The 57,483-nt window shown below is 37.1% G+C and carries 56 protein-coding genes, 21 tRNA genes and 1 rRNA gene (1 of these 78 only partly in view); 7 read left to right on the top strand and 71 right to left on the bottom strand.

The window, feature by feature from the left end; translation table 11 throughout:
- The 8 genes from coaD to ACOMA7_RS00355 all read right to left on the bottom strand — a co-directional run.
- Positions 1-407, bottom strand: partial view of a pantetheine-phosphate adenylyltransferase gene (coaD, locus tag ACOMA7_RS00390; protein WP_301945526.1) — the 5' portion only. It extends 70 nt beyond the left edge of the window; the window shows 407 of its 477 coding nt (coding positions 1-407); the start codon lies at positions 405-407; its stop codon lies off the left edge, out of view.
- A 2-nt stretch (positions 408-409) separates the two neighbouring features.
- On the bottom strand, positions 410-967 hold the full coding sequence (gene rsmD / locus ACOMA7_RS00385) for a 16S rRNA (guanine(966)-N(2))-methyltransferase RsmD (protein WP_301945527.1): 558 nt from the start codon (positions 965-967) through the stop codon (positions 410-412).
- Between the two features lie 13 nt (positions 968-980).
- On the bottom strand, positions 981-1,259 hold the full coding sequence (locus ACOMA7_RS00380) for a DUF2129 domain-containing protein (protein ID WP_421391288.1): 279 nt from the start codon (positions 1,257-1,259) through the stop codon (positions 981-983).
- A gap of 15 nt (positions 1,260-1,274) precedes the next feature.
- Positions 1,275-2,429: an FtsW/RodA/SpoVE family cell cycle protein gene (locus ACOMA7_RS00375; protein WP_053791860.1), complete on the bottom strand. Its 1,155-nt coding sequence runs from the start codon at positions 2,427-2,429 to the stop codon at positions 1,275-1,277.
- A gap of 192 nt (positions 2,430-2,621) precedes the next feature.
- Entirely contained in the window at positions 2,622-4,460 is a 1,839-nt protein-coding gene (gene typA, locus ACOMA7_RS00370; protein ID WP_053792810.1) for a translational GTPase TypA, read from the bottom strand.
- Between the two features lie 109 nt (positions 4,461-4,569).
- The gene (locus tag ACOMA7_RS00365) at positions 4,570-5,361 is read right to left on the bottom strand and encodes an inositol monophosphatase family protein (RefSeq protein WP_421391285.1); all 792 of its coding nucleotides are present in this window, start codon (positions 5,359-5,361) and stop codon (positions 4,570-4,572) included.
- A 21-nt stretch (positions 5,362-5,382) separates the two neighbouring features.
- Complete coding sequence (locus ACOMA7_RS00360; RefSeq protein WP_187291661.1) at positions 5,383-5,658, bottom strand: UPF0223 family protein; 276 nt, start codon at positions 5,656-5,658, stop codon at positions 5,383-5,385.
- 8 nt (positions 5,659-5,666) lie between these two features.
- A complete protein-coding gene (locus ACOMA7_RS00355; RefSeq protein WP_421391282.1) occupies positions 5,667-6,584 on the bottom strand; it encodes a Rossmann-fold NAD(P)-binding domain-containing protein in 918 nt (305 codons plus the stop codon).
- Positions 6,585-6,722: 138 nt separating this feature from the next.
- Here ACOMA7_RS00355 and def point away from each other — a divergent pair, with 138 nt between their 5' ends.
- Positions 6,723-7,286 carry a peptide deformylase gene (gene def, locus ACOMA7_RS00350; RefSeq protein WP_034531763.1) on the top strand — a complete coding sequence of 188 codons (564 nt, stop codon included), beginning with the start codon at positions 6,723-6,725 and terminating at the stop codon, positions 7,284-7,286.
- 31 nt (positions 7,287-7,317) lie between these two features.
- Here the strand turns inward: def and ACOMA7_RS00345 are convergent, their stop codons facing one another.
- Positions 7,318-7,581: a hypothetical protein gene (locus ACOMA7_RS00345; RefSeq protein WP_301945531.1), complete on the bottom strand. Its 264-nt coding sequence runs from the start codon at positions 7,579-7,581 to the stop codon at positions 7,318-7,320.
- Positions 7,582-7,925: 344 nt separating this feature from the next.
- On the opposite strand from ACOMA7_RS00345, the gene ACOMA7_RS00340 reads away from it, so the two are divergent.
- From ACOMA7_RS00340 to ACOMA7_RS00330, 3 genes are all read left to right on the top strand, one after another.
- A complete protein-coding gene (locus ACOMA7_RS00340) occupies positions 7,926-8,141 on the top strand; it encodes a DNA-directed RNA polymerase subunit epsilon (RefSeq protein WP_054606700.1) in 216 nt (71 codons plus the stop codon).
- Positions 8,142-8,143: 2 nt separating this feature from the next.
- Complete coding sequence (gene rnjA, locus ACOMA7_RS00335; protein WP_034531767.1) at positions 8,144-9,826, top strand: ribonuclease J1; 1,683 nt, start codon at positions 8,144-8,146, stop codon at positions 9,824-9,826.
- A gap of 76 nt (positions 9,827-9,902) precedes the next feature.
- Entirely contained in the window at positions 9,903-10,811 is a 909-nt protein-coding gene (locus tag ACOMA7_RS00330; protein ID WP_054608253.1) for a diacylglycerol/lipid kinase family protein, read from the top strand.
- Positions 10,812-10,839: 28 nt separating this feature from the next.
- On the opposite strand, the gene arcD is transcribed toward ACOMA7_RS00330, so the two are convergent.
- The 28 genes from arcD to ACOMA7_RS00190 form a co-directional block, all read right to left on the bottom strand.
- Positions 10,840-12,267, bottom strand: a complete 1,428-nt coding sequence (gene arcD, locus ACOMA7_RS00325; protein ID WP_421391277.1) for an arginine-ornithine antiporter — start codon at positions 12,265-12,267, stop codon at positions 10,840-10,842.
- A gap of 113 nt (positions 12,268-12,380) precedes the next feature.
- Positions 12,381-13,367 carry an aldo/keto reductase gene (locus tag ACOMA7_RS00320; RefSeq protein WP_054608255.1) on the bottom strand — a complete coding sequence of 329 codons (987 nt, stop codon included), beginning with the start codon at positions 13,365-13,367 and terminating at the stop codon, positions 12,381-12,383.
- Positions 13,368-13,476: 109 nt separating this feature from the next.
- On the bottom strand, positions 13,477-14,433 hold the full coding sequence (locus tag ACOMA7_RS00315; protein ID WP_053791866.1) for a ribose-phosphate diphosphokinase: 957 nt from the start codon (positions 14,431-14,433) through the stop codon (positions 13,477-13,479).
- A 68-nt stretch (positions 14,434-14,501) separates the two neighbouring features.
- Positions 14,502-17,060 carry an SF1B family DNA helicase RecD2 gene (gene recD2, locus ACOMA7_RS00310; protein WP_421391653.1) on the bottom strand — a complete coding sequence of 853 codons (2,559 nt, stop codon included), beginning with the start codon at positions 17,058-17,060 and terminating at the stop codon, positions 14,502-14,504.
- Between the two features lie 25 nt (positions 17,061-17,085).
- Entirely contained in the window at positions 17,086-17,799 is a 714-nt protein-coding gene (locus tag ACOMA7_RS00305; protein ID WP_421391274.1) for a tetratricopeptide repeat protein, read from the bottom strand.
- A gap of 16 nt (positions 17,800-17,815) precedes the next feature.
- On the bottom strand, positions 17,816-18,472 hold the full coding sequence (locus tag ACOMA7_RS00300) for a histidine phosphatase family protein (RefSeq protein WP_081006902.1): 657 nt from the start codon (positions 18,470-18,472) through the stop codon (positions 17,816-17,818).
- A 105-nt stretch (positions 18,473-18,577) separates the two neighbouring features.
- Positions 18,578-19,705 (bottom strand): tRNA 2-thiouridine(34) synthase MnmA, encoded by a 1,128-nt coding sequence (gene mnmA, locus ACOMA7_RS00295; protein WP_041152391.1) that lies wholly within the window; start codon positions 19,703-19,705, stop codon positions 18,578-18,580.
- A gap of 140 nt (positions 19,706-19,845) precedes the next feature.
- Positions 19,846-20,184: a DUF1831 domain-containing protein gene (locus tag ACOMA7_RS00290; protein ID WP_053791868.1), complete on the bottom strand. Its 339-nt coding sequence runs from the start codon at positions 20,182-20,184 to the stop codon at positions 19,846-19,848.
- Position 20,185: 1 nt separating this feature from the next.
- A complete protein-coding gene (locus ACOMA7_RS00285) occupies positions 20,186-21,340 on the bottom strand; it encodes a cysteine desulfurase family protein (protein WP_421391271.1) in 1,155 nt (384 codons plus the stop codon).
- 17 nt (positions 21,341-21,357) lie between these two features.
- Positions 21,358-22,050, bottom strand: coding sequence for a 5'-methylthioadenosine/adenosylhomocysteine nucleosidase (locus ACOMA7_RS00280; RefSeq protein WP_041152394.1), 693 nt, complete (start codon positions 22,048-22,050; stop codon positions 21,358-21,360).
- 10 nt (positions 22,051-22,060) lie between these two features.
- Entirely contained in the window at positions 22,061-22,312 is a 252-nt protein-coding gene (locus ACOMA7_RS00275) for a hypothetical protein (RefSeq protein ID WP_054608261.1), read from the bottom strand.
- Between the two features lie 22 nt (positions 22,313-22,334).
- The gene (locus ACOMA7_RS00270) at positions 22,335-22,889 is read right to left on the bottom strand and encodes an NUDIX hydrolase (RefSeq protein WP_421391268.1); all 555 of its coding nucleotides are present in this window, start codon (positions 22,887-22,889) and stop codon (positions 22,335-22,337) included.
- A gap of 66 nt (positions 22,890-22,955) precedes the next feature.
- A complete protein-coding gene (locus ACOMA7_RS00265; protein WP_421391266.1) occupies positions 22,956-23,159 on the bottom strand; it encodes a cold-shock protein in 204 nt (67 codons plus the stop codon).
- Between the two features lie 51 nt (positions 23,160-23,210).
- Entirely contained in the window at positions 23,211-26,009 is a 2,799-nt protein-coding gene (gene ileS, locus ACOMA7_RS00260; RefSeq protein ID WP_301945539.1) for an isoleucine--tRNA ligase, read from the bottom strand.
- 232 nt (positions 26,010-26,241) lie between these two features.
- Positions 26,242-26,883, bottom strand: a complete 642-nt coding sequence (locus tag ACOMA7_RS00255) for a DivIVA domain-containing protein (RefSeq protein WP_053791873.1) — start codon at positions 26,881-26,883, stop codon at positions 26,242-26,244.
- Between the two features lie 17 nt (positions 26,884-26,900).
- Entirely contained in the window at positions 26,901-27,683 is a 783-nt protein-coding gene (locus tag ACOMA7_RS00250; protein ID WP_054608263.1) for a YlmH family RNA-binding protein, read from the bottom strand.
- A 1-nt stretch (position 27,684) separates the two neighbouring features.
- Positions 27,685-28,089 carry a cell division protein SepF gene (locus tag ACOMA7_RS00245; protein WP_034534475.1) on the bottom strand — a complete coding sequence of 135 codons (405 nt, stop codon included), beginning with the start codon at positions 28,087-28,089 and terminating at the stop codon, positions 27,685-27,687.
- Positions 28,090-28,127: 38 nt separating this feature from the next.
- Positions 28,128-29,360, bottom strand: a complete 1,233-nt coding sequence (gene ftsZ, locus ACOMA7_RS00240) for a cell division protein FtsZ (RefSeq protein WP_053791875.1) — start codon at positions 29,358-29,360, stop codon at positions 28,128-28,130.
- Positions 29,361-29,389: 29 nt separating this feature from the next.
- The gene (gene ftsA / locus ACOMA7_RS00235) at positions 29,390-30,751 is read right to left on the bottom strand and encodes a cell division protein FtsA (RefSeq protein WP_054608264.1); all 1,362 of its coding nucleotides are present in this window, start codon (positions 30,749-30,751) and stop codon (positions 29,390-29,392) included.
- Positions 30,752-30,860: 109 nt separating this feature from the next.
- Positions 30,861-31,649, bottom strand: a complete 789-nt coding sequence (locus tag ACOMA7_RS00230) for a cell division protein FtsQ/DivIB (protein WP_414826969.1) — start codon at positions 31,647-31,649, stop codon at positions 30,861-30,863.
- Positions 31,650-31,763: 114 nt separating this feature from the next.
- On the bottom strand, positions 31,764-32,855 hold the full coding sequence (gene murG, locus ACOMA7_RS00225; RefSeq protein ID WP_054608266.1) for an undecaprenyldiphospho-muramoylpentapeptide beta-N-acetylglucosaminyltransferase: 1,092 nt from the start codon (positions 32,853-32,855) through the stop codon (positions 31,764-31,766).
- On the bottom strand, positions 32,855-34,234 hold the full coding sequence (murD, locus tag ACOMA7_RS00220) for a UDP-N-acetylmuramoyl-L-alanine--D-glutamate ligase (protein ID WP_301945541.1): 1,380 nt from the start codon (positions 34,232-34,234) through the stop codon (positions 32,855-32,857). The genes murG and murD overlap by 1 nt, the downstream gene beginning before the upstream one ends.
- A gap of 23 nt (positions 34,235-34,257) precedes the next feature.
- Positions 34,258-35,214, bottom strand: a complete 957-nt coding sequence (gene mraY / locus ACOMA7_RS00215; RefSeq protein ID WP_054608290.1) for a phospho-N-acetylmuramoyl-pentapeptide-transferase — start codon at positions 35,212-35,214, stop codon at positions 34,258-34,260.
- Between the two features lie 21 nt (positions 35,215-35,235).
- Positions 35,236-37,389 carry a penicillin-binding transpeptidase domain-containing protein gene (locus tag ACOMA7_RS00210; RefSeq protein ID WP_054608268.1) on the bottom strand — a complete coding sequence of 718 codons (2,154 nt, stop codon included), beginning with the start codon at positions 37,387-37,389 and terminating at the stop codon, positions 35,236-35,238.
- Entirely contained in the window at positions 37,386-37,763 is a 378-nt protein-coding gene (locus tag ACOMA7_RS00205; RefSeq protein ID WP_041152401.1) for a hypothetical protein, read from the bottom strand. The genes ACOMA7_RS00210 and ACOMA7_RS00205 overlap by 4 nt, the downstream gene beginning before the upstream one ends.
- Before the next feature lie 20 nt (positions 37,764-37,783).
- On the bottom strand, positions 37,784-38,731 hold the full coding sequence (rsmH, locus tag ACOMA7_RS00200; protein WP_301945542.1) for a 16S rRNA (cytosine(1402)-N(4))-methyltransferase RsmH: 948 nt from the start codon (positions 38,729-38,731) through the stop codon (positions 37,784-37,786).
- Between the two features lie 18 nt (positions 38,732-38,749).
- Positions 38,750-39,175: a division/cell wall cluster transcriptional repressor MraZ gene (gene mraZ, locus ACOMA7_RS00195; protein WP_034531808.1), complete on the bottom strand. Its 426-nt coding sequence runs from the start codon at positions 39,173-39,175 to the stop codon at positions 38,750-38,752.
- Between the two features lie 172 nt (positions 39,176-39,347).
- Positions 39,348-39,698: a DUF3397 family protein gene (locus ACOMA7_RS00190; RefSeq protein WP_081006903.1), complete on the bottom strand. Its 351-nt coding sequence runs from the start codon at positions 39,696-39,698 to the stop codon at positions 39,348-39,350.
- A gap of 116 nt (positions 39,699-39,814) precedes the next feature.
- On the opposite strand from ACOMA7_RS00190, the gene ACOMA7_RS00185 reads away from it, so the two are divergent.
- Positions 39,815-39,934, top strand: a complete 120-nt coding sequence (locus ACOMA7_RS00185) for a DUF4044 domain-containing protein (protein WP_081006904.1) — start codon at positions 39,815-39,817, stop codon at positions 39,932-39,934.
- A gap of 39 nt (positions 39,935-39,973) precedes the next feature.
- On the opposite strand, the gene ACOMA7_RS00180 is transcribed toward ACOMA7_RS00185, so the two are convergent.
- The 6 genes from ACOMA7_RS00180 to yjbM form a co-directional block, all read right to left on the bottom strand.
- Positions 39,974-42,346, bottom strand: a complete 2,373-nt coding sequence (locus tag ACOMA7_RS00180) for a DNA translocase FtsK (protein WP_421391256.1) — start codon at positions 42,344-42,346, stop codon at positions 39,974-39,976.
- 19 nt (positions 42,347-42,365) lie between these two features.
- Positions 42,366-42,878: a tRNA (cytidine(34)-2'-O)-methyltransferase gene (locus ACOMA7_RS00175; RefSeq protein WP_054608271.1), complete on the bottom strand. Its 513-nt coding sequence runs from the start codon at positions 42,876-42,878 to the stop codon at positions 42,366-42,368.
- A 14-nt stretch (positions 42,879-42,892) separates the two neighbouring features.
- Entirely contained in the window at positions 42,893-43,744 is an 852-nt protein-coding gene (locus ACOMA7_RS00170; RefSeq protein ID WP_421391254.1) for a methyltransferase domain-containing protein, read from the bottom strand.
- A 95-nt stretch (positions 43,745-43,839) separates the two neighbouring features.
- Positions 43,840-44,727, bottom strand: coding sequence for an RluA family pseudouridine synthase (locus ACOMA7_RS00165; RefSeq protein ID WP_421391252.1), 888 nt, complete (start codon positions 44,725-44,727; stop codon positions 43,840-43,842).
- On the bottom strand, positions 44,720-45,529 hold the full coding sequence (locus tag ACOMA7_RS00160) for an NAD kinase (protein ID WP_054608274.1): 810 nt from the start codon (positions 45,527-45,529) through the stop codon (positions 44,720-44,722). The genes ACOMA7_RS00165 and ACOMA7_RS00160 overlap by 8 nt, the downstream gene beginning before the upstream one ends.
- Before the next feature lie 2 nt (positions 45,530-45,531).
- Positions 45,532-46,164 carry a GTP diphosphokinase gene (gene yjbM / locus ACOMA7_RS00155; protein ID WP_053791884.1) on the bottom strand — a complete coding sequence of 211 codons (633 nt, stop codon included), beginning with the start codon at positions 46,162-46,164 and terminating at the stop codon, positions 45,532-45,534.
- A 179-nt stretch (positions 46,165-46,343) separates the two neighbouring features.
- Here yjbM and ACOMA7_RS00150 point away from each other — a divergent pair, with 179 nt between their 5' ends.
- A complete protein-coding gene (locus tag ACOMA7_RS00150) occupies positions 46,344-46,985 on the top strand; it encodes a DsbA family protein (protein WP_051592213.1) in 642 nt (213 codons plus the stop codon).
- A gap of 38 nt (positions 46,986-47,023) precedes the next feature.
- Here the strand turns inward: ACOMA7_RS00150 and pepF are convergent, their stop codons facing one another.
- From pepF to ACOMA7_RS00130, 4 genes are read right to left on the bottom strand one after another with little or no spacing between them, the layout of a single operon-like run.
- Positions 47,024-48,823 carry an oligoendopeptidase F gene (pepF, locus tag ACOMA7_RS00145; RefSeq protein WP_421391247.1) on the bottom strand — a complete coding sequence of 600 codons (1,800 nt, stop codon included), beginning with the start codon at positions 48,821-48,823 and terminating at the stop codon, positions 47,024-47,026.
- A 38-nt stretch (positions 48,824-48,861) separates the two neighbouring features.
- Positions 48,862-50,016 (bottom strand): competence protein CoiA, encoded by a 1,155-nt coding sequence (locus tag ACOMA7_RS00140; protein ID WP_421391245.1) that lies wholly within the window; start codon positions 50,014-50,016, stop codon positions 48,862-48,864.
- The gene (locus tag ACOMA7_RS00135; protein WP_421391243.1) at positions 50,009-51,073 is read right to left on the bottom strand and encodes an adaptor protein MecA; all 1,065 of its coding nucleotides are present in this window, start codon (positions 51,071-51,073) and stop codon (positions 50,009-50,011) included. Before ACOMA7_RS00135 ends, ACOMA7_RS00140 begins: the two co-directional genes overlap by 8 nt.
- Before the next feature lie 60 nt (positions 51,074-51,133).
- Complete coding sequence (locus ACOMA7_RS00130; RefSeq protein WP_301945548.1) at positions 51,134-51,895, bottom strand: MBL fold metallo-hydrolase; 762 nt, start codon at positions 51,893-51,895, stop codon at positions 51,134-51,136.
- Positions 51,896-51,987: 92 nt separating this feature from the next.
- Here ACOMA7_RS00130 and ACOMA7_RS00125 point away from each other — a divergent pair, with 92 nt between their 5' ends.
- On the top strand, positions 51,988-52,440 hold the full coding sequence (locus ACOMA7_RS00125; RefSeq protein ID WP_054608279.1) for a hypothetical protein: 453 nt from the start codon (positions 51,988-51,990) through the stop codon (positions 52,438-52,440).
- A gap of 40 nt (positions 52,441-52,480) precedes the next feature.
- Here the strand turns inward: ACOMA7_RS00125 and ACOMA7_RS00120 are convergent, their stop codons facing one another.
- The 24 genes from ACOMA7_RS00120 to rrf all read right to left on the bottom strand — a co-directional run bounded on the left by ACOMA7_RS00120 (position 52,481) and on the right by rrf (position 57,462).
- Positions 52,481-54,598: a heavy metal translocating P-type ATPase gene (locus ACOMA7_RS00120; protein WP_421391648.1), complete on the bottom strand. Its 2,118-nt coding sequence runs from the start codon at positions 54,596-54,598 to the stop codon at positions 52,481-52,483.
- A gap of 326 nt (positions 54,599-54,924) precedes the next feature.
- Positions 54,925-55,335: a CopY/TcrY family copper transport repressor gene (locus ACOMA7_RS00115; protein ID WP_054608280.1), complete on the bottom strand. Its 411-nt coding sequence runs from the start codon at positions 55,333-55,335 to the stop codon at positions 54,925-54,927.
- Positions 55,336-55,446: 111 nt separating this feature from the next.
- Positions 55,447-55,534, bottom strand: a tRNA-Ser gene (locus tag ACOMA7_RS00110).
- A gap of 8 nt (positions 55,535-55,542) precedes the next feature.
- Positions 55,543-55,615: transfer RNA gene (locus ACOMA7_RS00105), tRNA-Glu, on the bottom strand.
- Between the two features lie 55 nt (positions 55,616-55,670).
- Positions 55,671-55,745 (bottom strand) — tRNA-Asp (locus ACOMA7_RS00100).
- A 4-nt stretch (positions 55,746-55,749) separates the two neighbouring features.
- Positions 55,750-55,823: transfer RNA gene (locus tag ACOMA7_RS00095), tRNA-Met, on the bottom strand.
- 26 nt (positions 55,824-55,849) lie between these two features.
- Positions 55,850-55,922 (bottom strand) — tRNA-Glu (locus ACOMA7_RS00090).
- Positions 55,923-55,935: 13 nt separating this feature from the next.
- Positions 55,936-56,023 (bottom strand) — tRNA-Ser (locus ACOMA7_RS00085).
- Between the two features lie 2 nt (positions 56,024-56,025).
- A tRNA-Ile gene (locus ACOMA7_RS00080) sits at positions 56,026-56,100 on the bottom strand.
- A gap of 7 nt (positions 56,101-56,107) precedes the next feature.
- Positions 56,108-56,178: transfer RNA gene (locus ACOMA7_RS00075), tRNA-Gly, on the bottom strand.
- A 32-nt stretch (positions 56,179-56,210) separates the two neighbouring features.
- A tRNA-Phe gene (locus ACOMA7_RS00070) sits at positions 56,211-56,283 on the bottom strand.
- Positions 56,284-56,290: 7 nt separating this feature from the next.
- Positions 56,291-56,365: transfer RNA gene (locus ACOMA7_RS00065), tRNA-Asp, on the bottom strand.
- A gap of 4 nt (positions 56,366-56,369) precedes the next feature.
- A tRNA-Met gene (locus tag ACOMA7_RS00060) sits at positions 56,370-56,443 on the bottom strand.
- A 9-nt stretch (positions 56,444-56,452) separates the two neighbouring features.
- Positions 56,453-56,540 (bottom strand) — tRNA-Ser (locus ACOMA7_RS00055).
- A gap of 25 nt (positions 56,541-56,565) precedes the next feature.
- Positions 56,566-56,639 (bottom strand) — tRNA-Ile (locus ACOMA7_RS00050).
- Between the two features lie 9 nt (positions 56,640-56,648).
- Positions 56,649-56,722: transfer RNA gene (locus tag ACOMA7_RS00045), tRNA-Met, on the bottom strand.
- 34 nt (positions 56,723-56,756) lie between these two features.
- Positions 56,757-56,830 (bottom strand) — tRNA-Pro (locus tag ACOMA7_RS00040).
- 5 nt (positions 56,831-56,835) lie between these two features.
- Positions 56,836-56,909: transfer RNA gene (locus ACOMA7_RS00035), tRNA-Arg, on the bottom strand.
- Positions 56,910-56,912: 3 nt separating this feature from the next.
- Positions 56,913-57,001 (bottom strand) — tRNA-Leu (locus ACOMA7_RS00030).
- A 19-nt stretch (positions 57,002-57,020) separates the two neighbouring features.
- Positions 57,021-57,092 (bottom strand) — tRNA-Gly (locus ACOMA7_RS00025).
- A 4-nt stretch (positions 57,093-57,096) separates the two neighbouring features.
- A tRNA-Thr gene (locus ACOMA7_RS00020) sits at positions 57,097-57,169 on the bottom strand.
- A gap of 17 nt (positions 57,170-57,186) precedes the next feature.
- A tRNA-Lys gene (locus ACOMA7_RS00015) sits at positions 57,187-57,259 on the bottom strand.
- Between the two features lie 7 nt (positions 57,260-57,266).
- Positions 57,267-57,339, bottom strand: a tRNA-Val gene (locus tag ACOMA7_RS00010).
- 6 nt (positions 57,340-57,345) lie between these two features.
- Positions 57,346-57,462: ribosomal RNA gene (rrf, locus tag ACOMA7_RS00005) — 5S ribosomal RNA — on the bottom strand.
- Positions 57,463-57,483 lie beyond the last annotated feature (21 nt).

The following is a 57,483-nucleotide window of genomic DNA, read 5'->3' as shown; positions in this document are numbered from 1 at the left end:
TGAGCAATTTCCTTAATTAAACTAGATGAAACAGATTGAAACTCAGGACGTGTAATCAAAAAGACTGATTCGATTGTGTTATCCAAGTTGTAGTTCATTGAAGCAATTGAGCTTTCGGCATTAAAGTCACTGGAGTTACGAAGTCCCCTGACAATTACGATTGCGCCTACCTGTTTGGCAAGATCAACTGTTAATCCGTCAGCAGAAGTAACTGAGACATTTTCAATTCCTTCAATGTTGGGTTTAATTAAACTCATTCTTTCATCATAACTAAAGACACCATTTTTACTGGTATTCTTGGCCACAGTAACGACGACCTCATCAAACATCTTACTTGCGCGCTTAATTAAGTCCAGATGTCCCTTAGTCAACGGGTCGAAGCTTCCCGGGAAGATTGCTTTTGTCATAACTATCCCCTCTTTATTCTGTAAATAGAAATAATGGTAATTCCATACTTCTTTTGTTTGACCATGTCATAACCTTCTACATCGTCTTTTAAAACAACGTTATCATCGGTTTCGCAAATGACAATTCCATCCTCATTAAGCAATTCTTTTTCCTTAATGATATGTAGTTGGTCGACCATCTTTTGGTCTTTGTATGGTGGATCCAAGAAAATGTAGTCAAACTTATCATTTTGATCAGCAAAACGATTTAATGCCATGTCTGAATCCATCTTGTAAATTCTAAAGGCATCCATTTCCTTGGTCATCATAACGTTTTCTTTGATTGTCTTGATGGCTAGATATTGGTGGTCTACCAATACCGCACTATCAATCCCTCTAGATACAGCCTCGATTGCGACCGAACCAGAACCTGCGTATAAATCTAAAAATGACCCACCATTGAAAAATGGGCCAATCATATTGAATAAGGATTCTTTCACTTTATCGGTTGTTGGTCTTGTCTTACTACCTGGCACAGGTTTAAGGCTTCGACTACCAAATTTACCTGAAACAACTCTCATTTATCCAAACTCCTTAATAATCTTCATCATCGTCAACATCTTCGAAGTCCCCTTCAAGTGATAGTTCACTGGAAAGTTGTTCGTAAGGTGTTTCTTCAATTTTCTTCACAATTTTTAAACTACTAATTTTTTCTTTAATCCAATCGTAGTTATCAGCATTTATATACATAACCACGTAGTGCATTTTTTGTGAGACATAATATATTAAGCCATATTTTTTCAATTGTCTGACTTGTTTAGTTGAATAAACATAAACAATTAGGCTTTTTCTGTTTTCGATTGTATCTGTCAAAAAATTCCCTCCACTTTAATAACGGATTCTTCTAGTTTTTTGAGTTTTTTGTTTTGCACTAATTACCAAAATCATTCCAATACACAATGCTAAGGTTAACATACTAGATCCCCCATAACTAATGAATGGGAAAGTAACCCCGGTGATTGGTAGTAAACCAATTACCCCACCGACGTTGAAGTATGCTTGAACTAACATGTATGTTCCAACACCATAACAAATTAAAGTATCGTATGTATCGTTGGAACGAATACCTAGTTGGAATGCTCTAACAATAATTGTAAGTAATAGGAATAGGATGAACAATACCCCAATTAGTCCTAATTCTTCGGCGATAATCGCCATGATAAAGTCGGTATTTGGTTCAGGTAGGTACCCAGTCTTTTGAATACTGTTTCCTAAACCAACACCAAAGATTCCACCATTACTTAATGCGTAGTAAGAATTAACCAATTGTTGTCCAATTCCGTTGGCGTATTTAAACGGATTACTGTAAGCGGTGATACGTTGGATTTGGTAAATACTTGTTCCGTCTTTAAATACAAAGGATAAGATTTTTAGTGATATCCATCCGAATAATAATCCAGCAGATGTAAGTAATGTTGCACCTCGCCAATTAACTCCGGATCCAAATAGGATTGCAAACATAATTGCTAAGTTAATAACGGTACCACCCAAGTCGGGCTGGATAAAAACTAAGAACAACATAACAAAAATCGAAAAAACTTGGACATGTGTTCTTGATTTTTCACCGTTAATGATTCCTTCTTCTCGAGAAGATAAAAATTGAGCCATTCTCAAGATAATATATACCTTGGCAACTTCGGCTGGTTGCACATGTAAAGGACCGATTGGAATCCATCCGGCAGAACCGTTAACTGAATGTCCAAATGCCTTTAACAAGATCAAGGCAATAAACAATACGACAAAGAAGATTCCTAAAAACTTAGCTTTTCTGACGAATTGATTATTCCCCGCCAAACAAATCAGAATAATCACTAAACTGACTACCACAAACATACTTTGTTTGATTAAGTATCCAGTAGGTGTCCCACCAATTTGCGTTGCAACGTTTGAACTTGCTGAATAGACCATAATTATTCCAATTACAGATAGTAGTAGAAATGGAACGAATATGTAGTAGTCCATTGCATTAATATTAAATTTCATTCTTTTCCAGTGCTCTGATATATGCCACTTGTGCCAATACTCGGCGATTTTGCGTATCATATTTTTACATCTCCAACGTAACCTTTTAATATAACTAACATTATAGCATATCTACACTATTTGCTTTAGTATTTTAAAGACAACAAAAAAGGATGGACAAAATGTCCATCCTTTTTATTAAACGCTAAAGTATTAGCTGTTGTGACGCTTGCGCTTAGCTTGCTTTTCACGTTCGTTAGTGTTTAGAATTTCTTTTCTTAGACGAACGTTTTCTGGAGTTACTTCACAAAGTTCATCTTCGTTCAAGAATTCTAGTGATTCTTCTAGAGTTAAGTGTTGTGGCTCCTTAATCTTAGCAGTTTCATCCTTAGCAGAAGCACGAACGTTAGTCATTTGCTTACCCTTAGTGATGTTAACTGAGATATCGTTGTCACGACTGTTCTTACCAACGATCATACCTTCGTATACTTCAGTACCTGGATCTACGAAGATAGTACCACGGTCTTCGATACCCATAGTAGCGTAAGTAGTAGTCTTACCTTCGTTAATTGAAACTAAGGCACCGTTTCTTCTACCTGGGTTCCAGTTCTTGATAACTGGTTGGTAACTATCGAATGTGTGGTTCATGATACCGTAACCACGAGTGATTGATAGGAATTCAGTTGAGTAACCGATTAAACCACGAGAAGGTGCAAGGAATGTCAAACGAGTTTGGCCGTTTCCAACACTTTCCATGTTTTGCATGTTACCTTTTCTTTCAGATAATGTTTGGATGATAGTACCTGAGTATTCGTCAGGAGTATCGATTTGAACTGATTCGAATGGTTCACATTGTTGACCATCCACTTCTCTAATAATAACTTGTGGACGAGAAACTTGTAGTTCGTAACCTTCACGTCTTAAGTTTTCAATTAAGATTGATAAGTGAAGTTCACCACGACCAGATACAGTCCATGAACCTGGTTGGTCAGTTTCTTCAACACGTAGAGAAACATCAGTGTGTAATTCTCTTTCTAGACGGTCTTGTAGTTGACGAGCAGTAACAAACTTACCTTCTTTACCAGCAAATGGTGAAGTGTTTGTACCGAAAGTCATTTGTAGAGTTGGTTCGTCAATTCTTAGGATTGGTAGAGCTTCTTGGTTTGATGGATCTACAACAGATTCACCAACGTTGATTTCTTCCATACCTGAAACGGCGATTAAGTCACCAGCTTTAGCTTCTGTGATATCTAATTTCTTTAGACCAAAGAATCCCATAAGCTTTGTAACACGGAAGTTTTGAGTTGAACCATCAAGCTTCATAACAGTAACGTTATCCCCAACCTTGATAGTACCTCTAAATACACGACCAATACCGATACGACCAACGAAGTCATCATAATCAAGCATAGCAACTTGGAATTGTAATGGTTCGTCTGAGTTGTCGATAGGAGCAGGAATAGCCTTGATGATAGTGTCAAATACAGGCTTCATAGTGTGTTCTTGAGTTGATAGGTCTTCATCGTAACTTGAAGTACCGTTCATAGCTGAAGTGTAGATAACAGGGAAGTCTAGTTGTTCATCATCAGCACCTAATTCGATGAATAGGTCTAATACTTCATCAACTACTTCACTAGGACGTGAACCTGGACGGTCAACCTTGTTAATAACAACAACTGGAGTTAGGTGTTGGTCTAAAGCTTTCTTTAAAACGAAACGAGTTTGTGGCATAGTTCCTTCAAAAGCATCAACAACTAGTAGAACACCATCAACCATTCGCATGATACGTTCAACTTCTCCACCGAAGTCAGCATGTCCTGGTGTATCCAAGATGTTAATTTGTTTGTCTTGGTATCTAACGGCAGTATTCTTTGAAAGGATTGTGATACCACGTTCCTTTTCAATATCGTTAGTATCCATGGCACGATCATCAATTTGAACGTGTTCGTCTAAAGTATCTGATTGCTTTAGTAATTCGTTAACCAAAGTTGTCTTACCGTGGTCAACGTGGGCAATAATAGCAATATTTCTAATATCGTCTCTTGTCTTCATTATTAGTTTCCTTCCCTTCGAAGCATAAATATTTGTTTCTTTAATACTTAGCAACTCGGACCAAGTTTATTACATTAAATAATTAAATTTGCATAAAAAAACTGTGACATCAGTCACAGTCAGAACCGTACTTAACAATATTAAGTATGTCCTTTTGTGCAATCTTCGTCGCTACCAATACAATGTCTGATGATACCACATCAATTATATTTCCGTCAATATCAGACACCTTAATACCAAGCGTATCACAAAGCACTTTTCCAGCTGCTATGTCCCATGGCTTTAAAGTAGAAATATATCCCACTAGTTCGCCCTTTAAGACGGCAATAATCTGGATGCCGGCACTACCATATATTCTGGCACCTTCACTGGCTTTAGAGATTGCTTGCATGTTTTTCTCATTATTTATTAATAAAGGTCCACTCAATCCCATTAATCCTTCTGATAAAGAAATATCTCCTGGTGGATTAATTTGGGTATCATTTTCATAAACTTTACCATCCCAATTGTGATAAAGTTTGTCATTCATAACGTCTAAAATATAGCCGAGCTCTTCTTTACCATCGATGTATAAAGATAACATTATCGCAAAATGATTATGTTGCTTTACAAAGTTCATTGTTCCATCAATTGGATCAACTATCCATACGTGGCCATCTAGATTGGTAACATCATCCCCAAAGCCCTCTTCACCTAAAATGTGAGCCTCTGGATCAAATTCCCTAATCTTTTTGATAAAGAACTGTTCGTTTGATTTATCGACATCGGTAACTAAATCAGTTCGACTAGACTTAGTGGAAACATCATGAATCTGATTAAGTGAACTAACGGTAAATTCACGAATTTCTTTAAACCAAGACTGAATTGCCTCGTCTGCTTTTTTTAACCATAAATCATTCATACATATCTTCCTTAAAACAAATTACATTCTTATGTTTTTAGTCTTAGCCTTAGTGGCTGCTTGAAAGGTTCTATAAATGCTGTAATCGGAGATGCTTTGAAAATCACGGTCAATTTGCTTTTGTTCCATCTTAGCAGGATTAATCTCTCTAAAACGGTTGTATAGCTTGACTACCTTTTCAGCATTAACACCATTGGCGTCTTCGTATGCACTTTCTACAGCATTATATAAGGCCATCATGTCCATTAATTCTTCTTTGGACCAATCAGGAAAAATTGGATAAGAATAGTTATTCATAATCATTCCTACTTACTTTCTAAAATTTCATCAATTATTTCATTAGTGTATTGTTTGGCATCATCGAAAGCTTGTTTTTCTTTGTCAGATAATACTAATTCTACAGTTGGAACCAATCCGGTTTGGCTCAACATGATTGGTTCACTGGTCACTGCTATTTTACCATCTATTTGACTAACATGTCCTACACTTGCTAAACACGAGTTACCCATGTAAAAGGCATCCAAGATCACTCCAATTGCCTTTGCCTGGATTACTTCGTCACAAGGTGTGTCAGATTTATTGATGATTTCTTCTGCTTTGGTGAAGATTTCAGTGCTAAACATATTGTTAGGGTTGGCTAGGTAGGCCAAAATTGGTGATTGACCAATGTATGCGCGACTCCATGAGATTAAGTTCTTGGATTCACTACCTAATACACTGACGTTAATATCGGATAAACTGATATCAAAGTAACGACGTAGTGCGTGTTTTAATAGTAATGTCTTTGCTAGCATCCCTGTTGATACAACCTTGTTATTTTCTTTACCGGAAAACTTGGTTGCAAAGTATGCGAAGACTTCATCATGAAAACCATTAACAATAATCTTTCCGCTAAACCCTTCCTTAATAACTTGATTTAGTGACTTTCTAAAGTGATCTAAGTAAGGTGATAAGAATGAAGTAACTTCGCTTTTTTCTTCAACTGTTTCCTTTGGAAAATCATATAGGTACATGTACCCGTAAAAGTCATGATAATCCATTTTGTCATCCGCTAATTTGACTTCAAAATGTTCACATAGCAAATTGGATTGAAGTTGATTGATAAAATCATTCATCTTTAAATTTGCGATAGTTAGGTTAACTGGATAATCCACTAAAATCATGAATTCGATTAGTGATTCAATTCTTCGCTGCTCTCCATCAACTACCAAATTAGTTTTCATAATGAGCCTCCGTTTAATTTAGTATCTGTAATTATACCATTTTCTAAAAATAAGCAACTCTTATGTATCATATTAGTATCATATAATTTCCGTTATTATGTTATAATACAATAATAAACTTTTTGGGAGGTCATTTAAGTGATACTAATGAAAGACATCGTTCGCGATGGAAATAAAGTATTAAGACAACAAGCTAAACAAGTTAAATTCCCACTTAGCGCGGAAGATAAAAAATTAGCTGAAGACATGATGGAATATCTTGAAGTAAGTCAAGATCCTGAACTTTGTGCCAAATATAAATTAAGAGCTGGAGTTGGTCTAGCTGCACCTCAAGTTGGTGTATCAGAAATGATGGCTGCTGTACTAGTGCCAAACGACTTTGAAGGTGAAGGCGAACCAATCTTTAAGGATGTCATTATCAACCCTGTCATCCTATCAAGCTCAGTTCAAAGATGTGCTATCACTGAAGGTGAAGGCTGTCTATCAGTTGACGAAGACGTCCCCGGCTTCATTCACCGTGCTGCTAGAATTACCCTTAAGTATCAAGACGTTGAAGGTACTGAACACACAGTTAGACTTAAAAACTATCCTGCGATTGTTTGCCAACACGAAATTGATCACTTACACGGAACTCTATTCTACGATCACGTTGATAAAGAAAACCCATTCTCAAAAGTGGACAATGACTTGTTCATCGAATAATCAAAAAAGACCTAACATTCTGTTAGGTCTTTTAATTTACCTTATTTAATTGGCGCATATCTAACACGTACTCATACGTCGCTGCATTTAATAGGTATGCTAAATCGACGTGGACTTGATTGTCCCTCACAAACGAATCGGTTAACACCACTTCATGGTTAAACCTTTTCGATTGATTTGCTTCGTTAATTGATTCTTTAATTTGATTGATTAGTTCATCGTTTAATTCGTCAGTTTGGCACTTAGAAATCACATATTCGAACGCGTAGATGTTTCTTCCCCAAATATTGGACAAATCATGAACTTCTATAATTTCATTTTTTCCCTTTTCTAAGAGGTTATTAACTAATCCATTTAATATTTTTAATGTTTGATTGTGACCTTTGTCAATTGGTCGTGTAATGAAGAAATAATGGATCAAATTGTACGCTATAACAGCGACAATAAAGCCAATTACAATTTCTACAAAAAGTGGCAAAATCATCGCCTCCTTGTAAATATTATCTGATTTTATTCTATCATTTTATCAAATTATTGGTTACTATACTTATCATTATTAATATGATAAAATTAAAAACAATTAGATGTGTATTACACAATCGATCGGTAAAAAAAACATAGAAGGAGATTTTAATTTTTATGATATTTAAAGTTTTATACCAAGAAGATACTAAGGCTAATCCTAAGAGAGAATTCACAAAATCACTTTATCTAGACTGTGATACAGAAGTTGAAGCAAGAGAACTTGTTGACAAGAACACTGATCACAACATTGAATTTATTGAACCTCTTGAAGGTAATCACTTGGCTTACGAACAAAAGAGCCCAGATTTTAAAATTACGGAGTTTAAATAATTATGAACAAACTAAACGTCAAAAATAACGAAACAGCTATTTATGGCGTTGGTGGACTTGGTGAAATTGGAAAAAACACTTACGGTGTTCAATTTCAAGATGAAATCATCTTAATCGATGCAGGGATTAAATTCCCAGAGGATGATTTATTAGGGGTCGACTACGTTATCCCTGATTATCAATACCTAGTAAAAAACAAGGACAAAATCAAAGCATTAGTTATCACCCACGGACATGAAGATCATATCGGTGGTGTTCCATACCTAATCCGCGATTTAAATGTTCCCATTTACGCTGGTCCATTGGCGTCAGCATTAATCAAGAACAAGTTAGAAGAACATGGATTATTGAGAAGTACTGAAATTCATGAAATTAATCCACAAACCGTCTTAAAGTTTAACAAGACAAAAGTTTCATTCTTCCGTACAACCCACTCAATTCCTGACACTTTGGGAATCGCGGTTCATACCCCTTCTGGAGTGATTGTCGAAACCGGGGATTACAAGTTTGATTTGACCCCTGTTACGAGACAGCCGCCTGATTTACAAGAAATGGCAAGATTGGGACGCGAAGGTGTCCTATGTCTAATGTCGGATAGCACAAACGCTGAACGACCTGTTTGGACTAAGTCAGAAAGTTGGATTGGTTCTGCAGTTGAACACATCTTTGATGAAGAAACTGGAAGAATCATCTTTGCGACTTTCGCATCAAATATTTCAAGAATTAAGACAGCTTGTGACGCTGCTCTAAGACATGGTAGAAAGATTGCTGTTTTCGGAAGAAGTATGGAAGCTGCAATTGTTAATGGACAAGAATTAGGATACTTAAACGTTCCTGATGGTACATTCGTTGACGCTTCAGAATTACAATCTCTTCCAGCCGAAAAGACCCTTATCTTATGTACAGGTTCTCAAGGTGAAACTATGGCTGCCCTTTCCAGAATTGCTAATGGTACTCATAGACAAATCGCAATCCAACCAAATGATACTGTAGTATTCTCAAGTAACCCAATTCCTGGTAACAAGGTTAGTGTTAACCGTGTTATCAACGAATTGGAAGAAGCTGGTGCTAAAGTTATTCATGGTAAGATTAACAAGATCCATACATCTGGTCACGGTGGACAAGAAGAACAAAAGCTTATGCTTAGTTTAATGAAACCAAAATACTTCATGCCTATTCACGGTGAATTCAGAATGTTAAAAATTCATACTGAACTAGCGGAACAATGTGGTGTTCCAATGGAAAACAGTTTCATTATGAAGAATGGTGATGTCTTAGCACTAACTAAGGATTCAGCTAGAATTGCTGGTCACTTCGCTGCCGGAGATGTTTACATTGATGGTAACGGAATTGGTGATATCGGAAACGTTGTTTTACGTGACCGTCAACTATTATCTGAAGAAGGACTAGTTGTGGTAGTCGCTACAATTAACCTAAAAGATCAAGAAATTCAATCTGGTCCTGACTTACTATCCAGAGGTTTCGTATATATGAGAGAGTCTGGTCAATTACTAGACGAAGGAAGACGATTAGTATTTAGAACTATTCGTCGTGCTATGCGTAACAAGAATGCCAACGAATCAAGCATCAGAAACGCTATCATCGATGATTTACAAGAATTCTTATATAATAAGACCGAAAGACATCCTTTGATTTTACCAATGTTAATTATGAATAAAAAATAATTTCAAATTGATGCTTATTAAAAACGAATTCTTAATTGAATTCGTTTTTATTTTTACATAGAAAGGAGTATTTAAGTTGAACACTGATTATTTAGTCATCTTCAATCCAGTGGCTAATAAAAGAAGAGCTAAACATCAATGGCCCGAAATTAAAAAGCAATTAGACGCAAACGATATTAAGTACCGTCTAAAAATTACTAGACGCCCTCTTCACTGCGTATCCATTATTTCGCATTATTTAGTTACATCATTTAGAAGTGACTCATTACCTAAGGCCATTATTGTGATTGGTGGAGATGGAACAGTTCATGAAACCATCGAAGGCATTCATGCTGCTCAATCAAAGAATGAATCAATTCCAAACGTACCCGTATTGATTATTCCAACCGGAGCTAACAATAACTTCTACACCCACATGAAGCAACAACATAACATGAATAATAACTTCATTGAACAAATCAAAAATCATCATGTTGAAAATCATGAAATTGGTTTGTTCGATGAACACATTAAAAAACAACGTGGTATCTTCTTAAACAATTTGGGAATTGGTTTAGATGCCAACGTCTTCAATCTAAAAAACAATTTCATTTCACATAAGATCAACTTAAAGACCAGAATCGAATACTACCTTTCAATCTTCCCTACTATCTACAACTTAAGCACATTCCCTGTAGATATTAAGGCTAACGGTGAAAAACATAAGATTAAAAAGGCATTCATGGTGACTGCTTTAAATCATGACAATGATAATGACATTGAATTACTAGTCTTAACTAGAAAAAACATTTTCCAACTATGCTACGTAATCATGCGTGTGTTATTCAAACGTGAATTAAAAGTTAAGTCTGCTTTTAGAATTAGAAGCGATAACATTCATGTTGAAATTCCATCTTTGGAATACGCTCATGCCGATGGTGAAACATTGGGAAGCCGCTTTTACGATATCGAATACCGTAAAACAAAATATCCATTTATATACTAAAAAAAGAGTGATATTAATCACTCTTTTTTTATATGGTAATTCCACCAGTAACTAGTTCGTAAATAGCGATGATGGCTAAAATAACCAATGCAATCGCTAATAATCTTTCTAGTTTGGTAAAAATACGATCTTTTTTATTATCAACCTTTTGTAGGTAGCAATAAGCTGGTAGCCCTGCTGCAAACAAGATGGTGGTCAATAGAATGTAGTTTAATCCAGCCGCATAAATCAACCAAATGGAATATGCACTGGCGATAATTCCAAGAATTAAATTACGTCTACGGTCGCTAGCACCCTTATCAAGGTAAGAATACTTAACTTGGTATAATGCTGAAAACGCATAAGGAATTAATACAGCTGAACTTGAAATTGATAGGAACAAGTTGTAAGCACTTGATGCTAGGAAGAATGAAACCATGAATAATTCAACCAATACGTTAGTAAAGATTAGTGAATTAACTGGGGTTCCGTTCTTGTTTTCCTTAGCAAAGAATTTTGGAAATGATCCAACCTTTGCAGCTTCGTATGGAACTTCCGCAGCAAACATTGTCCATGATAACCATGCACCCAATACGGCAATGATTAATCCAATGTTTACGATGATGGCACCCCACTTACCCATGACGTGTTGTAATAAATCTGCCATGGCTGGTTGACCCAATTGTGATAATTGAGCTTGGTGCATAACACCAAATGAAAGTAATGTTACCAACATGTAAATCATGGTTACGGCAACAATTCCAAGAACTGTTGCTCTACCAATGTCTTTTCGTTTCTTAGCGTATCCTGAGAAGATTACCGCCCCTTCGATACCTGAGAATACGAAGACAGTAACTAGCATTGTACTCTTAACTTGTCCCAACATATCTGAGAAGTTAAATGGTTTACCATGCATTAACCAGAAGTCGCTAGTAAATACATTTAGTTTGAATGCAGTAATCATAATAATGATAAACAAGAAGATTGGAATCAACTTGATAATAGTAATAATTGTGTTAATAAATGATGCTGAATGAATTCCCCTTAACACAAGGAAGTGGCCACCCCATAGAATAATGGTAGCAGCAATAAATGATACTAAATTATGGCCGTTATCAAAGATTGGGAAGAAGTAAGTTAGTGAACTCATCAATAGAGTTGCGTAACTAATGTTTCCTAACCAAACTGATAACCAGTATCCCCATGCAGAGTTAAAACCGATATAGTGACCAAATCCAGCATCTGCGAAACTGTAAATTCCAGCTTGTAAATCTGGTCGTTTGTTAGTTAAATTTTGAAATGTGAATGCTAAACAAAGCATCCCAATGGCTGTGATAATCCAACCAACTATCACTGACCCAACACCAGCTTGTGATGCCATGTCGTGCATAAGGTTGAAGATTCCTCCACCAATGATTGAACCAATAACTAAACCAATTAGTTCCGTTAAATTCAGTTTTTTAGCGGAATCCTTCATTCTATCTCTCCTTTTTTAAACGATTGAAAACAATTTACTATTATAACGCATTTAAACCATGTTTGTCATATAAAAAAGGAGCAGTCTTTTACGACTGCTCCTCTTTTTTTAATTTATTTTTTCAAAATTTCGTTGATACGTGTTAATTCATCTTCGGTGAAGTCTAGGTTATCTAAAGCCTTTAGGTTTGAATCTAAATGCTTAGGATCAGATGCACCAGTAACAACACTTGTTACCACTGGGTCGTGTAATAACCAAGCTAAACTCATTTGAGCTAGTGTTTGGTCTCTGTTCTTAGCCAATTCATTTAATTGGTTTAAACGGTTTACAACTTCATCCTTGTTTTCCATCATGAAACTGTTAGTAAAGTGAAGTTTCAAGTCATCAGGTAATCCATTTAGATACTTGTCAGTTAGGATTCCTTCAGCCAATGGACCGTAAGCAACTAAACCGTCGTTATTTTCTTTTAACGCATCGATAGTGCCGTCTGTTTCAGCAGAACGGTTTAACATGTTGTATGATGCTTGGTTAACAACGAATGGTGTGTGTAATTCCTTGAAGTACTTAATGATTTCGCGGGTTTGTTCACCATTGTAGTTAGAGATACCAACATATAACGCTTTACCAGATCTAACAGTACTGTCCAATGCTTCGGCAGTTTCTTCTAGACTAGTGTTTGGGTCAAAACGGTGACTGTAGTAAATATCTACGTAGTCTAGACCCATTCTTTCTAGTGATCTGTCCAATGCGGCAATCAAAGTCTTTCTAGCTGAGAATGAACCGTATGGTCCAGGCCACATGTGGTAACCAGCCTTAGTAGTAATCACTAGTTCATCACGATATGGCTTCAAGTCATTCTTGTAGACTTGACCAAACATTCTTTCAGCTGCTCCTGAACCAGGTCCGTAGTTATTTGCTAAATCATAACTAAAGATTCCTTTATCAAAAGCATTTAGCATTACTTCGCGACTGTCCTTAAAGTTGGCGTCGTCACCGAAGCTATGCCACATTCCAAATGATAATGCGGGTAATTGTAAACCGGAGTTTCCGGCTCTTCTGATTTTCATATTATCGTATCGTTCATCTGAAGCTTTATACATTTTAAACACCTCAATTTTCATAATACTACATCTATATTTTAAATATTATTGTCCTTCAAAGCAAGAAAACAAGTAAACAAAAAAGCCCACCCAATCACGGGTGAACTTTCTATCTAAATAATTTACCAACAGATTTATTGTTATGAATACGTAAAATTGCCTTACCCATTAAATCTGCTACAGACACGATGTCTAATTTATCAATTTTCTTTTCGTCACTGATGTAAACTGAATCGGATACAATCACCTTTTTGATTGGTGATTCTTCGATACGTTTAATTGCATCCCCAGCAAAGATACCGTGTGTAGTAACAAGGTATACTGCTGAAGCACCATTCTTGGCTAAAACGTTTGCTGCTTTTACCGCACGTGAAGCAGTATCAATCATGTCATCAGCCACAATGGCCACCTTGTCCTTAACATCACCAATGATGAATGTTGGAATGTGCGCATCATTTTCAGGATCTCTGTTATCAATAATTGCAATTGGTGCATCGATTAATCCTGCAAAACCTCTGGCTCTTCCCACTCCACCATGATCCGGTGAAACGACAACGGCGTTATCTAAATCGTAGTTTTCTAACATGTGCTTAGCCATTAACTTATCAGCCTTTAGATTATCAACTGGTTTGTTGAAGAAACCTTGGATTTGAGCGGCATGTAAATCAAGAGTTAACACACGGTCAATTCCAGCTCTTTCTAATACACGTGCGATTAACTTGGCAATGATTGCCTTTCTTTCACGCTTCTTAGCAGAGTGTCTAGCATAACCATAATATGGAATAATCACATTAATAGATTTTGCACTAGTTCTTCTAACAGCATCAATCATGATGAATAATTCCATGATATTCGCGTTAATTGGTTCACTTAGTGATTGAATGATGTATACGGCATCCCCACGGATACTTTCATCAATTTTGATTTGAATTTCGCCATCACTAAAACGATTAATTGTTGCTTCACCAAGCTTAAGTCCACAAGTTTGGGCAATCTTTTCTGCTAACGGTCTGTTAGAACTTAAGGAAAAGATTTTCATATTTTTATTATCCATTGACTCCACCATGAAAGTGCTCCTCTCGAGTTCTTTTAATGCTTAAATTTTACCACAAAAACTATAAATTGATATAACAATTATGGTTTGATTCCGTGCATCCCAATCATCGGATCAACCTGATTCAATAAAATCATGTCCTTAGTTAAGCGATATGATTTTGGTTTATCATCGAATGTTGCCTCGTCAAAAGGTGATTCCTCATCTTCATCAGTTGCCACATTGTTTTGCGTAGTATCTGAAACTGCATCATCTTTAGGTGCTTCCACCGGTTTATTATCAACAGGTGTTTCTGCCTTCTTTTCTTCAGCAACTTCTTTAACGATGCTGCTTTGGTCGTTGACAGATGTTGTCACTGGTTTGACTTCACCATCCAACAATGATTGAATGCGTTGCATCAAACTAGTATTTCTGTTGTCAGATTCACTTTGAGCACATGATAGGAATGAATTGTAATCCCCAATCATAATCAAGGTATCACTGGCACGGGTAATCGCTGTGTACAACAAGTTCTTCTTCAACATCTTGGTAAATTGAGGAACAATTGGCAAGATGACCATCTTAAATTCGCTACCTTGAGCCTTATGGATGGTTGTACAGTAGGCCAATGTGATTTGAATCCAATCTTTACGTTGATAAGTTACTTCACTTTGATCAAAGGCGACCGTAATCTTATCTTGGCTTTGCTTACTACCCTTTTCAATATCAATAATTTGACCAATATCACCATTGAAAACATTATCCTCTGGACTATTTACCAGTTGTAAAATCTTGTCGCCCAAACGGTAATGAATGCCACGATATTCGACCTGGTTATCGGTGTTGTTAGGATTCATGATTTGTTGAATAACTTCGTTTAAATGATTAACTCCTGCGTTACCACGATACATTGGTGATAAGACCTGAATGTCTGTTGCACTGAATCCCTTTTGTTTAGCGCGCTTTACAATTTGTTCAATCACAGAACTCATTTGGTTAGCGTTACATGGAATAAAGCTACGGTCTGATTGCTTATCATTAAAGTCATCAGGTAGTTTTCCTTGTTGAATACTGTGAGCTAACGGAATGATGGTTGAGTTGCTATCTTGACGGTAAATGGTGGTCAATTGCATGCTATCAATTCTCTTTGAATTCAATAAATCAGTGAAGACCTGACCTGGTCCAACTGATGGCAATTGATCCTTATCACCAACAAAGACAACCTTCATTTGGTTTGGAATAGCGCGTACTAACGCTCTGAATAAGAAGGTATCAACCATCGACATTTCATCAACGATTAACAAGCCACCCTCGATGTCTTGGGTACCTTCATCACTATCTTCATAACCGTTTAATCCAAGTAAACGGTGAATAGTACTGGCGGGAATTCCTGTGGTTTCCTGCATTCTCTTCGCAGCTCGACCGGTTGGTGCTGCTAAAAGAATTGGAAATTCACGTTCCTTGTACTTGTTAATATCCAAGGATAAGTCATTTAAATAAGCGTACAAGTAAATGATTCCCTTGATGATAGTGGTCTTCCCAGTTCCGGGACCACCAGTTAATAGGAACATTTGTGACTTGATGGCTTGTTTTAACGCATTGGTTTGTGATTCGTCATAGCTAATATTTAGTTTCTTTTCGATTAAACGAATCTTCTTATCAATTGTCTCGTCATCAAATTTCTTAACGACCGGATTCTTGATAATTCGACTGATGTGTTCGGCAATGCGCCATTCATCATCATATAATTCCTTTAAGTAAACACGGTCTTCTTCACCAACAATCTTTTGGTTCTTTGCTAGCTCTAAAAATTGAGCGGATAAGTCTTCACCACTAACTGGTTCAGCATTACCGTTATTCAATAATTTTAGCGTTTCTTCGAGGATTGGACCAGTTTGAGTGTAAGTATCCCCATTACGTAAAGAAAGCGTCTTAAGGGCTGAAATTAGCCCCGCACGAATTCTTCCAGGATTGTTTGCAGACATCCCCATTTGTTTGGCAATATCGTCGGCCTTTTTAAAACCAACACCGTCGATATCTTCAACCAACTTGTATGGGTTTTCCTGGATTATCTTTAAGGTGTCACCCTTGTACTTGTTATAGATTGCAGAAGATAGACTGCTTCCGAACCCATAACTGTTTAATCCAATAATCACCTGTTCCATCCCATTGTTCTTGTTTAATGTTTCTAGCACAGTTGATTTTTGTTTGTCGGATAATCCAGCTCGATCCAATAATGAGTTGTTCTCCAACACGTCTGAAATTAGATTGGTGCCCAAAGCATCCACCATTCTTTTTGCGGTTTGCTTACCAACTCCCGGAAAATTGTCACCAGATAAGTATTCCACTAGTCCCTCTTTTGAAGTTGGAACAGTGCTCTGATAGTTATCTGATTTGAATTGCTTTCCATACTTGGGATGGTCGACTAATTCACCATAAAATTGATATTCGCTTTCTTCAGCGATATCCGCAAAATTACCAGTAATTACAATTTCATCTTCATGCCAATCTGAAATATTTGTTTCAGAAATTTTTACCAATAGCACCTTAAAGAAGCTATCGGGACTTTCAAAGAAAGTAGCCGCAACTTTACCTTTTATAAATAGCTCTTGATTGTCTTCAATATGTTCGTCATTGTCGTCTATTGAGAACAAATTCATTGATTCTGCCACGGCCTATCTCCCCTTATTTTTTACCATTTTTTACTTGAATAAACTTTTCGATATCTGTTAGACGTTTTTGACCCTTTTCAAAGTACTTAGGATCTTCTCGCTTGGCAACTTCAAAGTATTGATTAAAGTCTTCTTCCAATACCATTGCGACGATTCCACGGTCAAAGTTGGCCTTCCCGTCCTTGGGTTTAGCTTGTAGTACTTTGTCATAGAATTCTGCTGCTTCACTGAAGTTTCCTAAGGCTAATAAGCTACTTGCTAGGAGGTAGTTTATTTCTGGGTCTTGTCTTCTAAAACCTTGTGCGGTTAGCGCAAATACGACCGCTTTTTTGTAATCTTCCTTAGCCATGTAGCTTTGTGCCAACATGATGTAAGCATCAGTCTTCATGTCACCGTCAGATAGGTTGTTAAATTGTTCAATCGCCTTATCGTATTCTCCCGCTGCATAGTAAACATTACCTAGTCCGTATACCAAAGTTTCTTTGGCCTTCTTACTTCTGTCAGCGAATAGACCTAAGGCTTTCATCATTAGTTCTTCGGCTTGGGTGTAGTTATGTAATTGAACTAAAAAACTTCCTAAGTCGTAGTAGGTACGGTAATCATCTGGATGATTATCAATATCTTCAACTAATTTATGAAGAGTTTCATCGGCTTTTTTTTGTTGTTCTTCGCGTTTCTTTTCAACAGCTTGTTGCTTTTCTTTAATTTCTTCAGACTTTTGATCCATTTTAATCACCTACATATTAAATTACGTCAGTTTTATCAGTTTTCTTTGTAAGATATTCAGTATTATTCCAACTTACTAGTTCAAATGACTTTCCGCCATCGGTTGTTTCTAGAATGGTTGTACTAGTGTTAGCTAATCCACCACGTTTTCTTAAATCCTTAATCTCAACACCCAAAAGTGAATTGATTAGTGCGTTTAAGGCAGCACCGTGGCTGAAAATAATCACGTTATCTTCATTATCGTTTTCATTTACAACACGTTTAATAGCATACTGCATTCTGCTAATTACGTCATTAAAACTCTCTCCACCAATTTCGTCGGCATCGTATTTTTCTGGATGATTTCTGAAATTGTCAAAACTTTGCGGAAATTGTTTTTTAACATCGTCAAACTTTTGGCCTTCCATCTTACCTAAATGAAACTCTTCAAATCGGTTCCATAGGCTCAATTGAGGTTTGCGATGGAAGTGTTGGATAACGCGGTAAGCGGTAATGCGCGCACGCTTAATTGGACTGGAATAAGCATGACTAAACTTAACATCTTTTAGGTACTCACCTAATTGATCCATTTGTTTATAGCTTTCCGGCAACAATTCGGAGTCTCCTCCGGCACCTTGATATCTACTTTCTAGATTCCATTCAGTTTTTCCATGTCTTACAAAGTAAAGTTTCACTTTTATCCCTCGTTCATTTTGATTTATATATATTATCTCAATTTATGCGGATAAATTCAAAGTTTATATAAAAAAAGATGCTTATTAAACAAGCATCTTTTGGTTTTAAATGTATTGTAATTCTTTATCGTCTTGGTATGCTGCATCGATAATTGCTGAACCTAGACATTCATCACCATCGTAGAACACAACGGCTTGTCCCGGTGTAACAGCTCTTGCAGGATCATCAAAATCAACACGTAATGACTTACCATCATCGTTTAGATGAACAGTTACGCCAACGTCTTTTTGACGATATCTGAATTGAGCTGTACAACGGAAGTCGTTGCCACGATCAGCAATGTCATTAATCCAGAAAATATCTGAAGCTTCTAGGTAATCTGCGTATAGGTGCTTGTTTTCATAGCCCTTACCAACATACAAGATGTTCTTTGAAAGGTCTTTTCCAACTACGAACCATGGGCGGTTATCTTTACCGTCTCCACCGATTCCTAATCCCTTACGTTGACCAATTGTGTAATACATTAGGCCATCATGGTTACCCTTTACTTCACCATCAAAAGTCATCATCTTACCAGGAGTTGCTGGTAAGTAGTTACTTAAGAATGACTTGAAGTTCTTTTCACCGATGAAACAGATTCCCATTGAATCCTTCTTTTCAGCAGTGGCTAGACCAGCTTCTTTTGCAATTTCACGAACTTTAGGCTTTGGCATGTCACCTAGCGGGAACATAACGCGGTCTAATTGTTCTGCGGATAATTGACTTAAGAAATAAGTTTGGTCCTTGTTGTCGTCGCTTCCACGAAGCAAGTGGTTGTGACCATCTGCATCACGTTGCAAACGAGCATAGTGACCAGTAGCGATGTAGTCTGCACCTAAATCTAAGGCGTAGTCTAAGAACGCTCTGAACTTAATTTCCTTGTTACAAATAACATCGGGATCTGGAGTTCTACCTTTTTTGTATTCATTCAAGAAATAAGTGAAAACGCGATCCCAATATTCTTTTTCAAAATTAACAGAGTAGTAAGGTATTCCGATTTCTGAGGCAACTTTGGCTACGTCCTTGTAGTCTTCTGTTGCGGTACAAACACCGTTTTCGTCAGTATCGTCCCAGTTCTTCATAAATACACCTACAACGTCATATCCTTGTTGCTTCAAAAGGTAGGCGGTAACGGATGAATCCACCCCACCTGACATTCCAACAACAACACGGGTATTACTATTGTCTGCCATTTAAAATCACCATCATTTCTTTTAGATTCTTAGAATCTACGATTTGAAGGTCGTATATTCCATAAAAAGTATAATAACCCATTTAATGCACCAATTGCAATGAAGATGCAAAAAAGAGGGCTATTAAGCCCTCTTTTTAATTATTTTCTCACGAAAACTTTTCTTTCCACAAAGTTATCCATCAAGAAATTGAATTGTTCAACTAATGCATCAGCATTTTTGTTGGTAAAAATATTAACCTTATTTAAACCATTTGCAGTGATGGTACTCATCTTAAATGTTTTTAAATCACTCTTAAAAACAATCTTTAGCTTGATACCATTGTAAGGATCTTCAGGATCTAATGTTCTTTCAAATTGAAAGTTACCAGCATTAGTCTTTACAAAACCCATGTCAGATAGTGTGAATTTTTTTATTTCAGGACTAACTGCGTATGTTTTAGAATCACCTTGTAATTGATTTGCTGTTTCAAAAGCCATATTAGTCAACCTTCTTTATTCTCTTAATTACCTTTACTAATGCAGTGGTAAAGGCGTCGATTTCTGAATCTGTTGTGAATTTACCGAAACTAATTCGAATTGATTGAGATGAACGATTGGTATCATTACCAAACATTGCCATCAAAACGTGTGATGGTTCAATGTTTCCAGCTGTACATGCTGAACCAGCTGAAATCGCAATTCCTTCCAAGTCCAAATTAGCCAAAATGATGTCTGAAGCAATGCCCTTAATCCAAATGTTAAATACATGTTGAACCGGGTTGTCTTCGACAGTTCCGTTAACAACGAAATCAATATCATTATCATTTAAAGCATCAATGATTTGATGTTTGAATCCATAATAACGATTGTGTAGTTCGTGCTTTAATTCAGGTGTAATTTGAGAAACCGCGGTCGCAAATCCGGAGATTGCAGGAATGTTTTCTGTTCCGGCACGACGCTTCTTTTCTTGGTCTCCACCTTTTACAAAACTTGGAAAATCTACCCCTGTTCGTCTGTATAAGAAACCAGTCATCTTAGGACCATTAATCTTATGAGCAGATGTTGATAGTAAATCAATGTGATCCTCATTTACATCAATATCTAACAATCCATAAGCTTGGACGGCATCGGTGTGGAACCATGCCTGATGGTCCTTTAAGATTTCACCAATTTCGTGAATTGGCATGTGAGAACCAACCTCATTGTTAGCAGTCATGATGGTTACCAAGATGGTATCATCGTCTAATGCATCCTTGAAGTCGTCTAAACTAATTATCCCAGTTTCATCGACTGGTAGGTAAGTTACTCTAAAACCTTGTTCTTCAAGATAAGCAAGTGGCTTTAACACTGCTTCGTGTTCAATGGCAGTTGTAATAATATGGTTTCCTAAATTCTTTCTTGCTTCAGCAGTTTGAAGAATTGCGGTATTATCACTTTCACTACCACCACTTGTAAAAATAATTTCGTCTGGCTTCGCATTAATACTGTTGGCGATAATGTCTCTACTATCTTCCAATACGGTATGAGCCTTTCTACCGATGCTGTACAAGGTAGAAGCGTTACCGTAAACGTTTTGCATCTTATCGTACATGTCATCCAAAACGTTTTTATCCATTGGAGTGGTAGCGGCATTATCTAAGTAGATTTCAGTCAAGTATACCTAAACCCCTTCTATTTTTGATTTGCGAATAAGTCTAATAACATTTGAGCAGATTTCTTACCTGCATCAATGATGAATTCGTCAAAGCTACGATCAGCGTCACCATTGGCGTTATCTGACATTGCTCTAACTACAACGTATGGGATATCAAATTGGTTAGCAACTTGTCCCACAGCTGCCCCTTCCATTTCACATGAAAGTGCGTCTGGGAAGTTCTTTAGAATGTTATCAATTACTGCTTGGTCGGCAACGAATTGATCACCTGTAACGATTAATCCCTTTTGAACGTTTAAACCAACTTCCTTAGAAGCTTCAGTAATTTCTTTTACCCATTTTTCTGAAGCTTTGAATCTTGCTGGTTGACCTGGTAATTGGCCGTATTCGTATCCAGCAGCTCTAGCATCAACGTCGTGGTATGCAGTTTCAGTTGAAACAACAACATCACCGACAGCTAGTCCTTGGCCAATTCCACCAGCAGAACCTGAGTTGATAACGATATCAACATCAAAGCTAGTAATTAATTGAGCAGTTGTTAAACCTGCTTCAACTTTACCAATTCCTGAACGAACAAGAACAACTTCTTGTCCAGAAATGTTACCTTCGTAGAAAGTCATTTCTTTGATGTCTACTTTCTTAGTGTTGTCTAAATTATCTAGCAATGATTTGATTTCTTCGTCCATTGCACATAAAATTCCAAATTTCATAAATATCTCCTTAAGGATTAACGTAGATTAGTATTAAGTAAACGACAATGATTGCAAGAATTAAAAATGCAATAGCCCAGTTAAGTCTTCTACCTAAACGTTTTGTCTTTTGTTCGGTTGTCATTGCATGAGCCTTGCCCTTTTTTTCTTCGGGTCTAATTCTCTTCAATGAAGGTTGCTCAACTGGTTCGTCTCTTTTTATAAAATCATCGTCAATAGAATTTCTTTTTTGACTATCTTGATACTCTTTTCTAGTTATCATATTGGACTTGCTCCTTTATTAATTAAAGACCAATCTTATCATGTAACTTCCAATAATAAATAGCAGTAATTGTCTTAGCATCCTCGATTTCGCCAGTTTCAATCATTGCCATGGCTTCATCAAGTGAGTATTCCTTAATTCTCAAGTATTCACCTTGATCTCTTGGTAATTCATCTTCAACTGGTTCTAAATCAGTTGCCAAGTATAGGTCCATGTATTCGTCACAAAAACCGACACTTGAATAAAATCCGGTGATTCGTTTAATGTTATTAGCCTTGTATCTAGTTTCTTCGTTCAACTCACGAACCACAGTATCCAAGGCAGTTCCATGGTCTCTACTATCAACTTTACCGGCAGGAATCTCGATTGTTTCTTTAGCAACAGGAGCTCTCCATTGGGTTTCTAATAACATCTTGTTGTTCTTAGTTAAGACTAAAATACCAACGGCATTGGAATGATGAACAACATCTCTAGTTGATGTTTCACCATTTGGCAATTCAACTGTTTGTTTTTCAACGTTGATAATTGCGCCATCGTACTTAGGCTCAACACCTAGTACCTTTTCCTCTAAATCCATAATATCAGCCCTTTTTTAGATATATATTCATTCTATATATATTTAATTATTTTTTCAATGGACTGACTAATCAATTACACGAATTTTGACAGCTTGTGGTCCCTTCATGCCTTGTGCAATTTGGTATTCCACATGTTGACCAATTTCAATTTCATTTCTAGTCTTGTTTTCGACCGCTGAACCATGGAAGAAGACCTTGTTCTTGTCTTCACCCTTTAGAAAACCAAAATCGTGATCCGGGTTAAAATTATTTACTTTACCTTTAATCATATTATTTCTCCTTAAAAATAAAAAACTGGGATAGTCCCAGTTTTTTATCGATTATTCTTCGAATCCTTCAGTAGCTGTTTCTGGGAAGTTATCACGAACAATCTTAGCACAACGTGCACAGAATTGTGGATAATCTGCATCAGAACCAACATCTGTAGAGATTAGACGGCAACGTTCACAAGTGTCACCTTCAGCATGTTCAACAACGATTGAAACACCGTTGTTAAAGCTTTGTGCATCACTTGGAGCATCAGCTAAATCTTTAACTTCTAGTTGTGAAACCATCAAGATTTGACCAACATTTGTGTGTAGGCTATCTAGTAATGATTTAACTTCATCATTTACAAATAATGATAGTTTAGCTTCTGAAGCCTTACCAATTAGCTTGTTATTTCTAGCTTCTTCCAATGCCTTCAATACGTCATCTCTGACTTCCATGAACTTGTGCCAGTTTGATGAAAGTTCATCTGCACCTGGTAAGTCCATTGGTTCTGGCATTTCTGATAGTTGAACGAATTCTTCTTTTTCAGATAGGAATGGCCAGATTTCTTCAGCAGTGTGAGGAAGAATTGGTGTAATTAATTTAGTAATTGCAACAGCTGCATTGTATAGAACTGTTTGCATTGATCTTCTTTCTGCACTATCTTCGGCGTAGATGTATAGGATATCCTTAGCGAAGTCTAGGTAGAAAGCTGAAAGATCAGCATTGATGAATGAAAGTAGACGACGGTTTAGACTTAGGAAGTCAAAGTTATCGTAGTCTTCCTTAATGTCTTTGACAAAGTTGTTTAACTTAACCATCATGTATTGGTCAGCTGACTTCATGTCTGCAAAATCAACACCATTTTCCTTAGGATCAAAGTCAGAAGTGTTGGCAAGCATATATCTCATGGTATTTCTAATCTTCTTATATGAATCAGAAATCTTAACAAAGTTTTCCATTGATACACGAACATCGGCAGAAGTATCTACGGAAGTTACCCATAGACGAACGATTTCTGCACCCATCTTCTTAATAACTTCATCAGGAGCAATTGTGTTACCAAGTGATTTACTCATCTTGTGGCCTTCACCATCAAGAGTGAATCCTTGTGATAATAATTGCTTGTATGGAGCCTTACCGCTAAATGCAACACTAGTAATTAAACTTGAGTTGAACCATCCACGGTATTGGTCAGAACCTTCTAGGTATAGGTCTGCAGGGTATGTTAGGTAATCACGTTCGGCACAAACACCTTGGTGTGATGAACCTGAATCAAACCATACATCCATGATGTCGTTTTCCTTAGTAAACTTACCATTTGGTGAATGTTCACTAGTGAAGCCTTCTGGTAATAGGTCCTTAGCTTCTTTTTCGAACCAAATGTCTGAACCATGTTTTGCAAATAAGTCTGCAACGTGGTCAGTAGTTTCTTTGGTGATGATTGGAGTACCATCTTCACCGTAGAAGATTGGTAGTGGAACACCCCAAACACGTTGTCTTGAGATTACCCAGTCACCACGATCTTTAATCATGTTGTATAGACGTTTCTTACCCCATTCAGGTTTGAATTGAACGTCTTCAATGGCATTTAGAATGTCATCTCTAATCTTATCAACAGAAGCAAACCATTGATCAGTAGCACGGTAAATAACCGGCTTCTTAGTTCTCCAGTCAAATGGGTAACTATGAGTGATTGGTTGGTACTTCAATAATAAGTTCTTTTCTTTTAACTTGTTTAATGAAATTTCATTTGCATCATCGTAGAAGACACCTTCGAAATCTGGACCAGCTTCCTTAGTTAGGTAACCTTGTGCATCAACATCAACAAAGATATCTAAGCCATATGATTTACCTACGTAGTAGTCATCTTCCCCAAATCCAGGAGCAGTATGAACCAAACCAGTACCAGTATCGATAGTAACGAAATCACCTAGCATGGTTAATAGTTGTCTGTCCATAAATGGATGTTGAGCTAATACACCTTCTAGTTCTTGACCTCTTACAGTCTTTACGATTTCGTAGTCTTCCCAACCGAATAATTCGGCATCTTTTTCAACTAATTCTGCAGCTAAAACAAACTTACGATCATCGTTAGCTGGTTTAACAACTGCGTAGTCGAAACCGGCATCAATTGTGATACCCATTGAAGCAGGAATGGTCCATGGAGTAGTAGTCCATACAACCATGTATGTGTTATCTTCGTCTAAAACACCTTTACCATCGACAACCTTTTCAGCGTAGAAAGCTGAAGGTGATTCGATATCGTGGTATTCCACTTCGGCTTCAGCTAGAGCTGATTCTGAAGACCATGACCAGATAACTGGTTTCTTACCACGGTAGATTAGACCCTTTTCAGCCATCTTACCGAATACACGAATTTCAGCAGCTTCAAATTCAGGCTTTAGAGTTAGGTATGGGTTGTCCCATTCACCGGTAACACCTAGACGTTTGAAACCTTCTCTTTGACGATCAACTTGCTTCAAAGCATATTCATGACAAAGTTTTCTGAATTCGTTAGTATCCATTTTCTTTCTGTCATATCCAGCTTGAGTAAGCTTTTGTTCGATTGGTAAACCGTGAGTATCCCAACCTGGAACGTAAGGTGCTCTAAATCCGTTCATTGACTTGTATCTTACGATAAAGTCCTTTGAAATCTTGTTTAAAGCGTGTCCCATATGAATGTCACCATTAGCATATGGAGGTCCATCATGAAGAACAAATGATGGTTTTCCTTCGTTTAGTTTTTGTCTCATTTGGTAGACGTGATTGTCTTCCCATGCTTTTTGTCTTTCAACTTCTTTAACAGGTAAATTTCCACGCATCTTAAACTTGGTCTTACCTAGGTTCAAAGTATCTTTTACACGCATAACACACACTCCCTTTTCTAATTATAAAAAAAGAAGACTTCATCACAAGGGACGAAGTCTTCCGCGGTACCACCCAAATTAGGATATTAAAAATAATATCCCATCTTTATTTACTACATTAAAAGAGATTAGCCAGAGGTGATCTGCATAGAATGATTTACAACTGACCTTCCACCATTTGTCAGCTCGCTATATTGTATCGAATTCTAAGCTTTCTATTCTCTATCTCAAGTTATTCAATTGCTTTGAATGAGCCATCAGGATAAATCTTAATAGTTGCATCTGCTGGCATTTCTTTACCTTCAGATTGTACAACTGTTTCCTTAAAATTGTCAAGGTTATTAATTTGTTCGTTAACCTTGTCGAAGTTACCGTCAATTCCGGAAATCATTTGATCCCATTCTGGGCTGTTAACAAATTGCATTTGGCTTTCAAGTAAAGTTCTGATTTTTTCTCTGAATGATTCAGTTGTCTTTCTTAAATCATCATTTGCAATAAGTAGTGCTTTAGATTGGTTTGAGATATTTTCAACGATGTCTTTAGCCTTAACGCTAGCATCATTCAAAATTTCATCAGCTTGTTTTCTTGATTGTTCAGTTACGTTGTTGGCTTCGTTTTGAGCTTCAACTTTAACCTTATCAGCAGCATTTTGTGCAATGATAATTGATTGATTCAATGAATCCTTCATACCATTAAAGTATTTTAGTTCATCTTCAGTTTGTTTCAAACGGTTCTTCATATCGATATTTTCGGATAAAGTTAATTGGTAATCCTTGATAATACGATCTAAGAATTCATTTACCTCGTCAATATTGTAACCTCTCATTTTTACAGAAAACTCTTTATTATGAATATCTTGTGGGCTAAGTACCATTGTATCTCTCCTCCAACCTATTTTTTTAATACAGAAATAATGGCTCTATATTTACCTTTTTTGGTTTGGCCTTCCTGACGCTTTAAACGAATGCGACCGAATCTTCTAACTGATACAACATCGTGTGTTGTAATTTCGTAATCCGGTCGACTGTTTACCGCCCAGTTAAGGTGAACCTTTTGATGACTAACTAACTCTTTGGCATCATTTCTGGATATGTTAAATCCTTCCGAAATTAAATTATCCATTCTAAATGATGATAGAGTTGTTGACTCATCTCTCCATTCATTTTCCGGCGTAATGACGTCAGAAAATTCTGTTTCAATCAGTGAAACCTTGGTTTTACCAATTGAGCTAATTTGCATTTTTAAGAAGTCAGCAATTTCTCTTGTGCATAGGAATTGCCATCTTGTTCCGTCGGTTAAAATATCGCCAATCGTTGATCTCTCAACACCCGAACCTAATAAAGTTCCCAATATCTTACTGTGACGTAATTTTGAGAACTTTACTGGATATCTAATTTCAAACAACTTAACTTGATAATCATCTTCAGATGGTTCGAAGTATTCTGGATATATCAAGCCACGTTTCATTTCTGAGTTTGGATATCCCCCGAAAAAGGCGACCGATAAGTCACTCTGGCGGTTAACTAAAGTCGTTAAAATATAAACCTGTCTAGGATTTAAAAACTTAGTTAGGATTGGACGATATTGATTAATTGACTCATCAATTAAATCTGCACAAGAATCGATGAACGGAACTTCTTCTTTTCTAAAATGCTGTTCAATATTTTTATCCATTTTATCTTAAACGTTCATTCATTTCTTTTCTGATTTCCCCGTCTACATAGTAGTTGTGTGGAGTGAAAAGAAAGACTAATTCAGAAATTCTCTCAATATTTCCATCAATAGTGAAAACAACTCCGTTTAAGAAATCAATAATTCTTCTAGTTGCTTCATCGCTAGCAGCATCAAAATTAATGATTACAGCATTGTTATCAATTAATTTTTGCGCAATTGTTTTTACATCAGCATAAATCTTAGGTTCAAAGACGGAAATTTTGCTGTTGCGACTTTGACTTGAGTTTTTGCTAATTGAAACTACCTTATCATTGTTCTCCACTTGGGAGTTATCTTCTTCGTAAAAGTCTTCATCTTGATCGTAATCAGTTCCGAAGAATTTACTAAAACTAAACTTAGCTGTCATTTCAATTCATTCCCTTCAAAGAAATCTAGAAAAAGTGATTAGTTCTTACGACGGAATTTAAAGAATGGAGGTAAATCGTCATCACTTGATTTATCTTCCTTTTGATTGTCACTTGAGTTGTTAGCATCAAATGGATCAAATTCTTTCTTTTGTACGTTTTCAAAACGTGTGTCAGATGGCTTGTCGCTATCTGTGTTTTCGTCGTTAGTTCTAACGTTACCTTGGTCTTCCTTGTGATGTCTTGGGCTAACTACCTTACCAGGAGTTTCTGAAACTCTTGATGGACGTGCTTGGCCGTTTAGTAGTTCTTCTGGACTAGTTTCGATTCCTGTAGCAATAACAGTAACCTTGATTTCGTCGCCTAGGTCTTCATCAATTGAAGTACCAAAGATAATGTTTACATCGCTAGTTGCAGCTTGAGCAACGATGTCTGAAGCATCTTGAGCTTCAAATAGTGACATGTCTGGGCCACCAGTGATGTTTAATAATACTTGTTTTGCACCATCGATTGAAACTTCTAACAATGGTGAAGAAATAGCCTTCTTGGTTGCTTCTGCAGTTCTGTTTTCACCTGTAGCAGTACCAACACCCATAAGTGCTGAACCAGTGTTTTGCATAACAGTCTTAACATCAGCAAAGTCCAAGTTAACGTATCCAGGACTAGTAATTAAGTCAGAAATACCTTGAACACCTTGTCTTAATACGTTGTCAGCTTCTTGGAAAGCTTCCATCATAGGTGTCTTCTTATCAACCATTTCTAATAGACGGTTGTTGGCAATTACGATTAAAGTATCAACGTTTTCCTTTAATGCTGAAACACCTTCTGCAGCATATTTAGATCTTCTTGGTCCTTCAAAAGTAAATGGTCTAGTAACAACACCAACAGTTAAAGCACCTGAGTCCTTAGCAATCTTGGCAACGATTGGAGCAGCACCGTTACCAGTACCACCACCCATTCCGGCAGTTACGAATACCATATCTGCACCTTGAAGTGCTTCTGAGATAGCTTCTTCACTTTCTTCAGCGGCCTTAGTTCCTACTTCCGGATCTGAACCTGCACCTAAACCTCTAGTTAATTTAGGTCCTAATTGGATTTTTGTTTCAGCTTTTGATGTGTTTAATGCTTGAACATCGGTATTTGCAACAATAAATTCAACACCTTTAACATCTTCAGCAATCATACGGTTAACGGCGTTACTACCACCGCCACCTACACCAATAACTTTAATTTTTGCGCCTTGATTTTCAGTAGAATCTAATGAAAATTCCATTTTAACTTCCTCCGTGTACTTCTGTTATTTTATTCGAAAAAGTCTTGGTAAAAGCGTTTAAGTCTTCCCTTTGTGCTTTTAGCTAGTTTTGAACCAGACTTTTTAGGTTTACTTGGTTGTTGTGGTCGATTATCTTGTTGAATATATTCAGATGAGTTATCGATTACATCATCGCCATAATCGTTACCAATGAAATCATCATTGGATTGAGTGTTGTTCACTACAGTTTTGCCTTCTAGTGATGATCTTACTAACACTTGAATTTCACTCATGTTAGCACGATACGTTACTAGTGACAATGGAAGTGAAAATGATGGGTGTCTTAATCCCATTTGATCTGGAATGTAGACTCTAACGTTAGTATCAAATCTATCGGCTGCTAATTCTGAGATCCCAGGCAATGCTGCAACTCCACCAGTTAGAACAATACCTCCAGGTAGGTTTAAAGCAGAGATACTGCTTAAACTCTTGTACATTCTAGTAAAGATTTGGTCTACTCTAGCTTGAATGATTTCTGCTAGGTATTTTTCAGAAATTCTGACTGGTTGGCTTTGACCAACAACTTCAATTGGAAATTCATTGCTTTCTGATGCTTCAATTTCATCAGCGTAACCGTAATCGCGTTTAACTTTTTCGGCACTTTCTAATGAAGTGTTAAGCACAACAGAAATGTCTTTAGTGATGTATTCTCCACCTTCACTATCTACAGTAGTGAATTTTAGTTGATGATCATGAACAACAGAAGCAGTTGTTTGGCCACCACCTAAATCGATTAGAACAGTTCCAAAGTCTTGTTCTCCATCATCTAAAATAGTCATGCCTTGTGCTAATGGCATATTGATGATTGAAGATGGATTTAATCCAGCTCTTTGAACCGCTTTTCTAATATTATGGATAATAGTCTTTGGTCCAGTGATGATACGACCCTTCATTTCAAGTCTTACACCGACCATACCTCTTGGGTCCTTTATGCCGTCAAATCCATCAACGATGAATTCATCAGCTAAGGTATCCATAATTTCTCTTTCTGGTGGTAGGTTTTTAATCATTGCAGATACAGTAACGTTTTTAACGTCTTCATCTGAAATTTCTCTTGATTGATCTGAGATAGCCACCATACCGCTGCATGGTTCAATCTTTAATTGGTTGGCAGGAATACCAACAATCACATCATGAATTTGAATACCAGCTTTTTCTTCTGCCTGGTTAACAGCTCTTCTAATTGATTCAGAAGCCTTGTCAATATCGACGATGATGCCTCGGCTAACACCTTCAGAGCGTTCGTTTCCTAAACCTAAAACGTTCATTTGGCCTTTTACTTTTTCGGCAACAATCACCTTAATTGACGTAGTTCCAATATCCAATCCAACATACATTTCTGAATTCATTATCTAAGGGAACCTCCAATTAAGCATAATTATTCTTAGATACTCTAGTTTATATTTAAGTTAGTTATAAGTTAATTTTAACACAAGAGTAGACAACTCTAAAGAACCATTATTAGTTTCTTTTTTTAGTTGTAGTTGTTGTTTTCTTAGCATCCTTATTCAGCGTTTCTTTTAGCTTAGTTTTTGTAGATGCTTTAGTGGTTGTATTGCTACTTTTCTTATCATCATTGATTGGAAATGAGTAAGCACCAACCTCTAAATTAATAACACTTTTTGTTTTTAATTGAGTGGCGATTGAGCGATAGAAGCCCATCTTATCATTAAAATCGTGCATCAAGATAATAACGCGATTACCATCTCGCATATAAACGTGTAATTCATCTGGGTACACCTTGGTTGGTGAGTATGAAATGACACGAATGTTGTCTCTGATGTCCTTAGGTAGCCTTACATACTTTTCAATCATTGATTTCAATAATGACTGATTATTAAATTTCACTATATAAGGCATCTTAGAATCATTAGGATTCTTTACAGCAATATTAGTAACCTTTCCGTTTTCTAATATTAGATACTGCTTGTTGCCACGAGTTTCATAACCAATTTCTTTATATGGTGAAACTGAAACAGAAAGATGATTAAATCCCGTAAATTTAAAATCTAACGATTTAACGCGATGATCATCATTAATAACCCTTTGGTTAATTTTATTTTTATGACCAATAACTTTAAAAATACTGTCCCCTTCATCTAACTGAAGTTCTCTCTTAATATCTTTTTGAGAGATATATCCGTTTCCATTAACGCTAATACTACTAATTCGACTCATTGGTGAAACCAAGTAAATCAAGATTAGTAATAATACAACTAACGGAATGATGATATATGAGGAAGATTTCATTTTATTTTTTATCTTTTGCTTATGCAATTCAACAAAATCATCGGATATTCTTGAAGCCCTATTCGAGGATTTTTTTGAGGAAAATAATTTAGACTTCATAGTAAAGTTCCTCCATTAACGGCAAATTGATTTTGCAACTTCCAACAGACGACTTGCGGCATCACGACAACCCATTTTTCTTGAGTTTTCAGCCATTTCATTTCTCTTTTCCTTATCGTTCATGATAAAGTCAGAATTTTCAATTAATGTCTTCGCATTTAAATCATTTTCAGTAATGATTAAAGCGGCATCGTTCTTCACCAAACTCAATGCATTCTTGGTTTGATGATCAGCAGTAACGTATGGACTTGGAATTAATACTGATGGGATTCCAAGAGCTGTAATTTCGGCTAAACTAGTAGCCCCTGCTCTACCAACGATTGCATCAACCTTCGGTAAAACGTTTGGCATATCAGCAATGTAATCCTTAATTACCACATTATCGTTAATTGTTTGTCCTTTTAGTTGTTCCATAACGTCATCGTAACGCTTCTTACCGGTAACGAACACAACTTGGTAATTCTTTTCGTTGTATTGACGAATGCTTTCGCAAACAACTTTGTTAATCTTCAATGCACCTTGGCTACCACCAAAGATTAAAAGGGTTGGAACATCGTTTTTTAATCCGTATTGTTCCCAAGAAAAATCAGATTTTAAGTTTGCCACTTGTTGGGCACGTGGGTTACCAGTATAAACAGTCTTTTCCTTTGGAAATTGGCTGATGGCATCTTCGAATCCAACTGCAATCTTATCAACGTGTTTGCTTAGGAAACGGTTAGTTAAACCAACCACACTGTTTTGTTCGTGAATCATTGTTGGAATATTCATTTGTGAAGCAGCGTAAACAACGGCTCCAGAAACGTATCCACCAGTTCCAATCACGATATCTGGTTTAAATTTTTTAATTAACTTTTTTGATTTATGTAGACTCTTTAAAAACAAACTAACAGTTTTTACGTTGTATAAAGAAAGAGAACGTTTGAAGCCTTGGATTTCTAATTCTTCGAAAGCGATGTTGTGCTTTGGAACGATATCCTTTTCCAAGCCTCTAGTTGATCCAACGTATAAAACTTCAGCATCAGGATCAACTCTGCGAAGTTCTTCAATTAATGCTAGTGCAGGATAGATGTGGCCACCAGTTCCTCCACCTGAAATCATTAGTCTCATTAGTTTTCTTCCTTTCTACCTGTTTTTTGTTCTACTAGTTGGATGAATTCGTCCCCTCTTTGTTCAAAGGTATCATATTGATCCCAACTAGCATTAGCTGGAGACAATAGAACAATGTCGCCTTCTTCACTCATTGCCCATGCTTCATCCACAGCTTCCTTCATGTTATTAACAATCTTGATGTTTTTAACACCGGCCTTCTTAGCAGTGTCTGCTAACAAGTCCTTAGTTTCACCAAATAAGGTAATTGCCTTAACATGGTCGGCGAAATCATTTTCCAGTTTTTCGAAAGTGTAACCACGATCTAATCCACCGGCAATTAGAACAACGTTATCTTTAAAACTTCTCAAAGCCACTTGAGTTGCTTCAATGTCTGTAGCCTTTGAGTCATTGTAGAACTTTCTACCATCGGCAGTTAATACGTATTGGACACGGTGTCTGACACCACCAAATGTACTTAGTGCCTTCTTGATTGCGGAGTTACTCTTGCCCATAATCTTGGCAACAGCAATTGCTGCTAAAGCGTTTTGCACGTTTTGTTGACCAGGAACTCTAATTTCATCAACGTTCATAACGAATTCATCTTTAAAGAAGATTTGTTCGTCCTTCACGTATGCACCGTCTGTGCTTACTGCTTCGTATGAGAAAGGAACCACCTTAGCCTTACTACGTTTGCTTAATTCACGCCATTCTTCATTATCAAAGTTCACAACGAAAAAGTCATTTTCATCTTGATTTTCGGTAATGCGCATTTTAGCGTTAACGTAGTTTTCTCTAGTCTTATGGTAGTCAAGATGATTTGAGAAAACGTTGTTTAAAACGGCAATATGTGGATGCAATGTCTTAATGCCAACTAGCATAAAACTAGATAATTCTAAGACAATGTCATCATCCTTAGTTGCCTTTGTGGTAATAGTACTTGCTGGAACACCAATGTTTCCGGCTACGTATGAATATCCAGTAGTTCTTTCTTCGTTTAGGATGTCATTAATCATAGTTGAAACGGTTGTTTTACCATTACTACCAGTTACACCAACAATTGGTGCTTCACTGACTTGACTGGCAATTTCAACTTCAACTGTGATTGGAATATTTCTTTTAATTGCTTCTTTAATTAATTCATTATCGTAAAATATTCCAGGGTTCTTGACAATTAAATCAAAATTGTAATCATCTAAAATCTTTGGACTTTGTTTAGCATCAATTACCTCAACGCCAATTTTTTCTAACTCTTCTTTTGCGTCCGATTTCAAAGGATTAGCGTCATTTAACCAAACGTTAGCGTTTAATTGCTTTAATAGCTTAGATGCATTGATTCCACTCATTCCCGCACCTAAAACTAGTATGTTTTTATTTTGATAATCGTCAATATTTTTCATAATTCATGCTCCCAAAAATATTATTATAAAATAATTGATAAAACTCCGGTAATTGCCAAAATAGCACCTGCAGCCCAGAAGACAATATCAATCTTCCATTCTGACCAACCTAACATTTCAAAATGGTGATGGATTGGTGACATTAAGAACACTCTCTTACCAGTAAGTTTGAATGATGTAACTTGAATCATTACACTCAATGTTTCCAATACAAACATGAAACCAATCCAAATTAATGAAAGTTCATGATGAACCAGAATTGATACGGCAGCTAACGAACCTCCAAGTGCTAATGATCCCATGTCTCCCATGAAAATCTTAGCTGGCTTGTGGTTGAATACCATAAATGCACATAATGCACCAACTACAGCTAAACAAAAGATTGCAACATCCATTTGGTGTTGAACTAACGCAACAACTGCATAAGCTAAGAAGGCAATGATTGATAATCCACTAACTAAACCATCTAAACCATCAGTTAAGTTAACTGCGTTTGAGAAACCAGTTAGGTAGAAGATGATGAAAATTGCGTAGAACCAACCAAGGTGTAAATCACCCATAAATGGAATCTTTAATGCTAGTGGGAAGTGGTGTGCATAAACAAAAGTGAAGATTAGTCCACCCACAATTTGACCCGCTAGTTTTTGCCATGCTTTTAGACCTTCATTTTGACGTCTAAATAGCTTGATACTATCGTCCCACATTCCTAATAATCCATACAATACTAGGATGAACAATAGGATTAGTAGTGTTGGGTTCATCATGTGAGCAACCCCACCACTAATTAGTGAAGCAATAATGATTGCGATGATGAAAAGAAGACCACCCATTGTAGGTGTTCCTGATTTCTTTTCATGCCACTTTGGTCCTTCTTCTCTAATCATTTGGCCTTCATGCTTTCTTCTGAAGTAGCCAATTAGAGATGGCATAAAGATTAATGTAATTAAAAAACTAATTATGATTGGTAAAACAATATTCATAAACATCCTGATTTCAATCCCCTATTTAAATTTTATGGTTACCTTGGTTCCACCGTCTAGACTTGCCCCTGGTTTGACGGATTGCTTATAGGCATAACCGTCACCGTCAAGTTCGGCACCAATACCAGCCATTCGACAGTATGTCGCAACATCATATCTAGACCAGCCCTTTAGGTTAGCCATAGTCTTACTACCATTGGTTTGAACGATTACCAATCGATTCTTTGAAACTTTTTCGTTGGCATCAATTGATTGATCTAATACTTTATCCCCGTCACCAATAATTGAGTATTTCAAACCGGCAGCTTTTAGTTCTGCCTTAGCTTCACTGGTTGATTTTCCAGTAATGCTTGGAACCTTTAGACTATTTTCATTTTCAGCATTTACGTTTTCTTCCAATGCTAATCTCATTACTGGGTTAAAGATTTCGGCCATTAATTGTGAAGCTGTCTTAGTTCCAGTTAAATGAGGTTGTTTCATTGTTATATATAAGATGTATTTTGGATTATTTGCTGGTGCAATTCCGGCAACTGAGTATAGGTAACTGTCGTCACCAGATTCGTATCCAGACTTACCATCACTGACTTGGGCAGTACCAGTCTTTGCGGCAATCTTGTATCCTGGAATCTTGTATGCTCCACCAATACCGTATGATTTATAAACAACATCTTCCATATGTTGAATAACTTGTTTTGCTGTACTTGCGGTAATTGGATGACCAACTACCTTCTTTGGATATGATTTAATAACCTTCTTGGTCTTTGGATCCACAATCTTTGTAACAAGTCTTGGTTGTAACATTGTACCACCGTTAGCGATTGAAGTTAATGCCCTCATCATTTGCATTGCATTAACTTGGATACCTTGTCCAAACGCTGTATTAGCTTGTTCGATTGGGTAGTTAAATTGAACGCTTCCAGTTTCTTCGCCAGGGAAACCTAAGTTAGTTGAAGTAAAGAATTGAAAACGGTTCATGTAGTTTCGCCAAGTCTTGGCACCCATTTGTTGTTCAAGGTGGGCCATGGCAACGTTACTTGATAATGCGAAACCTTTGTTATAAGTAATGTCACCCCAACCGCTAGTATTCCAGTCAGGAACAACCTTACCATCAACTAGGTATTTACCAGAATGATATGTGGCATTTCCGTTATAGTGACCACTGTTAATTGAGGATGCAACAGTGAAAATCTTCATTGTTGAACCAGGTTCGTATGAATCTTGAATCAATGTGTTACGCCAGATGCTACTTAGTCCCTGCTTAGTAGTAGCGTTAAATGTAGGACGTTGAGTAGCAGCTAAAATGTCACCAGTTTTGGCGTTCATCAAGACGGCATTCATTGTCTTTGGATGAACTTGGTTGTAAACACTGGTCATTTCAGTTTCTAGTAATGATTGAAGACGATAGTCTAAAGTAGTGTAGACGTCGTCACCATTCTTAGCTGGCTTATTAACACTTTCACCATTATCAACTTCAACACCTGCGTTGTTTAGTTGAGTGGTCTTGTATCCGTTCTTCCCAGTCAATAATTCGTTATATACCTTTTCGATTCCCATTTGACCAGTTAGTGAAACTTTACTATCGCTAGAGTTTGAGTTAGCAGACGCATATCCAATGATGTGAGAAGCAAAGACACCGTTTGGATATAGTCTTGATGGTTGTTGTAAGAAGTTCAAACCTGAGATGTGGTATGAATCTAGTTTTTGCTTTTGAGTTAATGAAATATTAGTACCAGCTGAACCAAATTCAACTTGGAATGCATTGGTACTAGGATTTAGATCCTTTAATGCTTGCTTATAAGAAATTGGTAACACTGAAGAAATTGCTTTAGCAGCTTTTTCCTTATCAGTGATGTACATTGGCTTGTTATCCAAACCAACTTGTTTCTTATTCAAGATGGCATACATTGTATAAACGTTAGTATCTTCAGCAAGCGGTTGACCGTTCGCATCGTAAATAGTTCCCCGTTTAGCAGAAATCACGTTGCTTTGAGTGTACAAACTCTTCGCCATTTCGCTTAAGTTGTATCCACCAACGTTTTTAAATACTGATACATATGTAAATCTCAATACCATACACAAAAAAACGCCTAGACATAGCAATAGTAAAAATTGTCCATAGCGGCTACGGTTTTCTCGGCGTTTTTTTTGTTTGTTCCGATTATTTAATTTATTCATTTGCTAACATTCCTTACGTTTTTATTGGACAAAGATAAATCGGCTTGTTTAGCAATTTTTTGTAGACGATTTCCGCTTTGAAGTTCACTTACTTCTTGCTTTAGTGTACTGTTATCATCTTTAACCTTGCCTAATAAATTAGTTGTTACTTGAAGTTCTGTGGCGTGGTTACCTAGTGCAATCTTTTCACCAACTAGACCAACCATTAAAAAGAATACAAGTGAACATCCTAATATTACAACAGTTTTTTCAAATTTTGACAATCCAAGTCTTACATTTGATTTTACTTCTGGATTTTGTTGTTTTTGTTGTTCCCCTGCGGAGTAATAACCAGGGGTAGCGTATACGCTATTAGCTAGATTATTTTGTGCCATCAGATTAACTCTTCTCTCTATTATTTATTAATTCTCTCAATAACTCTCAATTTTGCACTATGCGAACGATGATTATCTCTCAATTCGTCATCACTCGGTAGTATTGGTTTTCTATTAATTAGTTTGTAGTCTGGTTTCATGTTATCTGGAATGATTGGTAAACCACTTGGTAAATCTTCAATCGTGGTCTTTTCCTTAAACATCGTCTTAACTAATCGATCTTCTAATGATTGGAAAGTAATGACGCTCACTCTTCCGTTTACATCAATTAAATCGATTGCCTTTTCCAATGATTCTTCCAAAGCACCCAGTTCGTCGTTCACGGCAATTCTCAATGCCTGAAAGACTTTCTTGGCAGGATGACCACCGTGACGTCTTGCCGCGGCTGGAATACCTTCCTTAATGACATCAACAAGTTGTTCGGTTGTGTCGATTGAATGGTTTTCTCGGTTCCTTTCAATCGCCCTTGCAACTTGCTTAGAAAATTTTTCTTCTCCATAACGGAAGAAAATCTTCACTAATTTTTCGTATGGCCATTCATTGACGATTTTCCATGCGTCTAATGGATTTCTCTGATCCATTCGCATATCTAATCGTGCATCATGTTGATAACTAAAACCTCTGCTTGCGTCATCAAACTGTGGAGATGAAACTCCTAAGTCATACAGAATTCCATCAACAGATTGAATTCCTAATTTGTTCATTTCTTCTTGAATGTATCTAAAGTTGCTTCTAACAAAGGTAACCTTATCTTCATCTATGTATTGCTTGAGGTTAGTTTTGTTATATTCGATTGCCACTTCATCTTGATCGAATGAATAAAGATGACCAGATGTTAATTGTGACAAAATTCGGGCACTGTGGCCTCCCCCACCGAGGGTACAGTCAATGTAAATACCATCGGGTTTAATATTTAATCCGTCAACTGCTTCTTTAAGTAGTACAGTTTCATGATGAAATTCCGTCATAATTAGTCACCTTCTTTTCTAAAAATCAATTAAGTCTTCAGCAATGTCGTCAAACTCTTCACCAGCAGTAGCTGAGAATTCGTCCCACTTTTCCTTGCTCCAGATTTCAATTCTTGTGGAAACCCCCACAATCACACATTTCTTTTCGATACCAGCGTAGTTAATCAAAGTATCTGGAATGTTAATTCTTCCTTGGCTATCAACCTTACTTTCGTCGGCGGCTGAGAATAGAAAACGTGAAAAGTATCTTGCTGACTTCTTGCTTACAGGAAGTTGGTTAATCTTTTCTTGAACCTTTTTCCATTCATCCATAGGATATCCGAATAAACATCCATCAAGTCCACGTGTGATGATGAAGTTCGCACCTATTTCTGATCTAATCTTGGAAGGAATGATCAAGCGCCCTTTTGAATCTATTGAATGTTCATATTCACCCATTAACACGCTTCTTCACTCCTTCCAATTTATATTACCTTGATTTTACCACTATCCACCACTTCGTACCACCTTATTATTAAATTTCTTCCAACATGTACTAATTTTCACCACATTTAGATTAAAATCCACTAATTTTAGACAATAAAAAAAGAGCTACCAACGTTGGTAGCTCAAGGTTTTAAAGCGTTTTTGCTGCAATTATCAAAATGGTGGAGGACCAGACCACAAAAAAGTAAATTACTGAAAATCTCCACAAGAATTTGTAAAAAATCCCCACTTTGGCATTACTACGTGTAAACAAGTAGTAGATTGCGTATGTAATCCCAATGATAACAAGTCCTAACCATACATATGGTAAGAACGATTGATCGTGTTTATCCAATGATAATTGGTAGATATAATAGCTCATGATAATTGGAAAGAAATCACTCGCTCTAATCGAAATCTTATAAAGTTTGCTAATAATTTTTTTGACGATATTGAACAGTAAGGAAAATAGGAATAAGAATACCACCTGAACTAATACCATAGTCAAAAATCCAAACGGAGAAATAACAATCACCTCAATATGAATTAGTTTGCATTATTCGCTGATGAACTGTAAACTTTAAAATATATTATTAATTGCGGAAAGTGGTGTTAATAATGGCTAAGAAAAAGAAATCTAGATTTCACATCATTACCATGATCTTTGTTTGGTTAATGATTATCTCAACTGTTGGTGGTTTAGTACTAGGTGCTGCCTTCCAACTATTTGAAAACTAATAAAAAATGGAACCTATCAAAATGATGGGTTCCATTTTTTTAGTCATTATCAGGTTGTTTATAAACCTCTCTTGGTTTACTTCCTTCCTGAGGGCCAATGTAACCACGTTGTTCTAAGTCATCAATAATTCTAGCTGCACGATTATAACCAATTCTAAAGTTACGTTGTAATAATGACGTACTTGCCTTTTGTTCTTTTACAACAAATGCTAATGCATCATCGAATAAGTCGTCTTGGTCTTCGTTTTCTTCGTCGACCTTGATTTCTTCATCCGTAACAATCATATCGTCGTCATATTCGGCAGGTTGTTGTTCTTTAATATAATCTACCACATTTTCAACATCTTGATCAGATATAAATGCACCTTGCACACGGCTTGGCTTATTCTTATCGATTGGTAGATATAACATATCACCACGACCTAATAGTTTTTCGGCACCATTAGTATCTAGGATGGTTCTAGAATCAATCCCACTTGAAACGGCAAAAGCAATTCTCGATGGCACGTTAGACTTAATTAGACCGGTAATAACGTCAACTGATGGACGTTGGGTTGCCAAAATCATGTGAATTCCAGCAGCACGTCCCATTTGAGCCAATCTAATGATGGCACCTTCAACGTCATTTGAGACAGTCATCATCAAGTCAGCCAATTCATCAACAACAACTACGATGTATGGAAGTGGTTTTAAATCACCACGTTCTTCTTCGGTCATCCCTTTTACATATTCATTAAAAGTACTAATCTTTCTTTGATTATGCTTAGCAAACAAGTCATATCTGTGTTCCATTTCTGCAACAACCTTATTAAGGGCTCTTGCCGCCTTCTTAGGTTCTGAAACAACTGGTGATAACAAGTGTGGAATCCCATTGTAAATTCCTAATTCAACCTTCTTAGGATCAATTAGCATCATCTTAACTTCACTTGGTTTAGCATTCATTAAAATGCTAGTAATGATTCCGTTGATGGCAACGGACTTACCACTACCGGTTGAACCAGCGATTAATAGATGAGGCAACTTAGTTAGGTCGGTTGTAATAACATCCCCACTAACGTTTCTTCCCAATGGGACTGTTAATAATCCATGCTTGGATTGTTGTGATGTTTTGACAACATCCTTAAATGACACCATTGCGACCTTCTTGTTTGGTACTTCAATCCCGATTAATGATTTACCAGGAATTGGTGCTTCAATACGAATGTCCTTAGCTGCTAAGGCCAAGGCCAAGTCGTCTGCTAGGTTAACAATCTTGCTAACCTTAACACCAATTGCTGGGTGTAATTCATATTCGGTAACTGAAGGTCCCAAGTTAACATTCTTAATTTCGGCATCAACACCAAAACTGTTCAATGTCTTCTTCAATACGGTTGTATTGTGGTCGATATTTTTAAATTCATCTTTTTGGTCACTTCTAGCCACATCGGATAATAAACCAATTGGTGGCAATTGATAGTTTGAATCATCTATATCCTTAATATCGATTCCCTTACTATCATTTTCGGTGTGTCCGTTGATAATTTCAGATAGCTTTGGTTTATTTCTTGTATCTTGATTGTAGTCATCTGCTGACTTGAAGTCGGAACGATCCAGATTAGCTTCTGGCTTACTCTTTAGCTCTGGTTTTTCAGGTTCGTTATCCATCCAACCTGAAAGCTTAATCTTAGGCTTTTCCTCGGAAGCAGCTGGGTTCTTTATTCTTTGAACCCTAGACATTGAGTTAACGTCTTCACTCGGTTCATCGTCTTCTTGGTTAGCCTCTTTTTCTTCTAAACGGCGTTGCTTACGTTCTTCAATCGCAGAACCAATCTTTTGTGATGATTCTTCAGAGTACTTTCTAACGTTATCCATGACTTTGTTCATTGGAACGTTAAAGAATACGATTAATCCGACAATCATCATAATGATTGATAGAATTTCTGATCCCAAAATTGAAACCAAGAAATCAAATACTACTAATAAGCATGCCCCAATCATTCCACCACCAACTGATGAAGCATCGGTTAGATGAATGAAATCTTGGCTAATTAAAGATAGTGTCTTTGATATAAAGGCATTGTCGCTACTGTTTGAAAACAATAATGCTGACAAGAACAGTGTTAAACCAAGGTAAAAGATGGTTCCACCAATTATCCAACGCTTATTGTATTCAAGCTTAGGCCCCTTAATTAGGTAAATAAAACCAACAACTAATGCAATCAACAATCCAAATGGACTACTATCTCCGATAAAGAATCTAACGATATTATCAAAAGTGATTCCTAAAAAGCCCAATTTAAATAGACTGAATGCACTAACCAAAATCATAATAAATCCAATAATATGATTTTGATACTTGCTATCGATATTAAATAATTTGGCATTGGTGGTTGTTTTTTTCTTTTTACGCGCGCTTGTTTTTCTCTTTGCCAAATTGATTACCCCTTATCATTTATTTTAGTTTGTCGTATTCGTATTTATGTGTTCTTTCAAGGTTTGGAAATGATTGTTGTCTTAATGCTTCGTAAATAACGATGGCACATGTGTTTGATAGGTTCAACGCACGAATGTGAGTATCGTCTTGTGGAATTCTGATTGCCTTTTCTTCATTATCACGCATGAACATTTCAGGTAATCCGGTGGTTTCCTTACCAAACATGAAGTAATAGTTGTAGTCATCGTTTGTGTAATCACGATCTGTGTAGTCGTGGTTAGCAAACTTAGATACTAAGTAAAGTTTGTCCTTTTCGCCTAGTGTGTTCATGAATGCTGGTAGGCTTTCGTGATAGTTAATATCAACCTTGTCCCAGTAGTCTAATCCCGCTCTTTTTAGATGCTTATCATCAACTGAGAATCCTAGTGGTTTAATTAAGTCCAAAACAGTGTCGGTACCGGCACATGTTCTTGCAATGTTACCAGTGTTAGCTGGCATTAATGGTTCAAATAAAACAATATGGTTAGTCATAATTTTTCCTCGCTTTAAAACTGATTATCTAATATTGATACATCAACCGTGATTGATGTTAGTGATTCAACCTCTGATTGTGTTAAATCTTTCGCATTATGGCCCCAATGAAGTGGTGTCATAATCATTAAATCGTGAGTTAACTCTTTTGGTAACTCAACGGTGTATTTCACATCGTATTTCTTCGCATTTGGATAATGCTCCATAAATAAATCGACAACCTTTTGGTTATCATAGCTACTATTTTCGCTATCATTACCATAAAGTTTTTGTCTTAATTCATATAGGTAATGTGAGTTTGGCACTATCTTAATCAAGTGACCCTTTGGTGCAATAATTCGATTAAATTCCTTGTAAGCTGATGGGGAAAATAAATCCATAATAATATCAATACTTTGATCATTAAATGGAAGGTTCGCCAAATCAGCAACACAGAAAAACATTTGGTCGCTTAATTCACTGGTTGATAGGTTGACCCCTGGTTTAGAAATGTCAAAACCAATTGCACTATCCACGTTCTTTCTTAAGTCTTCCAAACGTCTTAGCGGTGTTCCTTCACCACTACCGATGTCAACAATGTTCTTATGCCCGGCATCGATTAGTTCATTAATCTTGTGTAAAATGCCATCGAAGAAACCAGCCTGCATAATTCTTCGTCTTGATTCTAACATATCCCCATCATATTCTGTATTCACCTTATGGTTAATAAATTGAATAGTTCCCTTTTTGGAAATATCCAATGAGTGGTTGTTAGGACAAACGATTGAATTATCAACTTGCTTAATAAATGATTCTTTACATACTGGGCATCTAAATAAATCGATATTTTGTTTTAAAAATTGCTTTGCAATTTCGATTTTTTTCATATCTAAATCATCCTTATCCAATTCAATATATAAGTATATCATATTCGTAAAGTCTTCATTTACAGGAACTAAAAAAAGACCCTAATATCAAGATATTAGAAGCCTTGAATAATTGACGACATGTCCGTAGGAATTTTTGATTCACAGACTACGTCTTGTTGTGTAAACGGATTATAAAATTTCATTTTGTAGCAATGTAGTGCCTGACGATCCAATTCATGGTTGTCAGGATTGTAAAGCCAATCCCCAATTAATGGGTGGCCGATTACCTCGAAATGAACCCTGATTTGGTGGGTTCGACCCGAATGTAGCTTAATCTTCACCAATGAATGACTAGGTGTATTTTGTACCACCCATGACTCCGTCTTGGAAGGTTTTCCCCCATCCATCACACATCTTTTAATAAACGAACCGGGTTTTCGATCAATCGGTAGGTTAATTTCTAGATGCTTATCATTCAATGGATTTTCCACAATTGCAACATACATCTTTTCAATTTGATGGTGTTGCATTTGCTTATCTAATACAGAATGCGCAAAGTGATGCTTGGCGAAAATGATAATCCCGCTGGTGTCCATGTCTAATCGATTCACGATATGAATCTTTTGATTGTCGTAATCATGTCTTAGAAAGTATCCCTTCACTCGATTAGCAATCGTATCATTTTTATATAAATGAGATGGTAGACATGCCACGTGAGCTGGTTTATCAACAACCAAGAAGTGATCATCTTCATACAAAATATTGATTGGTAGATTTGATACCGCAATAATATCGTTAGCTGGTTCGGGTGGTAACGTGATGGTTACCTCGTCGCCTTGAGCCAACATATAATTGACCTTCTCTTCGGTTCCGTTGACTACAATTTTGCCGCCTTCGAATTTAATCTGTTTCAATAGTGTACGCGAAATACCATTTTGGCGTAAGAACGTTCTTAATCGGATGGGACTGTCCTGTTGATTGGACCAGGTGAAACTAGTCATCCTCGTGAACTCCGATGAATGAATTGCTTACACGTTTCCAGAAATGGGTGTGACGATATTGAGCGAAGTAAATTCTATCGTTACAGATGGAATATGAAATTGATTTAATTGGACGATCAGAAATCAATAACTGGTCACATGTTAAAATGTTGTGCTTTGGTGAATCAGGAACAATTGTGATTGTTTCATCAGGTGGCACAATTACAGGTGAACCCAATGTTCTAAAGACACGGTTATTGATTGATGCCATTTCAGATACTTGAATGGCGTTTAGTTGAGGATTAATGATTGCCCCACCAACTGACTTGTTATAAGCGGTAGACCCGGTTGGTGTGGAGACACAGAGGCCATCCCCTCTAAACTTTTCAAAAAATTCACCCTTGATGTAAATATCGGTAACCATTGTTCCGTTAATGCGTTTTAAGGTAGATTCATTTAGCGCAACGAAACTATCGTCTGGTCCACCATCGGTGTATTGAACCTTGATTGATAGCAATGGATAGCTAACACTTTGACCATTATCATCTTCCAAACTGTCGACTAGTTCTTTTACTTCGTAGTCACGCCAGTCGGTGTAAAAACCAAGGTGGCCAGTATGGATTCCCACAAAGCGAATCTTGCTAATTGCATCGCGATAATGATGAAAAGCTGACAAAAGTGTTCCGTCTCCCCCAACGGAAATCACAATTTGCGGATTTAATCCATCGTATTCAAGTTTTTCAGACGCATCAATTTTTTCTTTTAATTGTGTAGCAACCTCTTTGGATGTAAATCCGTCGTTACTATAAATTGCAACCTTCATAACTATTCATCCCTATTATGTTCATTTTTGGTTCCATCTTCTTGAGTTTCAATTAACTCATCTCTGATTTCAGACATCCCTTCATCCAACTTGAATGCTGTTTCCGCAGATTGTTGAAGACGCTTCTTCAATTCTTCTGGGAATTCACCATTGTACTTGTAATTTAGGGAATGTTCTACTGTTGCCCAGAAATTCATGGCAAGTGTTCTTACCTGAATTTCGGCTAAAATTTTCTTTTCTCCACCGACTAATTCGATTGGATACTCAAAAACAATATGGTATGAACGATATCCACTAGCTTTTTCACGATTAACATAATCACGTTCTTCCAAGATATTAATATCGCTTCTTCTTCTAAGAATATCGACAACAACGTAAATGTCATCGACAAATGGACACATAATTCTAAGTCCCGCAATATCTTCCATATCTTGAGATAAACGATCTTCTGATACATAGCGGCGTTTCATTTTTTCTTTAATACTGTCGATTGGTTTGACTCGACCAGTAACAAACTCAATCGGACTTCTTTTATCCGATTGAATGAATTCTTTACGAATTCCTCTTAATTTGACCTTTAATTCACCTACGGCTTGTTCGTATGGAAATAAAAAGTCACTCCAGTTTTTTATCACTAGGCTAACCTCCTTGTTAAACCTAATTTACTACATTATTTTACCACACTATTCAAGAAGTAAAAAAGCAAACAATTTTTTACCGTTTATGAGCGAAATGGTTGTATTTACCGGTGTATTTGGTATTCTATTTAATGGAATTCATAGAACGAAACAAAAATCTTAATGGAGGGATAAAAGTGTTTGAACTATTTCTGTTTATAGATCCATTGTGTAAAGCATGCAGGAATTCAGAAAATACCGTTTTACAGATTTCTGAAGACGTTGATTCAAAATTTAAGTTGCAGTTCATTCCGATTTACAATCTAAAGGTTGTCCAAACCGACTTCTGCAACTCAAACAATCAACTTAAAAAGCGATTATCTTCTGAAGAACTTTCTGCCTTATACAGAAACGTTGTCTTAGATTATAAGGCTGCCTTATTCCAAGGTATGAAAAAAGGACGTAAGTTCTTAACAGCGATTCAGGATAAACTATTGACTGAAGGTTACATCTACTCAGACGAAATGGCAATTGAAATTGCTAAGAAATGCGGTCTAGATGTTGAAATGTTTAAGGAAGATCGTCGTTCAAACCTTGCTAAGAAATCAATCAAAAAAGACCAAGATTTGGTCCAAAACATGAAGATTGAAAAACCAGCTTCAGCTGTTATCTTCAACTGTGAAGGAAACGATGATGGTATTTTAACTGATGACATTGAATATTCAACATTATTCAATGCCTGCTGTGATAAAAACTTAACTCCCGAATACTTAAAGGATGCATTAAGCGAAAGCAGTCTAAAAGAAACTAAAATGAAACACCTTCGTGTTCTAAAATAAAAAAAGCTTCCAACGAAAAGTTGGAAGCTTTTTTGTTATTAAATTAATGATTCTAATTCATTTAATCTTTCTTCAAAGAACTTGAATGCATTTTCTAGGTAATCAGCATTAGTCATGTCGATACCAGCTTTTTTCATTACGTTTAATGGATAATCAGAACTACCTGATTTTAGGTAACCGATGTACTTATCAATTGCTTCTTGGTCGTTTTTACAGATGCCATCTGATAAATCAATGGCGGCTGCAAAACCAGTAGCATATTGATATACATAGTAATTCATGTAGAAGTGCGGAATTCTGGCCCATTCGTATGCGATTTCTGGATCAGATACCACTCCGTCACCATAATAGCGTTGGTTTAACTTGTAGTAGAAATCACTTAGCATCTTAGCTGTTAGTGGGTTCCCCGCTTGTTCTTGTTGGTGAGCAAAGTCTTCAAATTCAGCAAATTGGGTTTGTCTGAATATAGTTCCTTTGAAACCATCTAGGAAGTGATTTAATACGTACTTTTTAACTTCAACATCATCGGTATTCTTCAAAAGATAATCGGTTAAGATATTTTCGTTAGTTGTTGATGCGATTTCGGCTAAGAAGATTGAGTAATCACCATATTGGAATGGTTGGTTATGGGTTGTGTAGTAACTGTGCATACTGTGACCTGATTCGTGAACAAGTGTAAACAAGTTATCAAGGTTATCTTGCCAGTTTAATAAGATGTATGGGTTAGTGTCGTATACTCCTGATGAGTATGCCCCACTTCTCTTCCCCTTGTTTTCAACTACATCAATCCAACGATTGTTAAATTCTTCCTTGATATGATCAATGTAATCATCCCCAAGGATTGATAATGCCTTAATTGATTCTTCCTTGGCTTCATCAAAATTGTATGAGATTGGTGAATTACCAAATAAAGGTGTGTATAAGTCATACATGTGCATTTCATCTAAAGAAAGTAGCTTCTTTCTTAGTTTAACGTAGCGATGTAATAAAGGTAGGTACTTATTAACAGTATCAATTAGTTGTTGGTATACCTTTTCATCGATATGGTTATTGCTCAATGCAGCTTCCTTAGCTGAGCTAAAGTGACGCATTGAAGCTCTAAAGTTATGCACCTTCACTTCACCAGAAAGTGTTGATGCTAAAGTGTTCTTGAATTGGTTATAAACTGTGTATAACTGTTGGAATGCTTCCTTACGAACACTTCTGTCTGTGGATTCAAGTAACTTACTGTAGACCCCGTTTGATAGTTCAACCTTGTTACCGTCTTCGTCTGATACAATTGGGAACTTCAAGTCGGAATTGGTCATTACACCATAGACGTTTGAAGGGGTATCAAAGATGTTACCTAAACTTGATAGAATTTTTTCATGTTCAGCATCTAAGATATGGTCCTTTTGGCTGAATAGTTCATCAAAGTAGTGTGTGTAATCTGCTAGTTCTGATTCTTCAGCTATCATCTTCTTTAGATCATCTTCACTGATGTTTAAAACCGCCGGTTCAAACCACGCTAGTGCAGATGATGCTTTAGATGCTAAATCAGCACATCTTGCATTCATGCTTTGGTATTCTGAATTTGATGTATCAGCATCACTCTTCAACGATGAGTACACATATAATTTTTCAACTTTACGTTCTAGTTTTTCGATTGCTTTTAAATCACTTAAAAGTGTTTTGGCATCAAAATGATCAATCTTTAACTTTTCAACAGCTTCGACTTCTTTGACGCATTCTTTGAAATCAGCTTCAAAGTCATTATCTGTCTTATAGATAGTTGTTAAGTCCCAGGTTAATTTTTCTGGTACTTCTGATCTCTTTGGTAATTGTTTTACTTCACTCATAAAAACACCGCCTTTTGAAATATGCTATCTCCATCTTATCAAAAAATAGTGTTATTTTGCGTACTTAGCTCATTTAATTTTTGATAGTAATCGTCAAACCACTTAATTTCGTCGATTATGTAGACTCTACCATTTTTAATTTTAATTTTTCGTTTAGTTATCAACTGCATTATCAACAATTTAAACTCATCTTTAATATATTGAGTGGCGTTATGCACAAGTGGATAATTCGTTTGTAATCCGACCATTTGATTTGCAAACGCAAACACATCCCTTAATTTCGCGCGTTCCTTGATGCCAGCAACAATCAATATTTTCCATATCAAAAAGTTCTTCCCCATGATTGGACTGGTCACCTGTTTAATATCACAGATAATTGGCGATCCAGAAATATTATGATGCTGGTTATAACAAACGTTTTGCCACTTTAGCATCTGTTGATTCCGATAAAAGAGTTGATTTTCAATCCTGGTTAACTGACTAATCATGCCATGCATATTACTTTTGTACTGAACGATGATGCCGGGATTGTGAATAAACCTCAATAATTCATCCAACCGAGCAAACGTGACTCTTTGGTATCGTAGTTTTCCACACACATACTGACAGTTGTAACGTACCTCGATTTTGCGTTCGTTTATCAACCAGAAAAAGATGGTAAAACCAATTGAATCGATATAGTAATAAAACTTATTCACACTATCGCTGCCAAACCGTTTTCTGTAATTACTCCCCAATATCCATAGTGATTTCATATGTAGTTTATGGTATCCCATGATGCGTTCTTCCAATCGTTTCCGTGAAATCGGGCTGCATTGAAACTCAAACGCTAGTTTTTGATACATCAAATCGGGACGTTGATTGATTTCGGGCAAATACTTTTCCACATGTGTATTTCTTTTATCAATAAAATTCAGGAGCTGTTCTTTGCCCATTAAATGTTCATTGCTCTCGCCGTCTTCCATCGCAATCACACACTGACTATTCTTAAAGTGCGCAAAGTGTGGCGCATTAATGTTGCCGCGTTTTAAAATTAACTCTTCTTTGCAGATTGGACAGTAGTACTTTTGATTATCTTTAGCTGCACTCGCACTGACTAACTTTTCTTTATCAGATGCCATTAACATTTTCATCACCCAATAAATTAGATACGAAAAAAGACTGGCATATTTGCCAGTCTTTTTATTAGCCAAAGTATTTATTCACTTGGGTCATTGCTTGATGATCCATTATTACTTTCTTGTCGTTGTAGTGCTTGAAATCTACAGCGTCGATTTGGTTTCCATATTCAACGGCTTCACTCACAGCACTAGTAAAGTGCTTGAAGTCGACTTCGTTCTCAGTTCTAGTGGTAGTTAATTGAACCACGTAGAATGAACCGACCTTGTACAATGTTGAATCAACATCTTGAATGCCATGAATTGCATCGGCTAGTTTAACAACATTGTCGAAGTCGCTAACCTTTAGAATCATTTCCCATTTTTCAAGTTGTGGATTAAAGTGGCCTAAGCTTGGTTGCTTAGCATTTTTTACCATATCCTTGAATGGGTCACTATTGGAACGCTTGCTTGTTGAATCCAAGTCTTGACGTTCGCTTCTAGCTTGGTTAATTGTCGCAATCATCATTAGCTTGTAATGAGCATAGTCATCACTTCTTTCAAGCGCATCAATCATAGTTGAAAGATTCAATTGAATGTTATCAATGAATTCTTTTGTTTTGTCATCATATTTGTGATCTTCGCTCTTGAAGTCTAGGATTTTACCAAGCATTTCCTTGGCTCGAATCAATGAGTACAAACTCTTGGTATCAGTATAGTCCTTAAAGTGTCCCATACTTGGTAGTTGTGCTCTTTGTTCGTCGGTTCTGTCTTCACCAGTGTCGGTAAACATTTCAGAGCCAGGTCCATCATAGGTTTCATTGTCATTTTCGTCGTCTTCGATTTCATCGTCGACGTTATCATCTTCTACTTGTTCATCATCATTATTATTGATTTGGTTTTGGTTATCAAAAACATTCTTATTCTTAATAAACATGTCTAACCCTGTACTGTTTGGCAATACTTGGAAAGATACTGCCCCTGTACTCTTGAATTCATCATCTACATCGATTTCGTCCAAGATTGAGTATAAGAAAGATTCAATGCCATCTTCATCACCTAAAAGTGATAATAAATCAATTCCGCGTTCATCTAATTCTTGATTAGTGATTGTTACTTTGATTGTTCCAGAATTAATTTTTTCCATTCTCATTATCGACACCTCTTCTCACGTTCGTTATTTAATAACTACATTTTAACCTATTATCAACGGTTAGTTCAATGATTTAACGTCTTTTAAATCAATTACCATCCCTGTTTTTGGTAAGATTACGTTTACTGAATTATTTGTTGCCATCTCAGTTTGTTTCTTTAAATCATCCAAGTCACCATATTGTGGTAAATGACTGATTAAAACGTTGTTAACCTTAGCATCCAATGCTAATTTACCGGTTTCTTCAGAAGTCATGTGCCATTTTTGACCTTCCTTGTCATCATAGAAATTAGTGTCGGTCATTAATAAGTCAGCACCTTCACAAAATGATGCTAAGTCTTCAAAGTATCTAGTGTCCCCTGTGTAAACTAGTACTTGATTTGTTGCCTTGTCTTTAATCTTAATCGCAAATGTAACGACAGGATGTTGTGTTTTCTTAAATGTAATTTCCAAGTCACCTAAGGTTAAAACATCATCTTCATGGTATGGTTTAGCAACCGTATCGTCGAACCAGTTCAAAGCATCGAAATGTTCTTCATCTTCAGTGTGGCCATAAATTGATAGAGGGCCTTCCTTTAGCTTATTAGGTGCTAGTTGCCAGTAGTGTTGTAAAACCCCAACGTCCGCAATATGATCACTGTGGTAGTGAGATAATAAGACCGCGTCTAGGTTGTATGGGTTTAAGTGCTTTTCTAATTCCAATAGCACCCCACTTCCACAGTCCAATAATAGATTGAATTTTTCAGTTTGAATTAAATATCCGCTTGTGGCGATTCCATTATCTGGATAACCACCATAATATCCTAATACAGTAACCTTCATTTTGCATACCTTCTACTTGTTTTTATTTATCTTTAGTGTAAATATATAGATGTGATTTGTAAAATCTTTTTTATCATCTTGGAGGCGTAAAAATGGAAAATCAAATCAGCATGACATTTGGTAGCAATCAAATTTTAAACAAGATCAGAAAACAACATCCCAATGTAAAATTAAGTTTATTTAAAAACGGTGACGATCAGTATCAAATCGTCGATTTTTCCGGGAATCATAATATTTTCAAAAACCCAATTACATTCGATGTGTTGAAGAATCATAACTTTACTGAAAAGTTTGAGTTCGTAAATTATTCATACTTCAACCTATCAGAAGATGACCAAAAAATCTTCGATGCCAGCATCGAAAAGATGGATAATGATTCGAAGTTAGATAACATGGTTTCATTCGTCATCTTAAAGGAAACGGTTAACCGTAAGAGAACAGTTTTAATGACAACTTGGCATAATTACTTTGACTTCAATAATTGGAAGAAGAGAAATGACTTTTTGAACCTAGCAGAAATGTCATTAAACTATAAACGAGCATAATAAAAAAGCACTTTGGAATTAATCCAAGTGCTTTTTTTATTTACTTAATTTTTAATGTCATAGCATTAATTGCAACAATCACTGTACTTAGTGACATAATCACGGCACCTAACATTGGTCCAATGATAATACCAATTGAAGAAAGTGCTCCGGCTGCAAGTGGTAATGCGATGATGTTGTATCCAGCACCCCACCATAGGTTTTGAATCATCTTGGTACGAGCGTGTTTTGCAAGTTTAACCAAGTTAATCACATCTGCTGGATCACTGTTTACTAAGACAACGTCAGCGGATTCGATGGCAACGTCAGTACCTGAACCGATGGCAACACCTAAATCAGCCTTAGTAAGACTAGGGGCATCATTGACACCATCACCGATAAACATAACTTTACCTTGTTCTTGGTACTTATTAACTAGTTTTTGTTTGTCTTCAGGAACTAATTGAGCGTTAACTTCCTTAATTCCTAAAATGCTTGCTACCTTATCAGCAGCTTGTTGGTTATCACCGGTTAGCATAACTGGGATAATGTTTTGACTGCTTAAGAAATCAATCATGTCCTTTGCACCAGGCTTGATTGAATCACCTTCAGCAATGTATCCAACAACTTTGCCATTTTCGACGACATAACTCAATGAGTTACCTTGTTGTAGATACTTGTCAGCAGTCTTTTGATCGTAATCAATACCATTCTTGTCTAAGTATGAACTTGAAACAACTTGGTATTCCTTACCATCAACGGTTCCCTTAATCCCTGAACCAGCAATTTCTTCAACGTTTTCAGCCTGAAGTGGCGATTCGTTTAAATCCTTGAATGCTTGAACAATTCCTTGCGCAAGTGGATGACTTGATGATGCTTCGATCGCCGCAGCAATCTTAATTACATCCTTCTTGTCGATGTTTGAATCTAAACTATCGTAGGCATTAACCTTGAAATCACCTTGAGTTAAAGTACCTGTTTTATCCATTAAAGCGTATCTAATTTGTTTAATACCTTCTAGTGCGGTCTTGTTTCTAATCAATAATCCATGAGTGGCAGAAATTGAAGTCATTCTTGAAATGATTAAAGGAATAGCTAGACCTAAGGCGTGTGGACAAGCAATGATTAATACACTGACAGTAATTGGAATTGCGTATGCAACACCATCTAAGATGCTCCAAGTTACAAACGCGATGACAGCAACAATCAATGCAGCGTAAAATAGGTATCCGGCAACTTTGTTAGCTAAATCTTCTGCTTCTGATTTTGATGCTTGTGCTTCACTTACCATGTTCATAACCTTTGATAAGTAACCACTTTCACCGGTACCAGTAATCTTAACCTTGATAGTTCCACTACCGTTAATTGATCCACCAATTACAGAATCATCGACACCCTTTTGCACGTCTCTTGATTCACCAGTAATTAATGATTCGTTTAAAGCAGTACTACCATCAACAATTGTTCCATCAGCGGGCACTTTTTCACCTGATTTAATTAAGATGGTTTGACCTTCTGATAATTCATGAACTGATACGTCTTTAGTTTGACCATCTGATTGAACTAAATGAGCATTGTCAGGTAATAATTCAGCTAGTTTGTTTAAAGCAGAACCAGCGTTCATTACGGAATTCATTTCAATCCAGTGACCTAATAACATGATGACAATCAATGTTGATAATTCCCAGAAGAAATCATTTACCATTGGTGTTACCTTTAAAATGTCGTTAGCAATCACTGCATAAACACTGTATACATAAGCAACAGAAATCCCCATTGTAATTAGTGACATCATACCCGGCTTTTTACTCTTCATTTCACTGATACATGAAGTGAAAAATGGGTATCCACCATAGATGAATAAGATAGTTCCTAATACTAGAACAACAAAATCAGAGCCAGGAAATGTCACTTGGAAAGGCATCTTCATTCCCATCATTGGTGACATGATAATAATTGGAATTGTTAGAATCAATGAAATCCAAAACTTCAATTTTAGGTTTCCCATATGCATGTGACCCATGCTACCGTGGTCCATGCCACCATGGCCCATGTCCATACCGCAGCCCATGCCACTCATGCTCATGTGACCCATATCGTGGCCCATGTGGCTGTGATCCATGTGGTTCATATCATGGTCCATGTGTTCGTGATTCATGTGACTCATATCGTGATCCATATGGTGCATATGTTCGTGGTCCATGTGATTCATGTCATGTCCCATGTGTTCATTGTCCATGTTACCCATATCATGATTCATGTGGTGCATATCGCAATGATGGTCTCCATGAGAATGGTCATGTTCCCCACCATGGCTGCAACAACTCATATTTTCATGATTAGAATGGGAATGACCCTCCATCTTCATGTCATCATGATGCATATCACACTTATGATCTGGGTTGCTGTGATCATGGTGCTTGCAGCAAGCCATTTCTCCGTTGTGTTTTTCTACGTCATTCATATCATGCTTTTTTTCGCACATTTATCTCATCTCCAAATAGATTATTCTTCCAAGCACTTACAATGAACCTCTTCTGGTGCTGTATCTCTCTTTTTCTTTAAGACATCAATGATTGAATCGATATCTCTTTTGCTTAATTCAATGCTTTGAATAACGTCATGAAGTGTTTCTCCATAATGCATACAACACATTGATTCAAATACTCTCTTAACAGACATATCATATGCTGCTTGTTCCTTAATGGCAGAATAATAAATGTTTTTTCTACCATCCTTCTTAATCCCTAAGAATTCTTTATCACATAAACGGGATAATAATGTTTTGATTGTTGATGAACTCCAGTCCATTTTCTTGGATAGGATATCAATCAATTGACTACTAGTTGTCTCTCCTAGTGTCCAAACAATTCTCATTACTTCCCATTCAGATTTCGTAATATCAGTCTTTTCCAAAAGCTGTATCACCCCACTCATTTATTTAACATTTTATAGTCTACAATTGTAGACGAAAGAAGTCAAATAAAAAGGATTGCAATTTAATGCAATCCTTCGTTTCCTACGTTAAGGAGAATGAGAGATTCGAACTCTCGCGTGGTTTGACCCACCTAGCGGTTTTCAAGACCGCCCCCTTCAGCCACTTGGGTAATTCTCCATAAATGATGACCCGTACGGGATTCGAACCCATGTTACTGCCGTGAAAGGGCAGTGTCTTAAACCACTTGACCAACGGGTCATAATAAATATTATGACAATAAAAAAAGATTATCCATCAAGGACGATCTCATTTACGGTTCGTACGAGACTCGAACTCGTGACCTCCTGCGTGACAGGCAGGCGTCCTAAACCGACTAGACCAACGAACCAAAATTGCGGGAGCCGGATTTGAACCAACGACCTCCGGGTTATGAGCCCGACGAGCTACCAGACTGCTCTATCCCGCGATAATTATATAAAAGAAATATTTTAATGACCCGTACGGGATTCGAACCCATGTTACTGCCGTGAAAGGGCAGTGTCTTAAACCACTTGACCAACGGGTCAGTCAAAAACTAACGGAGAAGGAGAGATTCGAACTCTCGCGCCGGTAACCCGACCTACACCCTTAGCAGGGGCGCCTCTTCAGCCACTTGAGTACTTCTCCAATGGGCCTAGGGGGACTCGAACCTCCGACCTCACGCTTATCAGGCGTGCGCTCTAAACCAACTGAGCTATAGGCCCATATAAAAGCGGGTAACGAGAATCGAACTCGCGACAATAGCTTGGAAGGCTATGGTTTTACCACTAAACTATACCCGCATAATATAAAGTATAACATATATTTAGTTAAATGGCGCGGGACAGAATCGAACTGCCGACACACGGAGCTTCAATCCGTTGCTCTACCAACTGAGCTACCGAGCCATATAAACGGTTCGTACGAGACTCGAACTCGTGACCTCCTGCGTGACAGGCAGGCGTCCTAAACCAACTAGACCAACGAACCAAAATTGCGGGAGCCGGATTTGAACCAACGACCTCCGGGTTATGAGCCCGACGAGCTACCAGACTGCTCTATCCCGCGATAATATAAAGGAGAATGAGAGATTCGAACTCTCGCGTGGTTTGACCCACCTAGCGGTTTTCAAGACCGCCCCCTTCAGCCACTTGGGTAATTCTCCATATGACGTGAAACAAAGTCCACTATGGACCTTGTAGGACTCGAACCTACGACCGGACGGTTATGAGCCGTCTGCTCTAACCAACTGAGCTAAAGGTCCAAGACCTAATCGCGGCAGAGGGGATCGAACCCCCGACCTCCCGGGTATGAACCGGACGCTCTAGCCAGCTGAGCTACACCGCGATATGTGACTAATATGACGAGTTATTAAACTCTATCGGGAAGACAGGATTCGAACCTGCGACCCCCTGGTCCCAAACCAGGTGCTCTACCAAGCTGAGCTACTTCCCGAGAAATGCACCCAGTAGGAGTCGAACCTACAACCTTCTGATTCGTAGTCAGACACTCTATCCAGTTGCGCTATGGGTGCATATGGTGCCGAGGACCGGGATCGAACCGGTACGGTTATCACTAACCGCAGGATTTTAAGTCCTGTGCGTCTGCCAATTCCGCCACCCCGGCATATATAATGAATTGGCAAAGCGGAAGACGGGATTCGAACCCGCGACCCCCACCATGGCAAGGTGATGTTCTACCACTGAACTACTTCCGCATAATGCCGACTAGAGGATTCGAACCTCCGACCCCCTGTTTACAAGACAGGTGCTCTGCCAGCTGAGCTAAGTCGGCATATTATATTAAATTAATGAGCCGTGGCAGGTTCGAACTGCCGACCCTCTGATTAAAAGTCAGATGCTCTACCGGCTGAGCTAACGGCTCGTATGGATGGAGGATACAGGGCTCGAACCTGTGACCTCCTGCTTGTAAGGCAGATGCTCTCCCAACTGAGCTAATCCTCCATAATTGCGCGGCGACTTCCTACCCTTGCAGAGGGCGATCCCTCAACTACTATCGGCGTTTAGAAGCTTAACTTCTGTGTTCGGCATGGGAACAGGTGTATCCTTCTAGCTATCGCCACCACACTATTTATCTGAAAGAACTTC

The sequence above is a fragment of the Apilactobacillus intestinapis genome, from assembly GCF_049166695.1.
Lineage (GTDB): Bacteria > Bacillota > Bacilli > Lactobacillales > Lactobacillaceae > Apilactobacillus > Apilactobacillus kunkeei_C.
The sequence above is the reverse complement of the archived record's forward strand: the minus strand, read 5'-3'. Positions and strand labels throughout refer to the sequence as shown.

What these genes read in the sequence shown, in the direction of transcription:
- rsmD (WP_301945527.1), bottom strand. Translation starts at nt 967, where the DNA reads ATGAGAGTTGTTTCAGGTAAATTTGGTAGTCGAAGCCTTAAACCTGTG.
- ACOMA7_RS00375 (WP_053791860.1), bottom strand. Translation starts at nt 2,429, where the DNA reads ATGAAATTTAATATTAATGCAATGGACTACTACATATTCGTTCCATTT.
- typA (WP_053792810.1), bottom strand. Translation starts at nt 4,460, where the DNA reads ATGAAGACAAGAGACGATATTAGAAATATTGCTATTATTGCCCACGTT.
- ACOMA7_RS00365 (WP_421391285.1), bottom strand. Translation starts at nt 5,361, where the DNA reads ATGAATGATTTATGGTTAAAAAAAGCAGACGAGGCAATTCAGTCTTGG.
- ACOMA7_RS00360 (WP_187291661.1), bottom strand. Translation starts at nt 5,658, where the DNA reads ATGAATAACTATTCTTATCCAATTTTTCCTGATTGGTCCAAAGAAGAA.
- ACOMA7_RS00355 (WP_421391282.1), bottom strand. Translation starts at nt 6,584, where the DNA reads ATGAAAACTAATTTGGTAGTTGATGGAGAGCAGCGAAGAATTGAATCA.
- ACOMA7_RS00340 (WP_054606700.1), top strand. Translation starts at nt 7,926, where the DNA reads ATGATATTTAAAGTTTTATACCAAGAAGATACTAAGGCTAATCCTAAG.
- rnjA (WP_034531767.1), top strand. Translation starts at nt 8,144, where the DNA reads ATGAACAAACTAAACGTCAAAAATAACGAAACAGCTATTTATGGCGTT.
- arcD (WP_421391277.1), bottom strand. Translation starts at nt 12,267, where the DNA reads ATGAAGGATTCCGCTAAAAAACTGAATTTAACGGAACTAATTGGTTTA.
- ACOMA7_RS00320 (WP_054608255.1), bottom strand. Translation starts at nt 13,367, where the DNA reads ATGTATAAAGCTTCAGATGAACGATACGATAATATGAAAATCAGAAGA.
- ACOMA7_RS00315 (WP_053791866.1), bottom strand. Translation starts at nt 14,433, where the DNA reads ATGGTGGAGTCAATGGATAATAAAAATATGAAAATCTTTTCCTTAAGT.
- recD2 (WP_421391653.1), bottom strand. Translation starts at nt 17,060, where the DNA reads ATGAATTTGTTCTCAATAGACGACAATGACGAACATATTGAAGACAAT.
- ACOMA7_RS00305 (WP_421391274.1), bottom strand. Translation starts at nt 17,799, where the DNA reads ATGGATCAAAAGTCTGAAGAAATTAAAGAAAAGCAACAAGCTGTTGAA.
- mnmA (WP_041152391.1), bottom strand. Translation starts at nt 19,705, where the DNA reads ATGGCAGACAATAGTAATACCCGTGTTGTTGTTGGAATGTCAGGTGGG.
- ACOMA7_RS00290 (WP_053791868.1), bottom strand. Translation starts at nt 20,184, where the DNA reads ATGGCTTTTGAAACAGCAAATCAATTACAAGGTGATTCTAAAACATAC.
- ACOMA7_RS00280 (WP_041152394.1), bottom strand. Translation starts at nt 22,050, where the DNA reads ATGAAATTTGGAATTTTATGTGCAATGGACGAAGAAATCAAATCATTG.
- ACOMA7_RS00275 (WP_054608261.1), bottom strand. Translation starts at nt 22,312, where the DNA reads ATGATAACTAGAAAAGAGTATCAAGATAGTCAAAAAAGAAATTCTATT.
- ACOMA7_RS00270 (WP_421391268.1), bottom strand. Translation starts at nt 22,889, where the DNA reads ATGGATTTAGAGGAAAAGGTACTAGGTGTTGAGCCTAAGTACGATGGC.
- ACOMA7_RS00265 (WP_421391266.1), bottom strand. Translation starts at nt 23,159, where the DNA reads ATGATTAAAGGTAAAGTAAATAATTTTAACCCGGATCACGATTTTGGT.
- ileS (WP_301945539.1), bottom strand. Translation starts at nt 26,009, where the DNA reads ATGCGTGTAAAAGATACTTTGAACCTAGGTAAGACCAAGTTTAAGATG.
- ACOMA7_RS00255 (WP_053791873.1), bottom strand. Translation starts at nt 26,883, where the DNA reads ATGGTACTTAGCCCACAAGATATTCATAATAAAGAGTTTTCTGTAAAA.
- ACOMA7_RS00250 (WP_054608263.1), bottom strand. Translation starts at nt 27,683, where the DNA reads ATGGATAAAAATATTGAACAGCATTTTAGAAAAGAAGAAGTTCCGTTC.
- ACOMA7_RS00245 (WP_034534475.1), bottom strand. Translation starts at nt 28,089, where the DNA reads ATGACAGCTAAGTTTAGTTTTAGTAAATTCTTCGGAACTGATTACGAT.
- ftsZ (WP_053791875.1), bottom strand. Translation starts at nt 29,360, where the DNA reads ATGGAATTTTCATTAGATTCTACTGAAAATCAAGGCGCAAAAATTAAA.
- ACOMA7_RS00230 (WP_414826969.1), bottom strand. Translation starts at nt 31,649, where the DNA reads ATGAAATCTTCCTCATATATCATCATTCCGTTAGTTGTATTATTACTA.
- murG (WP_054608266.1), bottom strand. Translation starts at nt 32,855, where the DNA reads ATGAGACTAATGATTTCAGGTGGAGGAACTGGTGGCCACATCTATCCT.
- murD (WP_301945541.1), bottom strand. Translation starts at nt 34,234, where the DNA reads ATGAAAAATATTGACGATTATCAAAATAAAAACATACTAGTTTTAGGT.
- mraY (WP_054608290.1), bottom strand. Translation starts at nt 35,214, where the DNA reads ATGAATATTGTTTTACCAATCATAATTAGTTTTTTAATTACATTAATC.
- ACOMA7_RS00210 (WP_054608268.1), bottom strand. Translation starts at nt 37,389, where the DNA reads ATGAATAAATTAAATAATCGGAACAAACAAAAAAAACGCCGAGAAAAC.
- ACOMA7_RS00205 (WP_041152401.1), bottom strand. Translation starts at nt 37,763, where the DNA reads ATGGCACAAAATAATCTAGCTAATAGCGTATACGCTACCCCTGGTTAT.
- rsmH (WP_301945542.1), bottom strand. Translation starts at nt 38,731, where the DNA reads ATGACGGAATTTCATCATGAAACTGTACTACTTAAAGAAGCAGTTGAC.
- ACOMA7_RS00190 (WP_081006903.1), bottom strand. Translation starts at nt 39,698, where the DNA reads ATGGTATTAGTTCAGGTGGTATTCTTATTCCTATTTTCCTTACTGTTC.
- ACOMA7_RS00185 (WP_081006904.1), top strand. Translation starts at nt 39,815, where the DNA reads ATGGCTAAGAAAAAGAAATCTAGATTTCACATCATTACCATGATCTTT.
- ACOMA7_RS00175 (WP_054608271.1), bottom strand. Translation starts at nt 42,878, where the DNA reads ATGACTAACCATATTGTTTTATTTGAACCATTAATGCCAGCTAACACT.
- ACOMA7_RS00170 (WP_421391254.1), bottom strand. Translation starts at nt 43,744, where the DNA reads ATGAAAAAAATCGAAATTGCAAAGCAATTTTTAAAACAAAATATCGAT.
- ACOMA7_RS00165 (WP_421391252.1), bottom strand. Translation starts at nt 44,727, where the DNA reads ATGACTAGTTTCACCTGGTCCAATCAACAGGACAGTCCCATCCGATTA.
- ACOMA7_RS00160 (WP_054608274.1), bottom strand. Translation starts at nt 45,529, where the DNA reads ATGAAGGTTGCAATTTATAGTAACGACGGATTTACATCCAAAGAGGTT.
- pepF (WP_421391247.1), bottom strand. Translation starts at nt 48,823, where the DNA reads ATGAGTGAAGTAAAACAATTACCAAAGAGATCAGAAGTACCAGAAAAA.
- ACOMA7_RS00135 (WP_421391243.1), bottom strand. Translation starts at nt 51,073, where the DNA reads ATGAGAATGGAAAAAATTAATTCTGGAACAATCAAAGTAACAATCACT.
- ACOMA7_RS00130 (WP_301945548.1), bottom strand. Translation starts at nt 51,895, where the DNA reads ATGAAGGTTACTGTATTAGGATATTATGGTGGTTATCCAGATAATGGA.
- ACOMA7_RS00125 (WP_054608279.1), top strand. Translation starts at nt 51,988, where the DNA reads ATGGAAAATCAAATCAGCATGACATTTGGTAGCAATCAAATTTTAAAC.
- ACOMA7_RS00120 (WP_421391648.1), bottom strand. Translation starts at nt 54,598, where the DNA reads ATGGATCACGATATGAGTCACATGAATCACGAACACATGGACCATGAT.